The following is a 57,671-nucleotide window of genomic DNA, read 5'->3' as shown; positions in this document are numbered from 1 at the left end:
CCTCCCAGATCGGGTAGTTCCATATACTCCATGAATTTGTGGAGTCCACTGTCCCGTTAGGTATAGTCCTTGGATAGGCGTATTAGGTCCCATTTTTGCTATCCACCGTTGATCCATCGATTTACCCCAACCAAAGATGGCTCCCTGCCTGCTTAACGTAAACTTCGTAATTGTACTCGGGGTAGCAAGTTCATAGCTGATGATGTGTTCTGTCAAACCAGGAAGTTTTTTTTCTAATAATTGGATGAATTTTTGTTCTAACATTTTTTTGTCTATCCCTTGGACATGCTTGGCAGATGTAAGTGCTGTAACTGCAATAACAACGTGGTCTTTGGGAGCTAAAGAACTTTCCACCACAGAAGGACAACTTATTGAAATAAATGGATCAGAATCAAGATGCTCAGGCTGATATAAGTAGTCCTCATCCGTAAGCAATGATGCATATGCTGGAGATATAAACAACTCATGTGGTAATGTTTTGACTATCCCTTCCTTCTTTAATGCTNCATATAGAATGAGAGCAGAGTGAGACGGTTCCAATTTTGTTAATGATTCACGATATAAGGGGGGTAAATGTTTATCACCCAATAACTCCTTCATAGTCAAAGTTAAATCAGCGTTCGAAATGACAATCGGCGCAAAATACTCATTTCCTTTTTGATCTATTACTCCTTGCACTTGGGAGCCATTGTAAAGTATTTTTTCGACTTTACGGTTAACCAGCACATCTCCTTTATGAGATTGGATATAATCCCTTAATACATAGGTTAATTTTTGTGAGCCTCCTTTAGGATAAAATGCCCCATTATGATAAGACATCATGACATTCATCATAAATAAAGTAGGTAATTGTTGTAAATTTACTCCCGCATAAAAATGTAACGAACTAAGCAAAAGCGCAGTATGAGGATGTCGAAACCGATTTGCTAAATAATCCGCATAACTTATACTATTTAAAGCAATGACCTTTTGTAATAGTTTCTGATCTTTCTGAAATGATTCATCCATCAACGCTTGGCCAATCTGTTTTATCTCCGCGATTGTTTCTGTTATAGCTTTTCCATCTTCTGGGAACCACTCGACCATTTTCAGATTCAGCTCATCCAAATTGGCTGGAACCCCATATTCCGTATTTTCAAGCTTTAACCAATACATAGGATTAACTTCTGTAAACTCGATTTGATCCAATATTCCAAGTTTGTGGTATAAATTGTACAGCTCTCCTCCTCGTTCACATCCACTAATCAAGCGAATAGCTACATCATAGCGAAATTGTCTCCGTCGGAACATACTCGCGCATCCGCCAATTTCATAATGTTGTTCTAATACAAGTACTTTTTTTCCAGCCTGAGAAAGTAGCGCTCCTGTCGTTAATCCACCCATACCAGAACCGATAATAATGGCATCATATCTCAATGCTATTACCTCCGCACCTTCGACTTTTTCAAAAGAACATTCACCTTAGTAATTAAGGTGAATGTCATCATGGTTAACCAAATACTACATCTGATTTTTTAACGCATCACTGATTTTTAATGGGATGTTAGCTGGATAGAACACACCTTTGTCATCTCTGTTCATCCAAATTACATCTTGCTCTCCAAAAGATAACTTCCGTTTGGTACCATCTTCCTCTAACTTAAAGTACTCAAAAAACAATTTGACACCAAATTCATATCTTGCAGCTAGCGACATTTCCACCAAAATCGTGTCAAAAGGCATCGCTTCCCGCAAGTGCTGTACATCGTTACGAATGGGAATCCATTCACCTAGCTCCCCAATTCCGTGATAAAGCTCTGGAGCTAATTGATAAAAATACTTATCTCTTAATACACCTTGCCAGACCGTATAGTTGGCAAAATAAACATTGCCTACTAGGTTGGATTCCTCTAATGATGTTTCAAATGCTTTCTCATTTAATATAACACGGTTATTTGGACTTGATTTTACTTCATAAAGTAAGTTACCTAACATCTCTGGCAATATTTCGGTTGATTTTTTCACAGACTCTTTTAGAATCGAACCAGGCAAGCGTTCTTCAAAAAACTTTATAAAATATGGAGGATAATTACTCTTTTTCACTTCACCATGACCAGTTACCTCTATCCATGTCATCCCTTGCCTCGTCATTGCAATTCGTTCGAGTTTACCATCTTTCAACACTTTATGCCAATTACAAACATACTGAACATACGATTTATCTCGCAAAAATTCTAATTGAAGTTGTGCTTCTATAACATCATCGGACTTTGCCTCACCAAATACCTCTGTCTGATTAAAGTTGGTTGCCATACCCCAAATCCCACTGGCCATTTGAGTTTTTACTTTCTCCATTATTCTGGATACAAACATTTCACGAACTTTGCCCATCCATTTGGCATAACTCGAAAAATTAACTCTTCTACTGATGGTAGAGCTATCTTCAAAAGTCACCGGAAAACGATACACAAATCCTTTTTCTGGATCATTGTAACCATATAAATTAGCAGATGATTGTTCTGATTCCCTTACTTCTGTTTGCACGATTATGTTTTGTTCTTTATATACAAAAGCGATCATCCTTGGTTTTCCATTTGTAAACTGAACAGGAACCGTAATAACATGATAGGAACATATTTCCGTGTGAGCAATAAATTCCACTACATGTTCCTTTCGATTAAACAGCTCCATTTTTCGCACATGTTTCCCACTTGCTTTCTTTGCCGCTTCCAAACATGTCCAAATTCTACTACCTGCAATATCCAATTTATCTCCTTGATCTTGCAAATCACGCAACAGCGATACACAATCCATTGGATAAATCGCTGACCATTTTTCTTCCTCTCTAGATTCAATCGGAAGAATATCACATCCTTGAGGTCCTACATCGATCACACACATTGTAAAATCATCATCATGTGCAATCGAAACATCCATCCCATTTTGTTTTAAACCATTTGTATAAATAATGGGTTTCCCAGTCTCTGTCCATGACAATTCAACTTCTGGTTGCAAACCTTTTTTTCTTGCCACGCTTTTAAACAGAGCTTCTACTCGCTGATGCCGAACTTCCCTCGAATCTTGATGAATACCCTGCAATACATTTATCCCAATCTCAGGAATACGGCAATCCGCATCATCAGTTACATACGTTTGAAGCGCCTCTTTTATCCGATTTTCATTCGTGTAGGACAAATCTACCAGTTCATCAGCAGTAGGTAACTCTGGGAAATGTTCCAAAATATAAACTTTGTAGTCCGAAATTTGTTGCATCACACGATTGTTTTCATCTAACAGCATTATTGAAAAAATATAATGTTGATCTACTTGTTTGACAAACTTAGTAATACCACGCCAAAATCTTTGATTTTGAATAACCCCCATTTTCCGAAATGATGCTATTTCTATTGGTAAGAATAGATCTTGTGGTGCAATAATCCGACCAGATTGTAACAAAGCATCTTGCAAATAAGGATCACCTAAAAGAAAATCATCCAAATCATCACCGCGAACCTTAAAGGAAGTTCCCCCAAGTCCCTTTTCTTTATCAAAGAAAGCATCATGGATAGATTCTATATGGTGATAACGAGAACCATGAAACATAATGGGTTGATAAAAATCTTTTTCTATATCAAGATCCAATGCTTTCTTTGGAAATGCTTGCTCCTCATCTACTGTTTCAACATTCTGGAATGAAAATATCGCTGAAAAATGTATTTTTCGATAACCAGATAACTCTGATCGAATTTCAGTGCTTATTTTCCCATTTTCCAAAACCAAAGCGCGGATTTCAATTGTTGTACCTCGGTCTTTATTGACAATTACTGGAGCTTTAAATTGTACATCTTGAATTAATACATTACTAAAATCATCAATACCTGTAGCAAAGGATACAGCTTGTGCCATTGCTTCCATTCCGAATACTCCAGGTAGCAAGTATGTTCCATTAAACAAATGATCTTTAATAAAATCATCTGATGCTTTCAGATGATGTTTTACAATTACCTCAACATTTGGATGATCATAAACAACTTTGTCTATAAAACGATATTTTTGTTTACGACTTACTGGTTTAGGTAACCATGTCGGAAAATCTTTTATTTTTGATGTGAGAATGATATGTTTTGATTTTGGATTGTGATGGAACAAATGAACGAATTTTTCTACACCTTCTGCCATTGGGATCGGGTATATCCCTTTCTTCGCTAAATAATTTGTCACACCGCCTTTTATCCCCATACCTACCTCATCCCAAAGCCCAAATGAAATAACTAATGTTTGCGTATCAGGATGCATAGACTCGAAGTTTTTGATCATCATTTGCAACATTTCATTCGAATATCCATATGAAGTATTTCCAGCCATACCTGATATTCCAGCAAGGGACGAAAATCCTACAACTAACTTAAGAGAATGATTATCCAAGTTATCCAATATATTTTTTGCACCAAAAACTTTTGGAGCTATTTCATGTAGAAAGGCTTCTTTTGTAATCTGTTCTGCACGTTTTGATTTTAGATCAGCAGCACCGTGCACAAAGCCAGTAATTTCGCCCTGTTCTGCATTGACTTGATCAATTAAATCCTTTACTTGATCCTTGTTTGTTATATCACATTGATAATATTCACATTGGACGCCTAGTTCGCGAAAACGATTGACATTTTTCCATACTTCTGGCTGATGAATAGGAGATCGACCAATAAGCGCAATTTTTGCACGTATTGTCGCAGCGACTCCTAGCATACACTCTGCTGTAATTCCTTTTGCTCCACCCGTTACCAAAATAACATCTTGTTCATCCCAATGAAGTGACCTTGGCGTATACAAATCTGGATTTTGCACCGCTGAAAATGGTATATATCTTGTTTTATTTTCATCAAATCCAACTGCTAGGAAATGTGATGGATCTGCGATTTCTATAAGAATATCACTAACGATGTCGATCGCTCTTAATTTTGTATGAAGATCAATAACACGAATTTTTGCATTTGGACGTTCCTGATACAAACTAGAAGCAAATGCTTTAGCAGTACCAGATCCTAATGGAACTGGACCTATACCACTACCAAACTTCCCACCACCGTATTGAATATACGTAATCGAAGCATCCAACCCGTATCTTATACCTGGTTGGATAACACTTTGCAATCGATCGATTGTACCCACCATATCATTTCTTTTGTCTTTTTTACGTAAAATCACAACAATATGACTGAATGCTTTTTGTTTCAATAAATACGATTGTTTCAATTTAGAAAAGGTAGTAATGGTACTTTCTACCCCATGCTTGCGAAGCTGCTGTCCCAAGTTCTGGGCTAATGTATTTCTAACTTGGTCTGTTACAATTAAAAAGCAATCTTCAGTTGAAAAATGAAAAGAACGATCAATTCTTGGGAATTTTATATATTCCAGAATAAAATCACGAACCCAATTCATATCATTGTTATTCATTTCTCTTGACTGAATAGGCTTATTCTTTTCCTTCAGCTCTTGAAGATGCACTTTTCTTGATTTTTGTGCTACTGCTAATGATTCTTCTGAAAAAATCTTTTCTTCTACTACTTCTGCTTTCAAATCGGTCGGCGCTATTTGTACAACTTCTATCTCTTGGATGTTATGATACTTTCTTAATTTCTCTACCATTTCTGCTAAACTCGCATTTGCATATTCCGTTACATCTACTGTATCTGGTATCTCTAACATTTTTACGATTTGCGATAACAACTCTGCTGACTTGATCGAATCTAGGTTTAAATCATCCAACAATCGATATTCCATCTTTAAGCTTGTTTCATTGAAACCAGTAAATTTTGCTACTTCTACAATAATTAGTTCTTCTATTTTTTCCCGATTTTCTACATTTTTCTTTTCAGTGATCATTCCATTTTCTTCCACTGTTTTTCGATTAAATCGACCTAGACTTTCCAAAATTTCTGCTAAACTCGCATTTGCATATTCCGTAACATCTATTGCATCTGGTATCTCTAACAATTTCACTATTTGCGATAACAACTCTGCTGACTTGATCGAATCTAGGTTTAAATCATCCAACAATCGATATTCCATTTTTAAGCTTGTTTCATTGAATCCAGTAAATTTTGCCACTTCTGCAAAAACAAGTCCTTCTAGCCTATAATCCAAATTTCTCTCCTCTGCCGCTGGAGGAAGAAGTTTTGTAAGCGCATTCGCAATTTCTTCTAATGTTGCATTAGCATATTCCGTCGGGTCAAGTGACTGGCTTAATTCCAATTTTTGAACGATTCTCGTGACAAAATCAGCGGACTTGATGGAGTCCAGATTCAAATCATCCAATACATGATGTTTCATTGAAATAGATTCAATTGAATACCCGGTAATATTCGATGCTTCTTCACCTATTACTTGATAAACAAACTCAGGTATATAACCTATGTTTGCTTTCCTCTTTTCAAACTCAACTGAATTGTTTGGTTTGGAATAAATTTCTTTGTCTTCTTCCATTCGTTTTCGTATTTCTGTCTTTTCTGTAGACGACATTTGATACTTCATATCGGAACGAATAACGTCAAAGATGAAATCCCCTCTTCTTTTTAAATAATTTTCCAATTCAATCGAAGATATTTCATTATCATTATTATTTACTATCAAAGAAGGTATCCCATTATTTGGACTACCTTGATATATTGGTAGCTCATCTACTTGTAATGGTTGCTCTAATGGGTTCACAATGAAATCTTTATCCGTCGACGGCACAAATGGCTCAATCAATCGATTCTCATAGAGAACTTCCCAATTGATCTCTCCACCTTGAATGAAATAAAGCGCTAATAAATACTGGAGATCTTGTATATGCCCCATCTTCGATTCCACAGGAACACAGTCTACCGGATAAGAATGATCATGTTGAATCAGACCCGTTAACACTCGTCCTGGACCTACTTCCGCAAGTAGATCACATTTTTCTCGCAGGGTATCTAATACATCAGTAAATCGAACTTGACTCATAACCTGTTTTGAAAAATAATTCCTACCTTCCCTCACTTTCAGTTCATCCCGCTTTGCACCATCTATTCCAGATACAAAAGGAATATCCAATTTCACATCTTCAGTAAGATAAGACAGGCTGCTTAACTGATCTGAAGCATTCCGCACTAAATTAGAATGAAAAGCATTGGAAACAGGTAATAGATACGTTTGAATCTGTTCTGCTCTTGCAAGATCTATCACGTGTTGGATTGCTTCTCTTTCACCTGAAATAACAATCTGCTTCTCACTGTTTACATTTGCTATAACAGCATATCCATCAATTTTGGACAACAATTGTTTCACTTTTGATTGACTACACAAAAGACTTGCCATTGACCCTGCCTCTTCTGTTGGAGAAGCCATTGCCTCTCCTCTGATTTTAGCTAAATGAAAAAGCGTACTAGCATTATAAGCACCTGCTGCATAAAGCGCAGAAAGCTCACCCAGTGAATGCCCAGCTACGATACTCGGATTTATTCCTAATCTCTTCAAATACTCAAACCAAAGGACAGACACCAAACAAATCGTAATTTGGGAATATTCTGTTCTTCTCAATTGTCTTTCCCATAATCTCAGTTCTTCTTGATCTATTTTCTTGTCTAAATTTCGAAATACAATTTTCTCTGCATCTGGCATATGACTCCACGCTTGATCCGCAATTTCTTTAGCCCAATCAAATCGTTGAATCAATACACGCCCCATGTTTATAAATTGAGAACCTTGACCAGGGAATAAAAATCCTACTTTTTGCAAAGCATTATTTTGAAAACCAATCCAAGTCTGATTTTCCAAATCAAAAATTGGACGGTTACGATTTAGTCGCTCTTCTAAAAGCTTTTGTTCTAGTTTTTTTAGTCTATCTGTTAACTGTTTGGGATGATTCGCGATAATAGCAACTCGATATTTTCCTTGTCTATGTACATCACGACTTAATTGCTGAGCATAATCAGAAAGTTCTGCAATACTCATGCCAATGGATAAAACAGAGGCTTGTCTTATCTTTTTTCTTAAATCCTCTTGGGTATCACCTACAAAAATAATAAGCTCTGTTTCTTGAGCGGAGGCAAGTAATTTACTTGCACTAATCTCCGTTTTCAAATCTTCTTTTGGTAAATCACCAGATTCCAGAGTCACATGGCAATTAATCCCACCAAATCCCATTGCAGAAACTCCTGCTTTCATAACTCTTTCTGGTGAATATACTTCACCTTCCAAAATCGGATAGAGAGATTGGGCTTTCTTTTCAAAAACTGTATTGGGAACTCTGCATCCTGCCGTTGGAACCATAACCCTCTGATTGACTGAAAGAATAGCTTTAATCAGACCACCAATACCAGCAGCTGCTTTTGTATGTCCAAAAAGAGATTTAAAGGAAGTTACTCCACATGATCGTTTTTTGGGGACTCCAAACATCTCCATAACGGTCGCAATTGCCTCTAGTTCAATTCGATCCCCGACCGTCGTTCCTGTTCCATGCCCTTCAATAAAGTCTAATTCATGCGGGGAATAACCAGCCATATCATAGGCTCTTTTGAGTGCAAGTGCTTGTCCACCTACCTTTGGAGCTGTTATACCTCCTTTTCCATCAGAAGAAATCCCCCAACCTCGAAGTACGCCATATACATAATCACCATCACGGCGAGCATCTTCCATACGTTTTAAGATAATGAATCCGCTTCCTTCGCCAGGTATGAAACCACTCGAAAATTGGTCGAATATATTCATGTCTATGTCAGTAAGTGCTTTTGTTTTAGCAAACCCGACAATTTCGAGAGGATCTAAACTAATGTCTACACCACCAGCTATAGCGAGGTCTAGGTCACCATTTACTAATTTATCTGCAGCTGTTGCTACTGCTAGTAAAGAAGAGGAGCATGCGCCATCTACGACGTAGCCACCACCATGAAAGTCAAAAAAATTGCATATTCTACCTGCAATAGTATTCGATAAATTGCCAGCCAACGTATCCTCGGTTACAGGTGTAAATACCGATTTGTATATTTTCTCCATATCTTTCTCGAGTTTTGAAAGCATAGGTGTGGACAGGCCTTGTTGCTTCCCTGTAGCATGAAGTACTCTTCTCACAAATGGCCACCGTAATCTCATCGTATAAGAACGCATAAATTCACCTGTGAGTGAATTTCCAACTATTACTCCAGTTTTATCTTTTGGAATACTCTCTTTTACCAAACCAGCATCTTCCAGAGCTTGATTCGCTATTTCCAATGCCAACCAATGTACAATGTCTGTAGACTCATATGTACTTTTAGGAATACGTTTACTTGACCAATCAAACTGAAAATCATCAATCACTGCAGCATAATCTAAATAAGTCTTATCAGGTGCTGTTGGATTTTCATCGTAATATTCACTTAATGGCAATCGTTGATCAGGCATTCTACGAAATTGACGTCTTCGAGCAAGAATATTTCTCCATAATTCCTTTGGATTTTTTGCCCCAGGATAATAATTTCCTATTCCAATAACCGCAATATGATCGTGGTTCAATAAAAGTCACCCCATTGCTACAATTTAGTCTAGATAATCAATTATAGCAATTTTTAAAATAACTGTCACATTAATTTATTTAACAAATGTATAAAAATGATAAAATGAAATTGATTTGTTAGATTTGAAATTGCTAAATTATGTATATTCTGAATACTAATCATTCAAAAGCATACTTTTGAAAGTATGCCCACAAATCATATTTCGTTACATATTACTCATTCGCTGTGTTGAAATTATATGTGATTTTTTATTGCCTTTTTTAAATCTAAACCACAAAACGACAAAGAAACGAATGGCATCCCCTAAAACAAAAGAAAATTTAGCTTCAAAAGAAGTATCCAATACAGCATGTTGAAAAGATGGTGTAACACCTAACTCTGGTTTATTGTTCCATTGAATATAGTGACTAATGAATCCAAGGATATTCGCCTTTACTCCCCATACTACCCCTGTTAAAACTCCCGCTTCTGCGGCATCACCTGTACCAATTACGGTATTCCAAATCCAGTTGTCACAACGAACACGAGCCATAAACCATCTCATACTCTCTTGAAAGTGTTTTACATGGTAGAGTAACTCTTCATAATGTTCATACCAATTTTCGATCTTTTGTTTATTGATAAAAGTATCTTTTTCTTTTTCTTTTTCCGTATTCTTTTTGCTTTCCACTTTGACACCTTTATCCATATTTTCAAAATCTATGTTCGGAATCGCTAATCGATAATGTATCAAACCGCCTAGTGCACGTACCTTGACTTCCCCATAATCATTATTCGATTTTCTTCGATAACAGATGTGAACTTTAATTTTTGAGTAATATATGATACAGCCCAGTATTACGATAACAAGTGGTATTAATATTCCCATTGATATAATCATCACCATTTATAAAATAAATAACCGATCCTACATCTTTTAGGATCGGCAAAAATTGGTATGAATATTCCTATCTCATAAACTTAGTTTTAACTCATTACGTGTTACCGCAATCCAGTGGACACTTTTTGCATTTGTATTTGTTCCCTTCAGCATTTGGCAACATAAAATACAAACAACAATTCCTGCGGATCGGACTACTCGCAGTAAAAGACAGAAACGGGTTTTGGGGTAAACCAAACAAATTCCCATCTGCTTCTTGTGTGAGATAAATGAAATTTTGTTTTGCCTGTGGTGATTCGATTTGATGTAGACACATCCACGCAATATATATATATGTATTTTCCCATAGCAGTTCCATTTTGATTCCAGTTAATTTAGAAATATATAACCACAATGGTGCCAGATGTCCTGCAAAATAATGCTGAATATATTGATCTATCTGTTGTTTTGTACAGTAATTAACATCATATTCATCTGCATTTTCATGCAGACAGAGCTGGAAGGTTCCAGTCTTGTAATCTAATTCTATATAATCAAGATGCTGTTGAATGTTAGCAAAGCGGCCACTCATCAATAATTGTCTAAGACTAGGGGCCAAAAGAAAATAACTATACCGTTTAGAAAATTGAGAAGCGGATATGATTGCAGAGGGCGCTTGCAGTACTGTCGTAAACTCTTGTAGAAGTGTTTGCAGTCCATTCATTTGAAATAATTCATATAAATGAATGGACTTAGTTTGCCTTTCAGGAGCTAGTGTCACCATTTTATCGATTCCCTTATGGTTGATAATGATATTTATTATCAATTGTAGCGAGCAATATTCATTTCGTCAATATTTTCGAAAAGAAAAAAAGTTGGTACAAAAGAATTTGTTATGTTTTTAGTTTTCATTTGTTATGTGCAACGCTTGAAAACAAAAGAAAAAGACCCCTATTCAAGGTCTTATGTATCATTTAAGCTGACTTCATTTGTTTTAAATCCAGTATTTCTTTCTCCTGTTGAAGAGAACGCTTCGTCAATATCTCGATCATCTCATCTTGCTTCTTTATTTTTTCCATAATTATTTGCATATGTGCATTTAGTTCAATAGAAGATCCTTTAAGCGTTATCATTTTTTCATCGAATGAGCCAACTTTTGCATTTGTAGAACCTACAATTTGTAAAAGTTGAGTAATCATCTTCTCATTTCGTTCTTGGTTTTGTTTGAGTTGATTTACATCTTCTTTTACTCCACAAATAGCTTCTTTTACCACACTTAACTCTTTCAAAATGATATCTTTATTATTTGCCATGGGAACCTCCTCAAATTCTCACACCTGTTGTTTGATTATAGCGAATAAGCCAAACAATTTCCACTATTATTTGGCTTATTTTCCATTTTTTCGTCAGAAAATGCGTTCCCTTGACAGAAATAATATCACTCTTCTTGTACTTTTTCTTCTCCTTCCACCCCTAAGCGCTCATATAAATTTTTGCGATCCTCTTCCCATTCTTGCCAATGAAATATGGATTCAGGAGAGGGAAGCTCATCGATTTTATTCAGACCAAAATATTGGAGAAATTGGCGACTAGTGCCGAACAGGATTGGCCGACCTGGACCTTCCGCTCTACCTGCTTGTCGAATGAGCTCTTTTCTTTCTAATTGTTGCAAGATTCGATCACTTTTGACTCCACGTATTTCCTCGATTTCTACCCGAGTAACCGGCTGTTTGTAAGCAATGATTGCAAGTACCTCAATAGCTGCCCTTGATAATCCTACACGTGTTGGAGCCTGTGCCATTTTTTGAATATAAACTGTATGTTCTGGAAGTGTAGTTATCTGGTATTTTCCTGCTATTTGTACAAGTTCCGTTCCACGATGATCCAGCTTCCACTCCAATTGCATTTCATTTAACAACATTTGCACTTCTTGTTTAGGAATTTCCACTATCTCTGCTAGCTCTTTCACATTAATTCCATCTGTACCAGCAGCAAAAATAATACCTTCCAAAATACTCTTCCACGCTTTTGCTTCCATCAATTGTTCTCCCTTGTCTGCTCTAAACGAATACATATATCAGAAAATAAATCAACTTGCCTACATATAACAGGCTTCAACTTCATTAATTCCAAAATAGCAAGAAAAGTGGTAATTAATCTCTCACGAGTGATATAATCTATGTCCATTAACTTGGAGAACCACAACTCACCCTCTCGTACTAGATCTTGATAAATTTGCTCCATTCGCTCACTAACCGAAATCTCTTCTCTCGCCAATTTTGTAAGCGGTTGCTCTATTTCTTTTTGTTGTTCCAATAGTGCAAATAATGCCTTCCATAAATCTTCAGGTTCTACTCCTGTTAATGGATTTTGTGTAGGAGTAAATGGTGTTAAATCTAAAGGAAGACGAGAATAGACCCTATTTTGTTCTGCTTCGCGCTCCTCTAATTGATCCCCTAAACGCTTAAATTGTTTATAGACTAATAATCGTTCAATTAATTCTTCTCTTGGATCTAACCATTCTTCAGTCGGATCGTTTGTTTCTTCTTCTTTTATAGTTGGTGGCAATAACATTTTGCTCTTTAAAGACAATAAAGTAGCTGCCATTACCATAAACTCACTTGCTATTTCCATATTCCATGCTTTTGCTTCATTTAGAACATGAAGATATTGATCGGTAATGGTAGAAATAGACACCGTATAGATGTCTACTTCTGCCTTATCGATCAAGTGCAACAATAAATCAAAAGGGCCCTCGAAAGTATCAAGTTTTACTTGTAGCGTTGCGATTTACATCACAGCCTTTATTGATTTCTGCAAATTTGCCATCTCAATTGCATTAACAGCAGCTTCATGACCTTTGTTCCCAGCTTTTGTTCCTGCTCGTTCAATTGCTTGTTCAATGCTATTAACTGTCAAAATCCCAAATATAACAGGCAATTCATACTTGCTACTAGCATTAGCAATACCTTTCGCAACTTCTTTGCACACATAATCATAGTGGGTGGTTGCACCTCGAATAACTGTTCCTAACGTAATAATTGCATCATATCGTCCGGTAGAAGCCAATTGTTCCGAAATCAAAGGGATTTCAAATGCACCAGGGACCCAAGCGATATCGATATTGTGAGAATCTGCTCCGTGGCGATAAAGTGCATCTTGTGCTCCAGACAATAATTTTTGCGTGATAAACTCATTAAAACGACTGACAACAATTGCAAAACGCAATCCTTCTGCTACTAATTTTCCTTCTAACAAATTTGCCATGTTTTTAACCACTTTTCTTTTTTTATAAATGAAGGAGATGACCTAGTTTATCTTTTTTCGTTTCCATGTATCTTTTGTTGTGTTCTCCTGTTGGAAGTTGAATTGGTACCATTTCCACTATTTCAATACCATGTTCATTCAAACCTTTGATTTTCCTAGGATTATTGGTAATTAATTTGATCTTAGTAGCCTTCAAATCTTTTAACATCTGTGCGCACAAATCATAGGTTCTTAGATCATCAGCAAATCCTAACCGTAAATTCGCCTCTACCGTATCGTAACCTTCTTCTTGTAACTTATAGGCAAGTAGTTTATTTAGAAGTCCAATTCCTCTGCCTTCTTGTCTCATGTATAAAATAATTCCAGAACCTGCTTCTTCAAGTTGTCCAAGTGCAGCGTGTAATTGTGGGCCACAATCACATCTTCTGGAACCAAAAACATCACCAGTCAAACACTCTGAGTGAATACGAACTAAAATGGGTTCGTCCGGATTGATCTCCCCTTTGACAATTGCCAAATGTTCCTTTTCATCTACTGTATTGGAATAACCGACCATTTTAAAGTCACCAAAGTCGGTTGGCAACTGAATCGATACTACTCGCTCTACCATTGGTTCGACATTTCGACGATATTGAATCAAATCTTGAATAGAAATCATTTTTAATTGATGTTTTTGAGAAAAAGTTGCCAATTGAGGCAATCTGGCCATACTTCCATCTTCATTTAAAACTTCACATATAACCCCTGCTGGAGTTCCACCTGCTAATCTAGCTAAATCTAGTGCTGCTTCTGTATGACCAGCACGTCCAAGAACTCCCTCCGAATTTGCAATCAGTGGGAAAATATGTCCAGGACGACGAAAATGGAATGATTTTTTATCAGGATTACAAAGAGCTTGGATAGTGGTAGCTCGTTCGGCAGCAGAAATACCAGTAGTTACATCATCTGCATCTACAGAAACCGTAAAAGCTGTCCCGTGTCGTTCCGTATTGGATACTGCCATTGGCGTTAGCTCTAATTCTTCTGCACGCTCCTTGGAAATAGAAACACATACCAGACCGCGACCATGCGTGATCATAAAATTAATAATTTCAGGAGTAACTTTATCAGCTAGACAAATGATATCTCCCTCATTCTCACGATCTTGTGCATCTACTACAATAACCATACGACCTTCTTTTAAATCTGCTATTGCTTCTTCTACAGTATGAAACATCTCTCTACTCCTTCCAAATTAAAACCCGTACTTTTCTAGCTTTTCTTTATCAAGTACTTGGTTTTTTGCTTCTTCTCTTTTCCATTTTGCAAGATACTTCCCAATAATATCGCACTCTATGTTTACTAATTCACCAACTCGGAGCACTTTAAATTGAGATTGATAAAGGGTATGTGGTATAAGGGAAACTGCAAAGGTGTCCTGTACTACTTCTGTAAGAGTAAGGCTTACGCCATTAATAGCAATGGAACCTGACTCTACCAAAAGAGAAGCAATCTCAGGGGATGACTGAAATTGGAAATAGGTAGCATTGCCATTTTCTAACCGTTCTAGAACAGTCGCAACTCCATCTACGTGACCTTGCACCATATGACCACCAAATCGATCCGTGGCCTTCATTGCTCTTTCCAAATTTACCATTGTAGTTGGTCTATGGTTTGCCAATCCACTTTTTCGAACAGTTTCTGCCATCACATCTGCAACAAAGAAGTCTTTACCCAATTCTGTTACAGTTAGACAAACACCATTGACAGCAATACTATCTCCTATTTTGGTACCTTCTAGCACTTTTGTGCACGAAATGGTCAGTTCCATTCCATCTCCACTTTGAATAATTTGATCAACACGGCCAACTTCTTCAATTAATCCAGTAAAAATAAATATTCCCCCTCAAGAAGTAATATAGCCTGTTACACATAAATCATTGCCATACTGCTTCCAAGAAATCCGATGGAGAGCTAAAGCTTCTTCCATTTTTTCTGGACTTACTCCACCTACAGAACTAGGACTTTTCGTTCCTCCTAAAATTTTAGGTGCCAAGAAAGAAATAACTTTTTGCACATAATTCCCTTTCAACATGGCAGCATTTACTTGGCTTCCTCCTTCTACAAGAAGAGAAAGGATACCTTTCTTCCCAAGAACTTCTAATACTTCTCTGATGTCTACTCTAACACCATCCGTTGTGATGACTTCAACACCGGCTTCTTGAAAAGCAGCTTCTTTAAAAGCATCTTTTGCTTCTGTTGTAAAAATCCATGTAGGTGCTTCTTTTGTATTTAATAATTTTGAAGTGAGTGGTATTCGCAAATGACTATCTAAAACAATCCGAATGGGATGAATGCCAGCTCCTTCTGATAATCGAGTGGTTAATTCGGGATCATCTGCAACGACCGTATTTGCTCCTACTAAAATAGCATCATTCTCATGACGAAGTTGATGGACATAACTTCTTGATTCTACTCCGGTAATCCAGCGGCTGTCGCCACTCTCCGTAGCGATTTTCCCATCTAATGTAGTAGCCGTTTTCAACGTCACAAATGGCAATCCTGTTTTTCTATGATGGAAATAAGCCTCATTTAACTCCAAACATTCAGATGTATGTATTCCTTCTAATACTTCAATACCTGCCTCTCTTAAGCGAGCAATTCCTTTTCCTGCGACCAATTGATCTGGGTCACCTGATCCGATAACAACCCTTTTTACACCTGACTCTATAATTTTCTCTGTACAGGGAGGCGTTCTTCCAAAATGATTACAAGGCTCCAAAGTTACATAAATCGTACTACCTTCAGCTTCTTTTCCCGCCATGTTTAGAGCGTGTACTTCTGCATGAGGTGTACCTGCACGAAGATGTGCACCTGATCCAAGTAATCGATTATCTTTTACTACAACCGCACCAACCATGGGATTTGGTGAAGTTTGACCAGCAGTTGCCTTTGCCAACTGTATTGCTAAACTCATCCAGTGTTCATGATTTCCCACTCCATACCTCCTAAATTTCTGACTTCTAAAAACCCTGCAAATCTTTGTCTTTAAGAACTTTCCTATCATCCATAATGAACAGCATTCTTATTGCCAAAAAAAAACGACCAAATTTACAAATTGGTCGGGGTTTCTCTTGCATGACGAATGAACCTTTATGTTATGTTCAACAAAAAAGGTTTTCTAATCCCTCTCCCATCCAGACTATACTGTCGGCTTTGGATTCTCACCAAAATCCACCGTAAAATATAACTTGCAAATTCTACGGGTCACGGGCTTAGATCTTATAGACACATCACCGCCGGTCGGGAATTTCACCCTCCCCCGAAGGATATATTTATTTTTATTTAACTTACCATATATTCTAAATCAAATGCGAAGCGATCACAATAAACAGCTAATAATTTATTAGTGGCTAACTCCAATTTCGTGAAGTTGCCATATACAAGATGACTGTAAAGAAAAGCGATATGATCGTAGTGTGTAACAATGCCGCAAGCAATTGACCGCCTGATAGAACTACTAAAATGCCTGATACCGCTTGTAGAGACAAAAGAATAAATCCAATCCAAGCTGTTCTTTTCAATTGTTTTCTTTCTGGATATTTTACCAAAATAACGAAAAGTAATACCAGCATCAATACCCACAACGACCCTGCTGCATAGCGGTGGATCATTTGAATACCGGCAGGCGTTGCAAAGCTTGGTAGTAATTGAGGTCCACAAAACGGCAAATTATAACCACAGGCCATGGTCGCTTCTGCGTGCCGTACCAGTGCACCGGTATATACAACTACATACGTATAAATGACATACAACCACATAAATATAGAAAATTTGTTACCAATCGGAAATCGAGTCGCTGGCTGGTCTTTCATGAGGTGCCTTAGTTCAATATTAAGCAAAACAATACTAGCAAAAGATACCAAAGAAAATCCGAAATGCAGTGCTAATGCTGCGTCCCTTGCTAAATCTCCTTGAAAAACAACGGTAAATGCTCCCAATGCCCCTTGTAATACAACAAAAAACAAACTATAAAAAGCTAGCCAACGAATCTTTTTATTGCTCCAGAATGAAATCCAACACCAAACGGACAACACTAAAATAAGGAAACCAATTCCGCCTGAAACAATTCGGTGACTATATTCAATAACAGTAGCTACAGACACATCATTAGGGATTAATTGTCCATTACAAACTGGCCAACTATTCCCGCATCCTTGACCAGATTCGGTAATAGATACAATGGCACCCATAATAAGCATCAAATAAGTTCCTAGTACTGTTAACCATGTTAAAACACGTAGATATGGATACTGTTTCTTCAATCTATGATCCCCCCCTATCCAATTCAACATTGTAACATAGAAATACACCTTTCTTAGAATAGACATAAAAACGTCAGAATTGAAAAGAGGACGAATCGCTTCATCCCTAATTACCAATTTGAAAATATGGTATGAGAAGGAGATCGAAGAAAAGTACGTCTCTCAAAAAATTATCACTTTAGACTTACAGGATTGAAAACTACAAATGCAAGTAAAGGAAAAAATAACTCCTGCAACTATTAACAAAAAAGTTATCTTCTATTAAAAGAAGAATGATTGATTCTTTTTATAGAGCAGAACAGCCCATAAACTTATGTGAAATTATCTCCTCCTTCTAGATTTGTTAAGTTAACCTTCTATTGATCGGTCGTAGACGAAGATAATAAATGGATGTATTCGTATTTATCATTTGCTGTTCCCAGTCTGTGGAAAGCTGTTTATCATAAAGATTGCTGGAAGCATAATCTTGTAGCTCATTCACAATCTTCCAACCTCCTTTTTCTATTTGTTTTAAAGTGAAAGCGTATAAACCAGCATGATCTGTTTTAAAAATAAGATCTCCATCTCTAGCTAAAAGTTCTCGATAAATATCCAAAAAACGATAATAAGTCATCTGTTTATGTTTCCAGTTTGAGTCATCAATGGGTGTACAAAATTGTAAATAAAAGCGATTTACTTCACCTTCTGCAAATACCTGTTTTAATTGCTCCACTCTCATCCAAATAAATCGTATATTTTTCTGTTGTGGGAAGCTTGATGCTCTTACCATATCTTTTGCATTATTTTCAATCCCAATCCAGTTTATTTCAGGATACTTCTTTGCAGCTTTTCTAACAAACATTCCATTTCCAGTCCCCAAATCAACATATAATGGGAATTTTCGGGTTTGAAACAAATTTCGTATTGGTGAAACTATCTTTGCTTCTTTTCCGATCAAGATAGGCTTTTCGAAATTATTTTGTTTCTTTCCCATGCATACTCCTCCATAAAAAAAAGCCCCAAACAAAAGGACTTTTTCATTTAAAAAAACAAGAAACCTTGCTTGAGTTGGTTTTTGTAAGGGGGAGAGGAGCACCCTAACAAATCCAAAGGATTATGCCTGAATCAAATGCTTCACTTGCGAAGTGCCAATCTGAACAGAAACGGATTTTAGGGCCGTTGTCAGGACTGCATGGATAGTTAACAGAAAGAGAATGGGAAAATAAGTTGATGTGTGCGAGGAAAATTCACTTAATAGCATTTATAATATATCATAATTAATTTTATTTTTCGATAAATTATATAAATTTAGAAATAATTGTTTATAATGATTTTATATAGCAATATTTTCAAACATGCAAATTTAAACGACAAGGTGGTTTTCTGTGAAGGATGTAGATCAAATTATTGAAACTATTATTGGAGCAGGACTTGCCTCTGTTGTGGCAAAATGCAAACCATTTGTGGTTATAAAGGCCATCTAAAAAATCAATTTAAAAATCGAAATTATTATAAAATGAGAAGGAAAGGAAGATGAATTAGCATGAAAAACAAAAACAAATCTCCCTCCAAATGGGATATGAAATGGAAAAAACCGAGAACAGCGAAAGCAAACTGGAAAATACCAACTAGTGTGTGGGTTATTATCGGATTATTATTTTTATTTACAGGTATCACTTATGCAACAAGCCTAGCAAATAGTAACACCCCACCAAATGCTACAGAAAAGAAAACTACCCATAAAAAATTCATTACAGGAGCACAAAAACAACCAAAAAATCCCCAATCGAGAAAAACTGCAAATCGTCAAAAAAAGAAAAATCGGGATAATCCAAATCTATCAATAACTCAAAAAAAGGAAAAAACAAATTCGGAAAAAACCCCAAACATTTCCGATGATCTTGATTCAAATCCAAGCAATCCCACAAAACCTGAAATAAAAACAGTCTATATCTATAAGGACCGTCCAACTTCAAATAATAAAAAGAACACTCCTACTCCTAAAAAACCGATTCCTACCAAACCAACCACTCCTCCAACAGCAGGAACAAAGCCCAAACCATCATCCACACCAATAATAGCTGATCCCAAAAACATACTAAAAAACCCTAGTTTCGAAAACAATTCAAAATATTGGATGAATTGGTCTCCAGATGGACAAGGAAGCGCATATGATATCGCTAAAGATTACCCTTATGATGGGAAATCCGATATGGTTCACTGGTATGACCATGATTATCGACAACTTACTTTCCAGCGACCAAAGAATATTCCCGATGGAATCTATATACTCAAAGGAATGGTACGAAGTAGTGGAGGTCAAAAACAACTTCGCCTGGGAGTAAAAGAATCAGATAATACTGTAGATGATGAAAATAAATATATAGAATTAAACAATAAAGCAGATCCAAACACATGGCATGAGTTTCAAGTGAACAATATTATAGTAAAAGGAGGAACAGCAAAGGTTTATCTCTTCTCTTACTCTACAAAAGGAAAATGGGCTGATTTTGATAACATTCGTTTTTATCGTGTGAAATGAAATTCATAATAAAAAATGACCTCGGAAAGCGACCGGAATCGGTAACATTCAAGATGAAAAAAGTATATGCGGATACATCCCAATACATTAAAAACACTCGGCCGTGGCCAAGCTGTCGTAATACGAGAAATCCCTGATCTATTAATTGATTTAACACAAGTTCAACTTGCTCCCAAATAACATGCCTATCCTGATCCAGATTGATCGTGATTTTATATTTACATGAATCACACATTTATTCATCACAATCTATCTTACCGACTCGCATAGCAGGTGGTTTTATTTCACACGACATTCGTCTCATCTAGAAAAAGCCGTAATAAAAAGCACTCTAGCTAGAGTGCTTTTGTTCACAAAATGGAATTAATGTGAGCGCAACAATACGATTTTTTTCTTCTGGTTATTTCTTGCAATTTTATTTTTTAATAAGCTTTTAAGTAAATGGTTATGAATCTACAATTTGATCATAGAAAAAATGGCCAGAGATTCGGCTTTTCCCTCTCTTGCTAACATTGGTATAGATAGAAGAACAATCGTGATAAAAACGATGGAAAACCATTTTTTCAATACAAAACAAACTTCTTACTTGGATTATATTTCGAATTTTAGCAAACCTATAGATGGTTTACCGTTTGTTTTAAAAGTCTTGATGGGATTTTGTCCTTTTTTACAATATCTTCATATGTTTCTCGTTCTACTATCACTTCTGCTCTACCATTTTGAACCAATACTACTGCCGGTTTCGGTAAACGATTATAATTACTTGCCATGGAATAATTGTATGCTCCTGTACAACTTATCGCTAACAAATCACCTTTCTGCACCAAAGGAAGGGTTACATCCCAAATTAACATATCACCTGATTCACAACACTTACCTGCAACGGATACCAAATCTGTTGCTTCTTCGTTTGCACGATTAGCTAACATCGCTTCATATTTTGCGTCATAGATGGCTGGTCTTGGATTATCTGCTATTCCTCCATCTACAGCAATATATTTACGAATTCCTGGTATTTCCTTCATTGTTCCAACTGTATAGAGTGTAGTACCTGATTCTCCGACAATCCATCTACCTGGTTCTAGCCAAATCTCAGGACATCTTTGAGAAAATGCTTTTTCAATAATAGATGAAATACCCTTTATGATGATTTCAATTGGTTGAGGAGTATCCTGTTCTGTATAACGTATACCAAATCCTCCTCCTATATTGAGGACATCTGGAAAAAAACTATATTCTCTTTCACAACGATGAATAAGTTCAACTAAACGATTTATGGCAACTGCAAATGCCTCTGCATCAAAAATTTGCGAACCAATATGAGAATGAAATCCTTTAAGTATCAGAGAGGAACTTCCTAATATATATTGAACAGCTACATCTGCCTGTCCACTCGATAAATCAAAACCAAATTTAGAATCTTCTTGACCCGTTTGTACAAAATTATGAGTATGAGCTTCTACACCAGGTGTTATACGAAATAAAACTGGAACCATTTTTCCCATTTCACTGGCTACTTCTTCAAGCATTGTCAACTCTATCATGTTATCCACTACGACATAACGTACCCCATAATTGATTGCTTCTTTTAGTTCTTCTAGGGATTTATTATTGCCATGAAAATAGATGCGATCTGCTGGAAAACCTGCTTGGACTGCTGTATAGAGTTCTCCTCCAGAAACTACATCCAAAAAATAACCTTCTTCTTCTACTATTCGGCACATTGCGAGTGTATTAAACGCTTTACTAGCATAGGCAGTACGATATGGAATCGTTGTCTGATCACAAGCTTTTTTGAGTTTGCGCATTTGCTTGCGGATATTTGCTTCATCCATTATATATAATGGTGTTCCAAATTGCTTTGCAAGTTGTGTTGTGTCGCAACCACCTATCTCTAAATGACCTTGTACATTTTTTTTGGCTGTTCCGTGTAAATACATAAAACCTTCCCCTTTTTGCACCAATAATACTTTACTATACGCTAGTGAGTTAAAGGAGAAAAGCATTATTTCTACTCATTTTGATAATGAATATGTAAAATGAGTTGAATTGCTTTTGTAGTAACAGGAGAACCGACTAAGATCGCATCTCGATGATGCATTTTACCAATGTCACCAATCCCTATAATTACTGGAATAAATAATTTATTCAAGATTTCAACTGTATCTCCATATATTCTCGCAGTACGTTGACGATGATGATAACCAAATTTATTTACTCCTGTACCAATTACATTTCCATAACAGTCCAATGACATGTGTACTGGTGTTCCTCTACTCCTCATACAATTGGACGCTACTACAATCGCACCTAAAACTTCTATGTCTGGATGTGTTGCAACACAATACAAATTATTTTCGCCTGCACCTATCTTACTCGAACCGCAATCATCAAACATAACAAGAACGGGGTCAAATGCAGCTTGTTTTATCAGATCAACTAGATTATCAGCTGATAGGGCAGAAGGATTACCTGCTGATAAGGAGATGCACCGTGCCCCTATATTTCTTGCAGCACATTCTAGACTATCTTTGGCTATTTGATCACCATCTGTGACTAATATTACTTTTCTTTTCGTCATGGTCTATCCTTTTGGTTTGAAAACAAATGCAGTGATAAGCCCGAAAATAATAGCCGCAGAAATACCTGCACTTGTAATTTGGAAAATCCCTGTAAGAACCCCTATCAATCCATCATCTTGAACTGCTTGCAACGCTCCATGAACAAGTGAATTACCAAAGTTGGTAATTGGTACTGTTGCTCCTGCTCCAGCAAACTCGATCAATGGATCATACAAACCAACTCCATCTAATATAGCACCAGCAACTACCAAAATACTTAGGACATGTGCTGGAGTAAGGGAGGTCAAATCCATCAACAATTGTCCAATTACGCAAATAAGCCCACCAACAATAAAAGCAGTAATAAAAGAACCCACACCATCCACATCCTTCAATCTTCAAGTTTGTGATTAGTATGTCCCAAAGCAAAGGCAAGATACAAAGGTATCATTGCATAAATATTATTGTTATCCCCCATACTAACAGCAATTCTTATAAGACAAAACGGGGTCTTTATCCAATGGAAACTTCACAAAAAAAAGAACAACAAAATAAGGACAAGCAAAATGATTCCATTTCAAATGATATTTTGGTTAATATTGAAAAAATTCAACACACCTTTTCCTCTAGCCCAGATTTAATGGTCCGTCCGTTCCAAACAAAAGGACAAGAAGATGTTTGTCTTATTTATTACAGTANTTTGGTAGATAAAGTTTCTATAAATGATAATTTAATGCGTCCTCTTATGTTCCAGTTCGATGATACAAATGAATTTTTTGAACCTGATTTATCTATCCCTATTGGAAAAATATATAAAACGAAGTCACTATACAAAATAAAAAAAGCCATTACTCAAGGAGAGTCTGTCTTATTAATAGATAAAACTCCACATGCTCTCGTTTTTTGTACACAAGGCTGGCCCCAAAGAGCAATCACAGAACCACAAATCGAGTCATCCATAAAAGGTGGGCACCAAGGGTTTATTGAAACGATTGAACAAAACCTGGCCTTAATCAGAAGATATATTACAGACAATAATTTAATAGTAAAAGAATATATAGTGGGAACTCGATCCGAATCGAAAGTATACATACTCTATCTTGAAGATATCGTCAATCATGATTTCGTTCATGAATTTGAAAATCGACTAAAACGTATTAATAAAGACGCAGTGCTTGATATCGGGGAATTAGAGGAGATGATTGAAGATAATCCACTATCCTTATTTCCTCAGTTTTTGATTTCGGAAAGGCCAGATACTGTTGCATCCAATCTGCTTCAAGGTAGGGTGTCTTTACTTATGGATCATTCTCCAAATGCTATTGTTGCACCAATGTCACTCACGGCTTTTTTTCAAAGCCAAGATGACTATAGTTCTCGTTGGATTACAGCAACTTTTATACGTCTGCTTCGCATCGCTTCTTTTTTTATCGCAATTGGTTTACCAGCATTGTATATTGGCGTTATCTCGTTCCATTATGAATTGATTCCATTGGATCTCATGCTTTCTGTCGGAGAATCGCGATCCAAAGTTCCTTTTCCTCCCATACTCGAAGCGATTTTAATGGAAATCGCTATTGAAATGTTGAGAGAAGCCGGAATACGACTTCCAAATCCGCTGGGACAAACTGTTGGGGTAGTTGGTGGGATTATCATTGGGGAGGCAGCCGTACAAGCAGGTATCGTAAGCAACATCATGGTTATTGTAGTAGCTGTTACTGCAATTGCTGCATTTATCATACCGAATTATGACATGTCGAGTGCTGTTAGATTAGTGAGGTTTCCTTTAATGTTTCTTTCTTCCTTATTTGGAGCCGTAGGACTATCCATTGGCATTATTGTTCTTTTTGCATATTTAATTGAGTTGAAGTCACTTGGTGTACCTTTTGGGAGCAGTTTTGCCCCTATTGAATTATCCGATTGGAAAGATACCTTTATTCGAGCTCCACTAAAATGGATGAAACAAAGGCCCCTCTCTGTTAAACCAGATCAACTACGTAGACAGGGGGAAAAGGAGTAACATGGCAAAAAAATCGTTTCAACTTTCATTTAGTCAATACGTGTTTCTTATCTATAAAACACAAATAGGAGTTGGAGTCTTAACCATCCCTCATGACATATTTATAGAAGGTGGTGGGTCAGATGGTTGGATTGCTATTATATTAGGCTGGATTATTACAAATGCAGTGAGTTTTCTTATACTAAATACCATGAAAAACCATCCCAATGATACTTTATTTGATCTGATCCCGAAATATTTTGGAAGATGGTTAGGAAAAGTGATTATTTTTGGTTGGTTTCTCTATGTTTTATTTGCGGCTAGTTTTTCATTCCTTTATTCCGTCTTTCTGATCAAAGTATGGGTTTTACCCAATACTAATCCACTTCTTATTGGTTTGTTATTTATTATACCTATTTATCAAATTACGAGAAAAGGAATTCCGATGATAAGCCGTTTTGCCCAATTCACTTTTTTGATAACGCTTTGGATGATCCCTACTCTTTTCTTTTCCATTAAAAACGGAATTTGGTTAAATTTACTCCCATTAGTTCGAGATGGATGGATGCCAATCTTTAAAGTTATTCCAATGACTAGTTTATCGTTTTTAGGTTTTGAACTAGCCTTCTTTTTATATCCTTATCTTAAAAACAAAAAAGATGCCTATAAAGGCATTCTTATCTCAAATACAATGACTGCTTGTGTGCTTATTTTTGTAACCATTTTAAGCTATATTCGGTTAAGCGATTCCGAGTTAGTTTATGACCTTTGGCCTACTCTGGATTTACTTAAGTTGATACGATTTCCGTTTCTCGAGCGATTGGAAATCATCTTTATTTCAGGATATATTATCATTTTATTTATGACTGTTATTCCATATCTATTCATTGCACTGGATGGATCCCGTTATTTAACAAATCGTCGTTCTATTACCCAACCCGCATTAATCATCATTCTATTGGGATGGTTAGGGATTTTGTATTCTTCGCAGTTTGAAATTGAGAATATTGTCCATTTAAAAAAATGGTTATCCAATAGCGGCAAGTTCTTTGGTTTTATCTTTCCTATCTGTCTGTGGCTCTATGGAAAAATCTTTTTGGCGATAAAGAAAGAAAGGCTCGATATCCAATGAAAATGAAATTAGTTAGTTGTCTTATAAGCTTATGCCTCCTATTAAGCGGTTGTGGGGATCAATTATACCTTGAAAGATCAGATATCATATTAATGTTAGGAATAGATTTAGATAAGAACAATGATTTGATCTTCTTTGCAAGTACTCCTGTCTTTAATACAGAAGTTAAAAAAAATTACCATGTCATGAAGGTGAAAGCGAAAAGTTTGCGTGAAGCAAGATATCAATTTAATGCATTAAGTCAGGGCACGATTGTGAAAGGAAAAATTCAGACCATACTAGTAGGGAAAAAGTTTTTACAACAAAGGAATGTGCTTCCTTATTTAGATGTTATTATTCGTGACCCGAAAGATGATCTAAACAGCAAAATCGTCATGGTAGATGGTCCGGTTGAAGATATTTTCAATTCCAAAATGGATGACAAAGGCAGACTAGGAGTAGTAATCCGCAACATGTTGGATAACTTGTTTCTAAGTGGTGTCATCATCAGCCCGAATCTTCAACAATTCAACGCTTCACAATTAGAAAAACGATTTACTCCAATGATTCCTGAAATGAAAACGATAAATAAAAATGTAAAAATAACAGGTTCAGCATTATTATCTCATAATGGTTTATACCAAACATCATTAAACCTTATTGAAAATCCGTTGGCACTTATTTTACAAGATTTTCTTACCAATCAGATCCCAGTATCACTTCCAATATCCTCTAGTCGAATTCATGAAAAAAAAGAACTCAGCCGACTGAGCATCGCGATTAAAGGTGTTAGAAAAAAAGTAAAAACAAACGTAATAAATGGACAATTTCATTTTGATATTCACCTAACTGTGTTTGCCGATCTAGTAGAAAGAATGTTTTATTTAGATACAGCAAATCATCCCACAGAAATTAAAAAACTCATTGCAGATCAATTGAATATCGAAGTTACTAGACTCATAAAAAAAACACAAAAGCACAAAATCGATCCCATCGCACTTGGTGTATTCGCCAGAGCTCAACAATATAAAAATTGGAAGAAGGTAGAAGACAATTGGTTTGAAACGTTCTCCAAAGCCAAGGTGAATATCACAACTGATATAGTCCTAATAAATACAGGTGTTATTCATTAAAATAAGGTGGGATCAGCTCACAATTTGGAATAATGTCTGAATCCTCCGGAGTATAATAAGAAAGTTTTTTCAAAAAATAGCATGTTTCGGGAAGATGATGTTCTAAAAAGCGATATGTTAAACGGTTAAAAAGTTGATTTTCTTTGTATTCTTTTAACACCAAAATAACCAGTTGGTTAAATTGATTAACGGAAATTATTACATTTCGAACAAATTTTACTTGTTGAGGAACTTGTTCTTCTGTAAAGTTTTCCATTTGTTTTATTTTTCCATTTTCATACAGATACCATAAAAATATCTTCGCTAATTCATTTGATTTGTTAATTATTTCTGCTTCAAGAGGATCTAATCCATTTGCTAATAAGGAAGCATGACCAGCTTGATCTTCTAACCATAAATCAAGCAATTCTACAAGAGATAAAGGAGGTGCATCATTCCCGCAAGTAAGATACCCTAAAATCCGAAGATATTCTTGATTTTCTAATAGGGTACCAGCTAAAAATGTAGGTGTTAAATTTAAATTTACTTTATTCCTTAAACGTAAGTATTGTAAATTTGACTCCAATGTATAATACCCATAAGCAATCGGATGCACCTCTCTAGCAAAATCGCTCATTTCAAGAGAAGCAGCAGTTAACCGAGGACTTAGTTTTTTTAACCTTTTTCTCAAATAAGCAAATTGATCAATGTAGTCATTTGCTATTCTTACATATTCCTTTTCAGCTGGAGATAAATAATCCCGAACAAAATGAGCATGGTCATATAAAATTTTTAACCAAAAATGATGTTCTTCCCATGGCGACAAGTAAGATGATTCTTTCAATCAGGACCCTCCTTTTCTCTATTCATGCCATTCTATTTATGCAAATGCACCTATATCCCTATTTCAAAAGTTTTTCAAAAAAAAGAAGACCGAAGTCCTCTTTCCACTCTTACAATAAATGTGCTTTCATTTGAGATATAATTTTTTTCTCCAATCGTGAAACTTGCACTTGTGAAATCCCAAGCCTCTTTGCTACATCTGATTGTGTTTGATCCTTGTAATAACGTAAATAGACAATCAACTTTTCCCTCTCCGATAAATGCTCAATCGCTTCTTTTAAAGCTAATTTATCAAACCAACTTATATCCGATTCATCTGCAATTTGATCCATTAGAGTAATGGGATCTCCATCGTTTTCATAGACCGTTTCGTGGATAGATGTAGGTGCTCTATTAGCTTCTTGAGCAAATACGATTTCTTCAGGTGTCAATTCTAGCTCTTCTGCCACTTCTTTTAGAGTGGGGATACGATTCAATTTTTTACTTAGCTCATCTTTCTTTTTACGTACTTTTGTAGCGATTTCTTTTAATGACCGGCTTACTTTCACCATGCCATCATCACGTAAAAAACGTTGAATTTCTCCAATAATCATAGGTACTGCATAAGTAGAAAATTTCACATCATAAGACAAATCAAATTTATCTATTGCTTTTAATAATCCAATTGATCCAATTTGAAAAAGATCTTCAGCATCATAACCACGTCCCAAAAATCGCTGAACAACAGACCAAACCAATCGAATGTTGTGTTTAATCAAATGATCCCGAGATGCAAGATCTCCTTGCTGACTATTTTGGATGAGTTGTTTCACTTCTTGGTCTGGCAAGTAACGATGTCTTGTATTTCGTACATCAGCATCCATTTACCATCCCTCAATTCGCCATCGTTTGAGGATGGTTTTTTAACTGCTTTACAAGGAGAACCGTTGTCCCTTGACCAAGATTAGATCGAATGGTCACTTCGTCCATAAAATTTTCCATGATCGTAAAGCCCATTCCCGACCTTTCTAGTTCTGGTTTTGATGTAAACAATGGTTGTCGAGCTTTCCCAATATCATCTATTCCTATCCCTTTGTCTGTTATTTGAATGGTTATTTTCGTACCTAGAATCTCTGCTCGAATATAAACTTGTTCTTCTGGATGTTCTTCATATCCATGGATAATGGCATTGGTAACCGCTTCTGAAACCACTGTTTTAATATCGTTTAGTTCATCTAGACTTGGATCCAATTGAGAGACAAATGCAGCTACAGTAATTCGTGCAAATGCTTCATTCTCAGACAAACTAGAAAAAGTTAGTTCCATGACATTGCGATATGTATTATTCATGATGCCACCTCACAAGCTGAAATGGCACTATTTTCATCTTGGTAGGGAGGCAAAATCTGAAACAAACCTGACATTTCCATGAGTTTGAAAATAGAAGGTTGAACAGAACATAAATACATCTTGCCACCTTTACTCATCATTTGTTTGTATCTTCCAAGAATCACACCAAGTCCAGAACTATCCATAAATTGGAGATTTTCTAAATTTAAGACTAAATGAGAGTGAATATTTTTGGCTAATTCTGCTTCTATTGTTCTTCTTACATTTGAAGCTGTATGATGATCCAAATCTCCTGTTAAACGAACAATTAGTACACGCTGGGTGGAAGTTAAATGAATGGATAACGACAACCTGGGCACGCTCCTTTCAGTCTGTTAACGAATACATTCTCTCTATTACCTAATATTTCCTGCTAAGCTTTGTTACCTCTATTTTCACCTTGTCTAAAAAAACAAAAAGCTGGTCACTTCAAAGCAACCAGCTTTTCCCTAAAATAATGTATCTTCTAAAACTCGTTTAACAGAAGACCAAAATCCTGCTCTTCCAATTTCTTTTGAGCTTACCAATTCAAGAGAAGCTATCTTTCTCCCTTCTTTATGAAACTCCATTGTTCCTAAAACTTGTCCTTTCTTGATTGGAACTTCCAACGTGCGCCACTTAATGACTTTTCGAATTCCATTCGGATTTTCACCTTTTTTCATCATCATACTAATTGGATGATGAGCTCGGATCACAATATATTCAGGGTCACCTTTTTCTACTCTTAACTTAGCGATTATATCTCCTTGTTTATAGAAAACACGATTTGTAAATTGAGCAAATGCATAATCCAGCATCTGTGAAACTTCAGCATTTCGTATTTTCGTATCTGGTTCCCCCATTACAACCGCAATGACTCGAAAGTTTTCCCTTTTTGCAGTAGCAGTTAAACAGAAGCGAGCTTCATTGGTAAATCCAGTTTTCAAGCCATCCAACCCTGGATAGAAACGAACCAATTTATTTGTATTTACAAGCCAAAAAGGCTTTTTGCTTCCTTGGCGCAAATAATCTTGATAGAGCCCAGTAAATTTTGTGATTTCAGGGTGTTTGAGTAGCTCTCGTGACATCAGTGCGATGTCATGTGCAGAAGTGTAGTGGTCAGGAACAGGAAGTCCATTCGAATTTTGAAACTTGGTATCATTCATCCCTAACTCTTTCGCACGGGCATTCATCATTTGGGCAAAACGCTGCTCTGTTCCTCCTAACTTCTCTGCCATTGCAGCAGAAGCATCATTAGCAGAACCTATTGCAATTCCTTTTAGCATATCTCTAACACTCATTTGCTCTCCAGGCTCTAAAAATATTTGTGAACCACCTTTTGATGCTGCATTTTCACTCACACTGACTTGATCGCTCCATTTTAATTGTCCACTCTCAATCGCTTCCATGATTAGAAGCATCGTCATAACTTTGGTGATACTTGCTGGAGGCAATTTATCATGTCCATTTTTCTCAAAGATGACGGAGCCTGTATCTGCATCCAATAACACGGCGGAACGTGCATTGGGTGCTAGATCAGATGAATCATCTGGTCCTGCAAAAACCAATGTTGGAATACAGCTTATTGCCAAAAAAAAGACAGAAAAAAGAATGCTAAATCTTTTCCACATAATATTTTCATTCCTCCTATCGTACGTCCATAGTTTGTACCAGTGACAGGGGGAATATTCCAATTATGATAAAAGTAAGAAGGAGAATGTGATTGAACTATTTACTTGAATTATTTACACTATGTAAGAAAGATTGCCTCCTATTTGCACAAATAGAGTTAAAAATGATCATTAAACAAAACATCGGGAAGATCTTCAAGGTGATTGGTGAAGAGCATTAACAAGACACACNAATCCAAGCGTATATGACCCAAGCTTGGGTCTAGACAGCGGAGCGAGCACACCTAATTCCTACAAAAGAGGACATCCTTCAGCTCGGAAGCTGGCCAACACAGAAGTCAAAGGTTGGCGTCCAGCTCCCACAGTCTTTCTCAAAAATGCCAGAACTGCTTGCCCTCCTAGCAGAATGCTAGGAGCGGTTGAAACGCCTCAAGAAACATGAATGATTGATAAATATATAATTGTATATATTAAGGAAGTCATTAAACCGGAGGGACTACCATGTATGAAATTTTTGTACTAGGCGAGTTAATGGAAATGGATAAACACGGATATTTACTCCAAGAAAGACTAAAACGTGCAGTCGGTCCAATTCGTCAAATTAGCTCTGGAACTTTATATCCACTTATCTCGAGACTAGTAAGTCAAGAATGGATCAGTCTTATAGGAGATGACACTGCAACAGGGAAGAGACCCAAAAAAAAATATACATTGACAGTAGCAGGGAAAAGGGAATTTATGGAATTAATGAAAGAACCATTGAAATACAATACGGACATTGAAATAATTTTACATTTTAAAATGTGCTATTTTGAATATGTTTCTAAACAAGTTCAGCTTTCTTGTCTGGAACAATACTACAACTATCTAAAATACAATTTGGACTACATTCAGGATCAAATTCAGTTATTTATGGATAAAAAACACCAAATTCCGGAGCAAAAACGTATGCAAGTCATGCGAATGTTGGAACATCGAAAATTTATATGTATATCTGATGTGGAGTGGGTAACAAATGAAACAGCTAAAATTCAAACGTCACCTGACAAAGAAACAGAATAAAACACGATAATAAAAAATAATCCGCTTCTCGTACACATGAACTTAGAGAAGTCGGATTATTAGAGCATATTCTATTTATAAATGAGAACCACCAGTAACATCTATCAGTTGGGCCGTCACAAAACGACTATCTGAAGAGGAAAGAAAAGAAACCACGTCTGCAATATCAGCAGGCAATCCTAATCTTCCTAGTGCAACGATATCCGCAGATATTTTGTGTACTTCTTCTGATTCTAGAAACTCTGCATTCATGTCTGTTTTCACCATTCCAGGTAAAACGGCATTAACTGTAATGTTACGTGGTCCGAGCATTTTAGCAAGATGATGCGTAAAAGTATTTATTGCTCCTTTGGACAAGTTATAAGCCATTATGGGTGGATAAGCGACACGTGTTACTCCCGAAGATATATTAATGATACGCCCTTTTTCACGAATTCGATCGATTGTCTTCTGAACGAGAAAAAAAGGAGCTTTTACATTTACTGCAAATACTTCATCGAAAGCCTTTTCTGATATTTGTTCAAATGATTCTGAGGTACCCACACCCGCATTATTTACCAGAATATCAAATTGATTGCTATCAAAGCGCTCTATTAATTCTTGATCAAGTGATTCTACTAAATAATCTACACCTGCAACAGATCCAAGATCAGCCCCAATGGCAAAAGCTTTTCCTCCCTGTGACTGAATATAACGAACCACTTCTTCCGCTGCATCATCACGGCTGCCATAATGAACAGCAACAATTGCACCATCTTTAGCTAATCGAATCGCAATCCCTCTCCCAATACCTCTGCTAGCTCCTGTAACCAGTGCAACTTTTCCATTTAAACGATCCATTAATATCATTCTTCCTATTCGTATATTCGTTTTCGTCTTGGTGGACAGTCTAATTTCCATAAGAATAACGAAATAATTATCGATCAATCACTAAAAAACAACTTCGATGTCTCCTCTGGGCATCCTGATTTCGGTATTTTTCATGCCATGCTATTGGAATTTCACTCCAAGTAATCCCGCTATCTGTAGAACGGTACAGCCCCTGATTATTCAATGCATAAAAAGTGCCTGATGTCGTAGGATCCATAGCTAAATTAGAAATCATCATCCCTTTTGCTGGTGGCAAACCTAGATTGACAATTTCCCATGGTTCATTCCCTGTTTTTCGATAAATATAGGATTCAGCAGAAGTAAAATCATAAGCATCTCTTGCGTGTAATGATGCAGAAACGAGCAATGTATTTGGATCATTTTTGTCTGCGATCATACTAAACAAATAGGGATGATTTAAACCATCACTAAAAGTTTGCCATGATTCACCTCCATCCAAACTCATCAAGAGGCTTCGTCCAGGAAAATCTACGCCATCACTTCCTGCTGCATATACTCGGTTTTCTACTTTTGAATGAGTTAACAAAGTATGAGCATCCAAAGGATGTCCTAATTTTGTATCCATCCAATTTTCTCCATTGTTCTTGCTTCGTATGACTGCACCTGCTTCAATGGAAACATACAACTGTCCATTTTTATAATCTTCCGTAATATATCGAACATTATGAGTTGCCGGGTTGGCAGGAAAAGACCAACTTGCATAGGACGGCAAAGAATGGATTACATCAAATCGGCTCCAAGTTTGTCCTCCATCTTCCGAATAAAATATTTCACTTAATTCCGTACCAATATAGACAACTCCATATCCCCTAAATTTTTTTGTTGAGCTGACAAGTATAGAGGTAATAGCATAATCAGAAAAATCTTGATCTAATTTCCGCCAGGAATCTCCGCCATTGTCACTTACCCATAAACCTTGTTTGTTTGTTCCGCAATATATTCGATTTGGTGAGAATGGATCATAAGTAAGAAAAGTAGGCTGAATTCCTGATAGATGGTTTTGAACATCATATGATGATCCGTTTTCATCTACCACTACCAGTTCCTCGGGCATACCTAAAAAGAACCTTTTCATATTTTTTTCTCCTTTAATTGTAAATGGTTGTCCAATATATATCGATACGATATATACGAATGATATATCGTATCGATATATATTGCAATATTTTTTTATCACAGATTACTACATTTCTCTCTCGAACGTATTCATTCTAATACAACAATAATAATGTAATACAAAACAACAATTTTTTATTGTAAATCGATAAAATATAGTTTAAAGTCAAATTAACAATAAATAACTGAGGTGGCACTTATGAAACAAGGAACAACACTCTTTTTAAAAATAGCTGTTATTCTTATTGGAATCCCAGTTCCTGCTTTGTGCATATTTTTGGTACCTAAGATAGGGAATTTTGCAGCAGAATTATATCCAGATATTACTTATATGAAATATCTCGTTTCAATCGATTTATATGCAACAGCCATACCTTTTTACTTTGCTCTGTATCAAACTTTTAAACTTTTAAACTATATCGACGAGAACAAAGCTTTCTCGAATTTATCTGTAAAAGCATTAAAGACTATCAAATACTGTGCCATCCTGATCAGTATCTTGTATGCAGTAGGGACGCCACTCTTTTACCTTATGGGGGAGAAAGACGACGCTCCAGGTGTCATCGTAATCGGATTGATCTTTATTTTCGCTTCTATAGTGATTGCAGTCTTCGCTGCTGTTCTTCAAAGGCTTCTAAAAGAAGCTGTTGATATAAAATCAGAAAATGACTTTATAGTCTGAGGTGAATAACATGGCGATTATTATCAACATCGATGTGGTACTGGCTAAAAGGAAAATGAGCGTTACTGAACTTTCGGAGAGAGTTGGCATCACAATGGCTAATCTTTCTATATTGAAAAATGGAAAGGCAAAAGCGGTTCGATTGTCAACTTTAGAGGCGATTTGTAAAGCTTTAGAATGTCAACCGGGGGATATTTTGGAATATCGAAGTGATGAAGAAACGAAAAAGCCCTAAAGTAGGATATTTAACATAGAAAGGAAAAAAGACAGTTTTCCGATGGTAAACCAATATATATAATCCTAAATCTATTTCACAATTATACTAAGCAGGACCTAGATCTACACATATCCAGAAAAAACCATTGGAGGGACAAAAAATGAGAGAACTGAAACAACTCGTTTGCTTTGGTTGGGAGCAAGCTCTTTCCTGTTTGTTTCCTGTCGTTATTTTTGCATCTTTGGCTTTCACACAAATCATGCCACTTCCCTTCCTACCACGGTATGACTGGTTGCTCATCATCTGCCTTCTGATGCAGTGGTGGATGGTGCGTTCTGGGCTTGAAACACGGGATGAACTGAAGGTTATCACATTGTTCCATGTTATTGGACTTGCACTGGAACTTTTTAAGGTACATATGGGCTCTTGGTCTTATCCAGAGGCAGGATATTTTAAAATTTTCGGAGTACCTTTGTATAGTGGATTTATGTACGCAAGTGTAGCAAGTTATCTTTGCCAAGCGTGGAGAAGGTTTAAGGTTGAACTGATAAAGTGGCCACCGTTTTTAGTAGTTGTACCTCTAGCAACTGCGATATATTTAAATTTTTTCACCCATCATTATTGGATTGACATTCGTTGGTGGTTAACTGGACTAGTAATCATCGTCTTTTGGCAATCATGGGTTACATATGAGGTTGATGGAACTCGTTACCGCATGCCACTCGCACTTTCTTTTGTACTCATTGGATTTTTTATTTGGGTAGCCGAAAATATCGCAACATTCTTTGGAGCTTGGAAATATCCAAACCAAACCGATGCATGGAATGTCGTACATCTAGGCAAAGTGAGTTCATGGCTCTTATTAGTAATTGTTAGCTTTCTAATCGTAGCGACGTTAAAGCTGGTCAAAAAGTTCCACTAAGATAAATACTAGTCTTTTTTAAAACTATTAAGAATATTATTAAAAAGGTCGATTTCGTAACATAATAAGGGATTCGACCTTTTTTAATGAAGTTTTCCTAGATTGATAAATTATAGAAATCTGTATTTCCACTATGGATTACCAATCTCGCCAGCCTTCTGTGATATCTTCTTCTGTCTCCAATCCTTTCATTTCCTCTACCATCTTGACACCCCTATTAATCAAGTATAAAACGCCTACTTTTTTAGTAGACGTTTCTTGTTTATTGTATAACTTTTCACTTCTGAAGACATACCCTGAAAATAAACGGCCATTGCCCAAGCAGACATTTGATAATCTGGAATATCGCCTCTGTTATAACCATGGATCAAAAATGTTAATTCTTCTTTTGAAAAACCTTTCTCATCACGATTCTTTCGAATAATTTTCTGCAAAAGTCATCCTTTAACCTCGCTTAGTAACCCTTTTACCAATTGAATAAACTTTGGCTTTGTCCTATTTGCAGTTTCCATTACTTGTTCATGAGTCAGAGGCTCTAGTTCTTCTCCTATTGCCATATCGGTAATACACGAAATTCCCAATACTTGTAAACCTACAAAACTTGCAGCGATCACCTCTGGAACGGTTGACATTCCTACTGCATCACCACCTAAATTGCGAAGCATGATCAACTCAGCAGGGGTCATATAAGTCGGTCCACTAATTCCAGCATAAACCCCTTTCTGAATTGAAAAACCATGACTACTTGCAATTTGTTCTGCTAGTTTTATCAAATCAGGTGTATAAGCACTGCTCATATCCGGAAATCGAGGGCCAAGTTCAGCAGTATGAGGCCCAATTAATGGATTTGAACCAGTCATATTGAGGTGATCTGTAATAATCATGAGATCTCCTGCTTGGAAGTTTGCATTCATCCCACCTGCTGCATTGGTAACCAGTAACGTTTCTATTCCCAGTTGCTTCATTACATAGACAGGAAACACAACTTCTCGCTGTGTATAGCCTTCATAAAAATGAAATCTACCTTGCATAGCTACAACTGTTTTGCCTTCTAGTTCTCCTATAACTAACTGACCAGCATGTCCTTCTACCGTTGATATTGGAAAATGAGGAATTTTGTCATAAGCAATCTTCCTACTATTTTTGATTTGATCTGCTAAATCGCCTAAGCCTGATCCTAAAATAAGTCCAATGGATGGTTTTTCTGTAATTATTTTTTTTATCGCTTCGGCAGCTTCTTGTATTTGAGTATGGTTGCTCATGAACAAATCTCCTAACGTAGATCTTTTATGATACCATGCAATAACTGAATAAAATCTTCTTTCACACGTTCTGCTGTTTCCATGACTTCAGCATGGCTAAGGGGTTGTGGCAAAATACCAGCTGCCATATTGGTAATGCAAGATATTCCTAATACTCGAATTCCTGCATGGCGAGCTACGATTACCTCAGGAACCGTCGACATTCCCACAGCATCTCCACCAATGGCTCGAATCATACGAATTTCTGCTGGAGTTTCATAAGAAGGTCCTTGTACTGCTGCATAAACCCCAGATTGAAGTGATACTCCTTGTTTTTCAGCTACCATTTTTGCCAACTCACGTAACTGCCTATCATAAGCTGCTGACATGTCTGGAAAACGTTCCCCTACCGTTGAATCATTAGGTCCAATCAATGGATTTTGATACATCAGATTGATATGATCTTGAATTAACATTAAGTCTCCAGCTTGATAGGAGGTGTTGACTCCTCCTGCTGCATTGGTCACAAGGATAATTTCTACTCCGAGTTCTTTCATCACACGAATCGGAAAGGTAACCGCTTCGATTGGATGACCCTCATAAAGATGAAATCTACCTCGCATCGTAATAACATTTTGCCCCTCTAACTCTCCAATTACTAATTCTCCTGCATGTCCCTCTACAGTGGATAAAGGAAAATGTGGGATTTCTTCATAAGAAATGGTAACTGGATTTTGAATCTCATCCGCTAACATTCCTAAACCAGATCCCAAAATTAAACCGATTCTAGGTTTCTTATTTATTCGTTCTTGTATCGAACGAACCGCTTCTTTTAAAATAGTCATCTCGCTCAACCCTTTATTTTTTGATAAAAACTTTCCCCAAGTGGAGAAGCTACATCGAAAATCTCCGCAATAGTAGCTCCTACGTCAGCAAATGTATTTCGGATTCCTAAATTTTTCTCACCTGTCTTTTTTTCTTTGTTTCCAGTAGTGTACACGAGCAAAGGTGTATATTCTCTTGTATGGTCTGTACCATGAAAAGTAGGATCATTCCCATGATCTGCAGTTATGATGAGTAAATCTTTTTCCGTTAGTTTGTCGAGAATTTCCGGAACACGTGCATCGAACTCTTCCAAAGCATTGGCATAACCCACCGGATCTCGACGATGTCCAAACTTAGCATCAAAATCAACCAAATTCACAAAAATAAAGCCCTCTTGGATATCATCATAGCAAGTAAGAAGCTTATCTACTCCATCCATATTGGATTCTGTATGTATGGACTTACTGATGCCCTCTCCTGCGAATATATCAGATATCTTCCCTACTGCTACTACCTCTACCCCTGTATCATACAGATGATTGAGAATTGTTTTACCTGGTGGTTTGACACTATAGTCTTTCCGATTGGCTGTTCTAGTAAAGTTGCCTGGTTGTCCTATAAATGGTCTAGCTATCACTCTGACAACAGACCATTTATCTTGCAGTGTCAGTTCTCTGGCAATTTCGCAAATATGATATAACTCCTCCAAAGGAACTACTTCTTCATGCGCGGCAATCTGAAATACACTGTCTGCAGAAGTATAAACAATGATATTTCCGGTCTCCATATGTTCCGAACCTAGTTCTTCAATAATTTGTGTTCCAGAAGCAACGCAATTTCCAATTACTTTGCGACCTGTTTTTTCTTCTAAGGTTTGAATAAGTTCCAACGGAAATCCGTTTGGATAACTCGGAAAAGGAATATCGGTTCTCAAACCCATCATTTCCCAGTGACCTGTAGTCGTATCTTTTCCTTTTGATATCTCTACCATCTTTCCATAGAATGCTGTCGGAACGTCCGTTGGCTGTACTCCCTCTAACGTTTCGATATTCCCTAAACCTAATTTTTGCATATTGGGCATATGTAAACCATGTTGATGCTGTGAAATATGTAACAATGTATGAGAACCAACATCATTAAAATCTTTCGCATCAGGTAACTCCCCAATGCCAACACTGTCTAATACAATTACCATTACTCGAGATATAGGCAACATTTTTCACCTCTATATGAGAGTATAAATGAGTCAAGTCTAGTCGAAATATTGTAAATGCTGTTTCTTTTACACTTTCTAATCTAACAAAAAAGGGACTCGCCGCATAGCCTTAGCATGCACTTCATCCCTTACTGCCATCCTTTAAAATTGAACCTACTCGCCAATCCAATAAAAAACAAGTAACCGATCCAACCATGTCGAGTCACGTATGAAATTTTGCTGAGATTCCATAGTAGAAACTTTAACAGCATTTCCAAAAGGCTCTTGATAAGGCGAACGTATTGGAAAAAAATACGAAAACAACTGAAGCAATTGCGAGAGCATAAACACAAACAACAAAAAGAGACAGATAAAAAAACTCACTCTCTTTATTCTTTGAAAAGAAAAAATCATCCCAATCACCCTTATTTCCTTATCACTACTTCAATTTATGGAAAAGGGTAATGGTTTATGCTAAAGAATAGCTAGATTCATGACATCGTTTAATGGTGTATAGGGGAGCTGTAAACTTTCTGCAACAGCCTCATACGTAACATGTCCATTCATTACATTTACACCTTTAGCAAGCGGTTTGCTAGACTGAATCGCTTTTTCAGCACCTTTTGAAGCAAGGAGCACTGCATATGGAACAGTGACATTCGTAAGAGCAATCGTAGAAGTACGTGGAACTGCCCCTGGCATATTAGCAACAGAATAATGAACAACACCATATTTTTCATACGTCGGCTCACTATGGGTGGTAACACGATCAATCGTTTCTATGGAACCACCTTGGTCGATTGCTACATCCACAATAACAGAACCAGCTTCCATCTCTTGGACCATATCTTCTGTCACTAAGCGAGGTGCTCTTCTACCTGGAATCAAAACTGCTCCGATTAATAAATCTGTTTTTCGAACGGCTTCTCTTATATTGTAAGCATTGGAAATAACGGTGTTCAAACGTCCTCCAAATATATCATCTAATTGACGTAATCGATCTGGGTTTACATCAAGTAAAGTCACATTTGCTCCAAGGCCCAAGGCCATTTTTGCAGCATTGGTCCCAACTACTCCTCCACCAATAATCACTACATTGCCAGCAGGTACTCCAGGTACCCCACCAAGAAGTACACCTTTACCGCCATGAGGTTTTTCTAAAAACTGTGCACCAATCTGGACAGACATCCTACCTGCAACTTCACTCATCGGTGTCAATAATGGTAATGCTCCATTATCCATTTGGATTGTCTCATAGGCAATTGCAGTTACTTTTTTCTCCATCAGTGCCTTTGTTAACTCCAACTCTGGGGCTAGATGGAGATATGTAAATAAAATTAAATTTTCACGGAAATATCCATATTCAGAAGGAAGAGGCTCCTTAACTTTCATAATCATTTCAGCCTTGGACCAAACTTCTTCTGCTGTACCAATTATTTCTGCTCCATGACTCGCATATTCTTCATCTGTGAAACCGCTTCCAATCCCGGCATTTGTTTCAATGATCACTTGATGACCAGCATGCGTTAACGCATCAATACCAGCAGGTGTAATTGCTACACGATTTTCATTATTTTTTATTTCTTTTGGAACACCAACTATCATAAGTTCTTCCTCCTTTAGATGACAAGTATATCTTACCACTTTTTAAAACAATTTAGTCCACAAAAAAAGAGATCTTTATTTGATCTCTTCGAAATTACGTAACACGAGCACCAACAAGCTTTTTAGGATCTGCAACCACTTCTTTGCAACGTCTACAGACACCATGAAAAGTTAGTCGATGGTCCACAATCTGAAATTCATATTCTTCTTCTACTCTTGCTTCAATCGGCGTTAATAAATCTTCCATAATTTCGTCTACTTCTCCACAATTTAAACAAATCAAGTGATGATGATGATGTTCTGCCCCTTCAGCCCTAAATTCATAACGCGTAACACCATCACCAAAGTTCAGTTTATGAATGACAGAGAGGTCACTTAACAACTCCAGAGTACGATAAACAGTAGCTAATCCAATCTCTGGTGCCTTCTCCTTCACCAACAGGTAAACATCCTCAGCACTGAGGTGTGCTTCCTCATTCTCTATAAGAACACGGACAGTTGCTTCCCGTTGGGGGGTTAACTTGTAGTTATGGGCAGATAGTTGTTGTTTAATTTGATTCACCCGTTTTTCCACAGACACCACCCCCTATGCCATATATTCATTATAGGTGAGAAATCAGGGGGAAGTCAAACTAAATGAAAAAAACTATCAGATAAGAATTATTATAACAAACTACATCGAAAAAGGAATAACATTTTTCATCCACAAAGGAGAAATATAGGCTTCTGTTGCAGCTACAATCAACAAACAAACAGTGAGTGTTGATGCTAATATCGAATACCTAACAAATTGCGGATAAATCGGTCCCCTACTATGAATAAACCGATTACGAACCAAAGTAATGGAGAACTGAATCCCTGCTACGGATAAAACAAGTAATACTGGTATTACTACTATATTAATGGGAACCACGGCAGCAATAGCAAACCATAATCCTTTCCACGAAAGCTGATTGATCAAAAATCCAATCGTAAACCCGATGACCAAGCCCTTGAAAAATAAATAGACAAGCATAATGGGGATCCCAATCACGGATAAACCAAGTATCCACATTAATGCGAGCATTTTAAAGTAATCTCCAATAGAATGTTGAAAAGCTACGCTGGGATCTGCAATATCATCTTGGGCTAAACCTTGAAAAAAATAATGTAAGTATTGCAGTAGTTCCCCTTTTTTATTGATATCCAATGTATTAACGATAACTGCTCCAAATACGACACCTACTAAAAACAATACGCTTACAAACAAATAAATAGATTTGTGTTCTATGAGGTGCTCCATCAACATGTGTAAAAATCGATTTTTCCGTTTCATATCATCCCTGCCTTTCTCTTCTACTTAAATCTATGAAATAGAATAAACAGATATGATAGGATACTTCTTTGTTTGCTAGAAAAACAAAAAAAGATTCCTTCGTGGAATCTACTTCTGTTCAATGATTGGATAAGTAATCCATCCGATGATATCTTTTTGTCCATCATTACCGCTTACATAACACCATATTTCTGCATCTTCTTCGTCTACTTTTGTATCTCCAACATGTAGTTTTTGTTCCTTGATAACTTGCAGTAGAACACTCGATTTTTCCTCTGGCTTTTCATACACATTTCCTTGATCTGCCGTAACTTGTTGATCCGTGTTTTTCAATTCGTTTGCTTTTTTTACAGCTGCTTGATATTTTTCGTCTTCCTGATTGCTTCCCTCATCATCGTTTTTGGGTTCTTCAACAGGTGGATTTGGAGAAGGATTTGGATCTGAATCGATTGGAGGCTGTGGTTTAGGGACTACTACATCTACAGGTATGACTACTTTTGGAGGAATACTAGGAACTGGCTTATTTTCTCTTATTACAGTGATAATTTTTTCATGTACCTTCTCAAAAATCGGCTTATTCCCGACTATATCATTTATTTGATTGGAAGAAGAACTAATAGGAAGAAACATATTGGGAGTAGGAACAGGTTTTTGTTGAGTAACCTGTTGTTTATCTTTTGGTGTTTGTTCAGATGAAAACGTCACCAAACCACAGCCAGAAATAAAAAGCCAACAAATAAGCATCCATGTTAAACAAAAAATTCGTTGCATTTCAAACCTCCAAATGGATCATTTATTCCAAAAAAATACATATTGATTTGTTATGAACATTTTCTGAAAAAAACAAAAAGAAATCAATACAGATATTCTGCAAATTGTTACTTTTTTAGTAACAAAAAAACAGACAGCCGAAATTCAGCTGTCTGATAGATAAAATCATTCGAATCGATATATGCTCTCTACGATTACGCCACAGAAGTACGTAAGACCTAGACAAATGGAACTAATCATACCAGGAGCCTCTAAGAACATGGACACATCGGAGTGAAAGTACAGATAAAGCATGGCGTATGTAATGGGAAAAATCGTATTCAGTACTAAAATAATACGAGAAACCAATCCACATGCCGTTATATTCCTCCGATAGTAATAACCAAGTAGCGTGTTTACAAGAAAAACAAAGGTAAGTAGTCCATAGAGCAACATATCACCTAGTGCCTTTCCCAGTAACATAATCCCAAAAAAACAGGCTGCATATAACAGAAAGATAATAGGATAACGCGCTATTGGTTTGCGGTACCAGTCATTCAATACAATTATCAAATTGAATGCAATTACCACTAAAGTTGTTAGAAGTAACAATAATGGCCAAAAATAGGACCATTCAAAGAAATTGATAATGATTAGCCCAGATACAAACGGTAGTACATACAATACCCAAAGTCTAAGTGTATACCGTGCTGCTGTGAGGGAAATGTTTCTGTTTTGTGTTTCGTGATTCACTTCCATCACCCCGAAGTAATAAACAGAATACTTCCATTATACCATAAAAGATGTCTTTTCACAAAACTTTCAAATGTCTTACTGTTTTAATTGCCATAATGTGATAGCGTAAATTGTTTTTGCATCACATATTTCACCACTATTTATTTTATCTATACTCGCTTCTAAAGAAAGCTCCACTCTTTCAACAAATTCATCCTGATCAGGAGATGTATTTCCTAGAGTTAATTGATCCGCTACAAACAAATGGATATATTCATCAGCAAAACCTGGTGAAGTATAAAACCCTACTATTTTCTCCCAAGTTTCTGCTGTATAACCTGTCTCTTCCTGTAATTCTCTACGTGCACATGTTTCTACTTCTTCTCCTATTTCTAGTTTTCCTGCCGGAATCTCATAAATAGTCTTTTCTAATGCTTTACGAAACTGTCGAACCAATACCAATTTATTCTCTTTTGTAATTGCCATTATTGCAACTGCACCAGGATGTTTCACAATCTCTCGATAAGATGTACCTCCATCTGGTAAAGAAACATGATCCAAATGCAAATCAATTATTTTTCCTTCATATAATTTTTTCGTGGACAATGTTTTTTCTTCTAAATTTTTCATCGGGTATGTATCTCCTTAGCTAGACATATTTTTTATTATATCTTTTTTCTGGCAACACTGGACGGATAGCCATGAATGGAGGAAAATAAAAGTGAACAAAAGCATAAAACTTACTGGTAAAGCGTGGCAAATTCAAGCACAATTACGTCAATGGGCTAAATCACCTATTACTCTAGCAGAATTCATTGATCGTAATACAAGTAAAGGAAAACATTTGCGCCTTATCAAGTAAGAAAATCCATATGGGGTGAATCATTCTGAACGCATATCAACCAGATACCGTGGAATCACTACAAGAAGCATCGAAAAAAATTAAAGAATGGGAAGAAGACCAAGCAGACCTTTGGTTCTGGGAAAAGATTGGTCGTATTCCTTTTGCTATCCTAGACAAAATAACACCCAAGATCATTCAAAAATATATTGGTATAGCACTAGATGAATTGGGGAGCTATATCCAAACAGGCGGACAGTATCTAATCTCTCAAGATAAAATACTTAGACAATATGCCAATTACCTCTCTCTTCCATCTTCTGAGGTAACCATTGAGCATATTCCTCAAGTTCCCTTAGGATTAATGAACCAAATTGCAAAAGACAACAAAGACAACCATACGAATTTCGCTACAGTTCAAGGGGCTACAACTGGATTTGGCGGGATTTTCACGTTAGCCATTGATATCCCTGTTGTGCTTGGTACATCATTAAAAGTTTTACAAGAAATGGCCATTACGTATGGGTATGATCCACGAAAGAAAGAAGAACGTATCTTCATCGTGAAATGCTTGCAATTTGCTAGTTCTGATTTTGTAGGAAAAAAAGCAATATTGAAAGAACTAACCGAGGCTAGTGATGACACGGAACAAGAAGCGATCTCCAAACTCCAAGGTTGGAGAGAAGTTATCTACTCTTATCGAGATAATTATGGATGGAAAAAGTTATTTCAAATGGTTCCAATTATCGGAATGCTGTTTGGAGCGATCATCAATCGATATACTATCCAAGATGTTGCAGAAGCTGGGGAAATGTTATATCAAAAAAGACGTGTACTCTCCAAATTAAAAGATTTCGAATATAAGTGGGAAGATGATCAAACAGTAACAGAAAGAAAGGAGGATGAGAACATAGATGAAAATCTATGACATTAGTGAACCCCTTTTCAATGGAATGACTGTTTGGCCCGAAGATACGGAATATCAATACCGACTATCTTCTGTTCTCAGTTCCGATAGTATTGCCAATGTGGGAGCAGTTTCCTTTAGCATGCATACAGGAACACACATTGATGCACCTTTTCATTTTGATAAAAACGGCAAAAAAGTACATGAATTGGATTTATCTATTTATATAGGCCCCTCTAAGGTGATTCACCTATTGAAGAAACCATTCATTACAATAGAAGATTTAAAAGCTTTTCCTCTACATGATGTAAAAAGATTATTGATTCGGACAGATTCATGGACAGATAAGTCTTCCTTTCCAAATACATTTACTTATATCGAACCAAACGTAGCTAAGTTTCTCCAAGAACAAGGAATATTTTTACTTGGTTTGGATGTTCCATCTGTAGATCCAGCTGAAAGTAACACCCTAGCTGCTCATCATGCTTTGCATGAATCAGAAATCCACATTTTAGAAAGAGTCGTGCTTAGTGATATTCCAGAAGGTGATTATGAACTAACTGCCTTACCACTTCCCATAGCAAATGGTGATGGTAGTCCTGTGCGAGCTGTACTCCGATCATACTCCTAACAATCCATCCCTTATCAAATGATAAGGGATGGATTGTGTTATAACGATTCAATTACTTTTTGATATAAATTTATATTGCTTTAAAATAACAAACTATGTATTATATATATAAATTCCGATTTACTTAGTCGGACTTAACAATTGAATCATTCTTATCCAGAGAGGCGGAAGGAATTGGCCTGATGAAGCCTCGGCAACAGATTTGCAAAAACACTGTGCCAACTCCAACAAGTTCTGCTTGAAAGATAAGAAGAGGAAATGAATGTTTGCCTCTTGACTCATAAGCAGTCAAGAGGTTTCTTCATACATATGAAGCTACATTCTAAAGACCCAATCGAGCGGATCATCCAAAAGTTCGGAGTACTTATTACATTACTAGGAGGATCATTTTATGGATTTCAAAGAAACACAGAAACATTTGACACAAGTACCAAAACGTATCCGAGAGCAATATGGTTATTATCGGGCTTTTTCAGACGAGATTTTTTCCAAAGGAGTACTAACAGCTCAAGAAAAAGAAATCCTTGCAATAGCAGTTGCACATGTAACCAAGTGCATCTACTGCATTCGATTCCATACCAAAAAAGCAAAAAAACTTGGTGTATCCATCGAAGAATTATTAGAAGCTGTTACAATCACTGGTGCGATCGAAGCCGGAAATACACTTTATGCTTATCAAGAAAATAGAGAAAAAGCTGATTATTTCCCAAACCACTCTGCTGATCGTTTATCTTATATCGACCCTGCCAAAAAAGAAGGTGTACTGAGTAAAAAAATAAGATTATTAACGATTGTTGCTGTTTCGCATGCTCTTCCATCTGCCTCTCTTCAACAAAAATCACTCCAACAAGCACGAGAAAATGGTTTAAGCGATGCAGAAATCGAGGATGCCATTCTTGTAACAGCAGCTCTAAAAGCTGGTGGTGCAGTCTCTCATGCAGCAGAGCTGGTCAGTGAATACAATGATTAAAAAGCGTTTGCTCTTTTCGTTTTCCTCTTTAATTGTATGGATATTACCAATTCTATTTTTGATCGGATGGCAACTAATTGGACGAGCTGATACCCTCCCAACACCCCTACAAGTCTTAGAGGGAGCTAAACGTTTGTATCTGGATGGAACCCTGCTTGATGCAATCTGGATTAGCACCAAGCGAGCTTTTGTTGGTTTCTTTATAGGTGGCAGTATTGGATTTTTATTGGGACTACTCAATGGATTATCACCATTGAGTTCCCGTTTACTCGATACATCGATTCAAATGATCCGAACGATCCCACATCTAGCTCTTATCCCTTTGGTCATCTTGTGGTTTGGTGTAGAAGAGTCAGGAAAACTATTTTTGGTTGCTCTTGGAGTTGCTTTCCCCATTTATCTCAACACCTATCATGGGATACGAAATGTTGATCGAGGATTGATGGAGATGGGAAAAGTTTATGGATTAAAAGGTATATCTCTATTTCGACAGATCATTTTACCAGGTGCGCTACCTTCTATTTTGGTAGGCATCCGCTATGCGTTAGGCATCATGTGGATGTCACTGATTGTAGCAGAGACCATTGCCTCTGACTCTGGAATTGGCTACATGGCGACTTCAGCCCGAGAATTCATGCAAATGGATATTGTTTTATTAACCATCATTCTATATGCATTCCTTGGGAAATTTTCAGATTTTGTAGCAACCGTATTAGAACGAAAATTATTAGGTTGGCATCCAAGTTTTTCAAAACTTGAGGATTCGTAAGGAGGTACACACATGTCTGGAATTCGTATCCATGTACATCAACTGAGTAAACAATATGCCTCTCTTTCCGTTTTAAAAGAACTCGAATTACAATTGCATGAAGGAGAATTTCTTGCCATCGTTGGTCGAAGTGGTTGTGGTAAAAGTACTTTTTTACGATTACTAGCAGGCTTGGAAGAACCAACTGATGGGACGATGTTATTGGATGGTCAACAAGTTAACGGTATACATCCTCATTTGCGTATCATGTTTCAAGATGCTCGGCTATTGCCATGGAGAACCGTGCTCCAAAATATAAAAATTGGCGGAAAAGATCAGTCCGATAAACAAATTTCTGAATCACTTTCCCTTGTGGGACTTGAAGAGAAAGGAAATCAGTGGCCTAGTAAATTATCAGGTGGGCAAAAACAACGAGTTGCCCTAGCACGAGCATTAGTAGGAAATCCGAAAATCCTTCTTTTGGATGAGCCTTTGGGTGCACTCGATGCCCTCACCCGCATTGAAATGCAACAGTTGATTGAAAGATTATGGTTAAAACAAAAGTTCACTTCCATCTTAGTCACACATGATGTAAGTGAAGCTGTTACCCTCGCAGACAGAATCATTGTATTTGAAGATGGAGAGATTGCTCAAGATATCCGAGTTGATCTACCTAGACCTCGTGTGAAAAACAGTGATTTCGCCTATTATGAGCGAACCATCTTGGATCAATTAATGGGAAAAACTCTTGTCCATGTGTACAGTATGTAACATTCATTTTATTAGGAACTAAATCCGACAAAATCGATATGAATTAACAAATTAAGGAGCTAAATCCAATGAATAAACGTTTTCTCATCACAGTAGTTGCCCTACTCTCCATTTTTTCTCTCCTCTTAGCAGGATGTTCGACTGGTCAAAGTAGTAGTGATTCCAAAGAAAAAAAAATAATCAAAATCGGATACCAAAAAGGAAATACCTTAAACGTCTTAAAAGCTCGTGGAACGTTGGAAAAAACACTCACTAGCAAAGGAATAACGGTTGAATGGGTTCCTTTTACTATGGGAACGGTACTACTCGAAGCCTTGAATGCAGGCAGTATTGACTTTGGACATGCTTCTGATGGAAATAGTGTATTTGCCCAAGCCGGTGGAAAACCAATTGTCTATACAGCATCAGAATCACCTTATCCAAAAGGGGTAGCTATCATCGTAGCAAAAAATTCCCCTATTCAATCCGTAAAAGATCTCAAAGGGAAATCGGTTGGGATATCCAAAGGCGGGAATCAACAATACCTTCTAGCAAAAGCATTAGAAAAAGAAGGTTTGGCTTTCTCCGATATCAAACCAATATATTATAAAGATGCCTCTGAAGCACGAGCACTATATGATTCAAAAAGCGTGGATGCTCTTGGCTTCTGGGATCCATATCTTGCGGTATTGGAAGAAGATACAGAAATTCGAACGATTGTAAATGGAGAAAACTTGACAGAAAATCGAACCTATTACTTTGCTTCTCCTACCTTTACAAAAAACAATGCAGATCTATTGAAAATTGTGTTAGATGAACTCCAAAAATCAGACCAATGGTCCAATGACCACCCAAAAGAAGTAGCTCAGATCTTGTCCAAAGAACTGGGAATTAGCCAAAGTGCACTTGAAGTAGCAACCAAACGAAGAGAATATGGTGTATTAAAAATCGATCCGCATGCTATTGTGGTACAGCAAGATTTGGCTGATACATTTTTCAACCTAAAAGTTCTTCCCAAAAACGTAGATATTGATTCCACGATAAAGAAGAATCCAAACTGGCTACCTGAAAGTGTAAAATAACTTCATGCTTTTGATATCATTTAAAAGAGCGGAATCATCTGCTCTTTTATGTGTATCGGTTATTTAATTTAGTTTGTTGAAATTTTTTTCTTGTACTTTGTTTATTGTCTTCTCTTTTGATTACTCCAAACTAATCCGATAATGATTATCAAACAGCCAAGCAGTTCCAATCAGTAATAATTACCTGATTCCATAAATAATCGATCCCTGCGGCGAAAACTGCTTCCATGGTAAGAATAAGACTAGCTCTATTTGGATCAGTGTATCGCTGTAAATATGCTTGGGATCACATAAGCTACTACAGTGGCAAGAAAGGAGCAAACCACTATTGCACGGAACACTGACGGTTGTAAAATAACTTCAATCGAAAACACCTTTTTACATGGTTCCCAAGCAAATGCTGCAAGTCTGCAGAAGGAAGTCACGAAAATCATTTGAACAGTGACAAGAGGAAAAACCGAATGGCTGGTTCCCCATTTTTTGATACAAACAATATGCAAAGCAAATGCAAATGCACCAAATAATGCAAACAAATCTCCACGATTAATGGTAGAATATTGATATCCAGATAAAAGGGAAAGACCGAATATTACAAAAATTAAACTGACAATGGAGCGAATAGTAAGTGGTGTTGATAATAGAAAAAATGGGGACAATTACTACTACGGAACTATTGAGACTCCACACGACTAAAGTCGTGGGATTCTTAGGTAGTTAGCGCACTCACTCCATTTCTGCTTTGTGCAACTCCCAAGTTCAGGGCTGTCTCATCAGCCCGTCCCATGCAGTTAGAAGTGTACCCACATGGGCGGAACGCCTGTTACCAGCGTTCTAGTCCTCTTCCTGCCTCTAATGGTTTTACTCGGTAGGAGACCGATCCATTTGCTACCGAAACCCTATACCATTACATTTTCAAAGAACAAACCTACTAGCCGTAGGATGATCACCGATCATGTGTTCTATTTTACAAAATATTCGTTGCTCTTGCAACCCCTTTTTTTGGGGTTTGGAGCAACGCCGTCTTTCATCCCACGATTCAAACCGTGGGCTTTCAGTCGGCAAAAGTCTCTAAGCTAAGGACCTGTAGAGCAAATCCTAAAGCTAACAATCCACCTAACGCAAAGCCCAATAGCCATAAAGACTTCTGCATCAAAGACAGTCGATAAATGAAAGTAACGATGATTAGCAAACATACCGTAGCAACAAAAAGGCGGAGAGTAAGAAATGTAAGTGGAGGTAACCACTTGATCGCATCTTCCATCAAAACAAAGGTACTCCCCCAAATAAACGCCAATATGAATATGCAAAACTCTGCCCAACGCTTCGTCATTCGAATATTCCCTTTCTGACGATATCTTCCAGAGACAATTTCCCTTCTTGTTTCATATACACAACTACTAAAAAATGGATCCCAAGAAGTATATTATATCAAATAAGGCATCTTTCGAACTAATCATCCACCTTTGTCTACTAACACTCTATACTTACATTTTCTCATGCTTTTTTTATCAGACCGTGAAATATGAAAGAGTGACCAAACAAAGAAAAAAGAAAGCGCTTGCACAATTTGGTTTCTTCGATATAATACTTGTATACAAGTATACTCGGATAAGTATTAGGAGGTGGTTTTCATGATTGAATCAAGAGATTTTCTATATCCGACGAAATGGCTTGCTAAAGCTTCTGCTGGTGAACGAGTAGCTAGTGAGTTAAGAATGCGGATAATCTCTGGCACTATTAAAAGCGGTACCATTTTATCAGAAAACAAAATAGCTACAGATTTTGCTGTGAGTCGATCCCCTGTACGAGAAGCTTTAAAACTACTTGCATCCGAAAATATCATTCGATTAGAAAGAATGGGTGCAGTGGTTATTGGTTTAACCGAAAAAGAAATAGAAGAAATTTATGATGTACGTTTACTCATCGAAACGTTTGTATTTGAACGGCTTGTAAAAATGGACATAGCAGATTTAGTAAAGGAACTCAGCAAAATCCTTGAAATGATGAAAGTCGCCATCAAATATCAGGATGCAGATGAGTTTTCTTATCAAGATGTCCTATTCCATGAAACGATTATTCGCGCAATTGATCATTCCTACATGCTGATGATCTGGAATAATCTAAAGCCCGTAATGGAAAGCTTTATCCTTTTATCTATGCGTGTTCGCTTCAAAGAAAAATATGATGACTTTACACGAATCGTGGAAAATCATGAGCTGTATATTCAAGCAATAGAGACAAAAGATAGAGAAAAGATGATCCAATCTTTACACCAAAACTTTGATGATGTTCAAGGAAAAGTAGAAGATTTATGGATGTCACAGCAAATGCTAGTAAAAGGAGTAGAGCAAGAAAATGACTAGCTATATGTTAGGTGTAGACATCGGGACAACCAGCACGAAAGCTGTCTTATATACGGAAAAGGGTAAAATTATGGAGCAAGAGAATATTGGTTACCCTCTTTATACACCTGATATGTCTACAGCAGAACAAGATCCAGAAGAAATATTTCATGCAGTATTACAAGCCATTATGAATATAACAAAACAGCATACTCAAAAAAAACCATTATTTCTTTCGTTTAGTAGCGCTATGCATAGTGTCATTGCTATGGATGAAAAAAACCAGCCACTGACACCATGTATTACTTGGGCAGATAATCGCAGTGAAGCATGGGCTCATAAAATAAAGAATGAATTAAATGGACATGAAATCTATAAACGAACAGGCACACCGATTCACCCTATGTCACCTCTAACGAAAATTGCTTGGATTGAGCACGAACATCCTGAAATCGCAGTTCATGTCAAAAAATATATTGGGATAAAAGAATATATCTTTCAAAAATTATTTGGGGAATATGTCGTTGATCATTCGTTAGCTTCAGCCATGGGAATGATGAATCTCCAAACCTTAGACTGGGATAAAGAAGCATTAAAAGTAGCTGGAATAACACGTGATCAGCTATCTAAATTAGTACCAACAACCCAAATATTTCGTAACTGCCGAGCCGATCTAGCGAATCAGATAGGCATTGATCCCCAAACGCCATTCGTCATCGGGGCAAGTGATGGAGTACTTTCTAATTTAGGTGTAAATGCGATAAACAAAGGAGAAATTGCTGTCACCATCGGGACAAGCGGAGCTATTAGAACGATTATTGAACAACCACGAACAGACGAAAAGGGCAGGATTTTCTGCTATGCCCTAACAGAAAAACATTGGGTCATTGGAGGACCAGTAAACAACGGCGGAATGGTTCTACGTTGGATTCGAGATGAACTGGCTTCTTCCGAGGTAGAAACTGCAAAAAGATTAGGGATTGACCCATACGATGTACTTACCAAGATTGCAGAACGAGTAAGACCAGGCGCTGATGGTTTGTTATTCCATCCATACCTTGCTGGTGAGCGCGCACCTTTGTGGAATCCAGATGTTCGAGGTTCATTTTTCGGCTTAACCATGTCACATAAGAAAGAACATATGATTCGAGCTGCTTTAGAGGGAGTCATTTACAATCTATATACTGTATTTTTGGCACTAATGGAATGCATGGATTCACCTGTAAGCCGAATAAAAGCCACAGGAGGATTTGCAAGATCTGATATTTGGCGGCAAATGATGTCCGATATATTTGAATCGGAAGTTGTAGTACCAGAAAGCTATGAAAGTTCCTGTCTGGGTGCTTGTATTTTGGGGTTATATGCGATGGGAAAAATCAACTCTTTCGAGGTAATTTCGAACATGATTGGCAGTACCTATAAACACACACCAAAAGAAGACGCCATGAAAGAATATAGACAACTATTACCAATCTTTATTCATTTATCTAGAGTACTAGAAGAAAATTATACACAAATTGCTCATTATCAACGAACGATCATCAACCACAACTAGACTATTAGGAGGAATTAAGATGCCGTTAATCATTGTAGCAGTTGGTATTCTCGTATTACTACTACTCATTATGGGCCTAAAATTAAATACCTTTATTTCTCTCATCATTGTATCGTTTGGAGTTGCTATATCACTTGGAATTCCGCTTGGTGAAATTGTCGCATCTATCGAAAAAGGATTAGGTGGTACACTCGGTCATTTAGCTTTGATTTTTGGACTTGGAGCGATGTTAGGAAAATTAATAGCTGATTCAGGAGGTGCCCAGCGAATTGCGATGACACTCGTTAATAAATTTGGAGAAAAAAATATTCAATGGGCAGTCGTTGTTTCTTCTTTCATTATAGGTGTAGCCTTATTTTTTGAAGTAGGTTTAGTATTACTCATTCCCATCGTCTTTGCCATTTCAAAAGAATTAAAATTATCTATTCTGTATCTTGGGATTCCAATGGCAGCAGCATTATCTGTAACGCATGGTTTCTTACCTCCACATCCTGGTCCGACGGTAATCGCTGGTGAATATGGAGCAAACCTTGGCGAAGTTTTACTTTATGGTTTTATTATTGCTATTCCTACTGTTCTTTTAGCTGGACCTTTATTTACGAAACTTGCCAAAAAACTAGTACCAGAATCATTTACAAAAACAGGTAATATTGCATCTTTAGGGGAACAAAAAGTATATAAACTTGAGGATACACCTGGTTTTGGAATCAGTGTATTTACTGCCATGCTCCCTGTTATTCTCATGTCAATAGCTACTATCATTACATTGCTTCAAAAAACAATGGGTTTTGCAGATAACTCTTTTCTAGCAATTATTCGATTTATTGGTGATGCATCTATTTCTATGTTGATATCCATATTAGTTGCCATCTATACAATGGGCTTAGCGAGAAATATTCCTATAAAAACGGTTATGCAATCTTGTACAACTGCCATTACCCAAATTGGTATGATGCTCCTAATCATTGGTGGCGGAGGAGCCTTCAAACAAGTATTGATTGATGGTGGTGTAGGTGACTATGTGGCTGAACTATTTAAAGGAACGACATTGTCACCAGTCTTACTCGCTTGGATCATCGCTGCAATACTACGAATTGCTTTAGGATCTGCCACTGTTGCCGCCTTAACCACTGCTGGTTTAGTAATACCTTTGTTAGGTCAATCTGATGTAAATCTAGCTCTAGTAGTACTCGCAACCGGAGCAGGTAGTTTAATCGCCTCTCATGTGAATGACGCCGGTTTCTGGATGTTCAAAGAGTATTTTGGTTTAAGCATGAAAGAAACTTTTGCCACATGGACTTTACTTGAAACTATTATTTCGGTGTCTGGATTAGCATTTATTCTTTTACTCAGTACAGTAGTATGAAACTAAATTAAAAAACTAATAAAAACGACTTGAGATCTTCGATAAATATCCCAAGTCGTTTTTATTTACGTTCTACTTCTTCATTTGAGACAATCTCTATAAATCAATCTATAGAAAAAGGAAAAAAAGTTTCCAGTAGATAGCCCAAGGAATGAAAAGAATACCTCCAATCATAAGCAAAGTTAAGCGAATACGATGATTATTTACAACCTGTTTATTTCTCATCCAACTAATCAATAAAAAAATAGTCAGTGCTAAAACTGTGAGTGAGCTTAACTGAAGGAGAATCCATAACAAAGGTTGTCCAGCTATGACAGGGCCAACATTATCCCCTCCTTCTGTTAAAATGACAAAGGTGTAAGCCCAAAAGCCAATTACAGAAAGAATACCACTACCTGCCAATAATCTTGCTTGCCATTTGAACAGGAATGTATCTTGATCTTTTCCTTTAAATATTCGACCAAGTGCTCCAATATAATATCCTGCGAATGACAAAAGAAATACAACAATCAGTGCTAATTGGAATTTATAAGAGTCGTACCAGTGTATTTGTATCACTTCTGGTGAACTTGTACTCATTTGTATAGGTGTCTTTCCAAGTGTCTGAGCAATTGGAGCATGTCCAGTGAGTACCTTGTCAATCCAAGAAGTCATTGCTTGCGCATAACCAGGATACAGTCTAAAGACATATTCAAACCCATCATCCTTATTCATATACCCAGAATGGTTCGCTCCTTCGATAAATTGCATAGTGTATTGATGATTACCTGCTCTAGCTAAAGTTTTTTTCATAATTTCAGCACTTTCCATAGGTGGGACTTGTCGATCCTTACTCCCCCATATTGCAAGAAACGGTTGTTTTAGTTTTCGCAAAGGCGGAATGGGATCATAAAGGATAGCATCTGTTGAATTCGACATTGCTTGTATGAGGGTTACCATTAATACACGTGATCCTTTGTGAACGATAGATTCTATGATGGAGTTAGATTTAACACCTTGATGGTGAATACGATTTTCAATATTCCAAGCTTGTTGTTGCACAGGTGCCATACCTGGTGCACCAGTAACTGCTACAAATGCGATAGCATCCGATTGGGAAGCTGCTAATGGTGCTACCCATCCTCCTTCACTTACCCCCCACACTCCCACTTTTTTGGGATTTACATCTGGTCTTGATTGAACTAACTTTACTCCTGATAAAAGATCTTGTGCTAACCATTTAAAGGAACGATTTTTTTCATCATATCCTTTGGTTCGCTTATTATATATGAGGGTTACCAACCCAGCTTTTGCAAAAACTTCAGCTTCTCGTCGCCGATTCTTTTGATCTCCACCACCGTCTTTGGTAGTACCTGAACCATGAGCAAGCACAATTCCTCCTAGATGATCTCCTGGTTTATTTGGAATGAACAAAGTCCCTTTTAATTTCTCTTTATATTCCCCTGTCCCACTCTCAAACGTGACAGGTATTTCTTTAAACTCCTTTGGATTTGCAAATGCCTCTGAAGAAAAAAGGGAAAAAAGCAGCAGTCCAACTAGAGTTGTCAGAATGAAATAAGATGTGTTTCGTTTATATACATAACAGATACCTGACATGGTGTTACTTCCTTTCTAGGCTTTTCTCATGATACTTACAATCGTAGTACTCCCTTTATCGTAAATTATTTATTTTATATGTAATAAATATATTACATATGATTACTTGAGTAAACACAAAGATAAAAGATTATATATTGCGAATAATCAGATCAAAATAAGAATAAAAAAAGAATCCGTAAGGATTCCTTCCCCTGTCCACTTTTCTATTTATTCTACTTCATGAAGTATCTTCTCTATTTTTTGTGTACTCTTTTCATTTCAGCAAGTTCCAATGAAATTTGTTCTAGTTGTTTGGCTGTCGCCTCTTGTTGCTCATTTACTTGCGTGACTAATTTTTGGTACCCTGCTACTTTTGTTGCATCTGCCTTACTTTGGATGAAGGTTCTCCATGTTTTAAAACCTTGCCACAATAGAAGCATTATAATTATTGCAACGATAGGTCCAATCGCATCTTCTGGAGATAAATTTTGTATCATTCTTCTGTTTTTCTTCCTTTCTTTTTCTTGTCCATCGCTGTTAAAGATTCTATAGACATGGAGCTCACAGCTTCTGCTATTACTGCTGCATCGATGTGTAGTGAAAATGGTTTTATTTCATAATATTTCTTCGCTTTCCCATCATCAGATAGCTCTAATTTACTAGTTACCATATCTGCGTTTTCTAGACGTTGTAAATGCATATATAGCAATGGTCGACTCATATTCACTTTTCTAGCTAGTTCACTAACGTAGTTACGTTCGTTTGTTAGCATAGAAATGATCCTTAGTCGATGTGGGTTAGCTAAAGCTTCAAAAATCTTCAGCATTTTTTCACCCGTCAACTTTACAGAAGGGGTTGCATCTTGGTTTTTCATATGAAAGAAGTATATTACATACGTTTCATCCATTCAAGTAAACCGTTACACTACTTTATCTTCACAACATCAACACACATGGAAACTTCAAAATATATTGTACTATGAATAGTGTTGTTGCAATTTATGTAATATAGAAAAAAGCTGACTTATCACATTTTCTCTACTTTGATTCATATTCTCCAAAAATAAGCCATGATTTTGAAACCATATCGGTATAATTTCTGCATTTGTATCTTTTAAGCTATGTCTTAATTCTGGCAAAGTCTTGGGATATTGACTAGTTGTCAAATACCTCTCGAGTTTTAAGGCAATTACCAATAACTTCACTACTTGCATAAGACATTTGGGACTTATGTTGTTTCTTAGGAGACTATAACGAAGGTCAAGCATAGCTTCTATTAGGATTTCATTATAAAACT

Annotated in this window: 59 protein-coding genes and 2 riboswitches (2 of these 61 cut by a window edge); of the genes, 19 read left to right on the top strand and 40 right to left on the bottom strand. The window is 36.9% G+C overall.

The genetic code is table 11. The features are described 5' to 3' along the window. From A3GQ_RS0102595 to trmB, 13 genes are all read right to left on the bottom strand, one after another. Positions 1-1,416: the 5' portion of a phytoene desaturase family protein gene (locus A3GQ_RS0102595; protein ID WP_028775726.1), read on the bottom strand. 36 nt of this gene lie to the left of the window's left edge; 1,416 of the gene's 1,452 nt are visible here — the first part of the coding sequence; its start codon is at positions 1,414-1,416; its stop codon lies beyond the left edge, outside the window. A gap of 84 nt (positions 1,417-1,500) precedes the next feature. Continuing rightward, a complete protein-coding gene (locus A3GQ_RS26035; protein ID WP_083964053.1) occupies positions 1,501-9,492 on the bottom strand; it encodes a type I polyketide synthase in 7,992 nt (2,663 codons plus the stop codon). A gap of 207 nt (positions 9,493-9,699) precedes the next feature. After that, positions 9,700-10,362 carry a DUF2953 domain-containing protein gene (locus A3GQ_RS0102585; protein ID WP_028775725.1) on the bottom strand — a complete coding sequence of 221 codons (663 nt, stop codon included), beginning with the start codon at positions 10,360-10,362 and terminating at the stop codon, positions 9,700-9,702. 106 nt (positions 10,363-10,468) lie between these two features. Further along, entirely contained in the window at positions 10,469-11,137 is a 669-nt protein-coding gene (locus A3GQ_RS0102580) for a hypothetical protein (RefSeq protein ID WP_028775724.1), read from the bottom strand. A 190-nt stretch (positions 11,138-11,327) separates the two neighbouring features. After that, positions 11,328-11,666 (bottom strand): hypothetical protein, encoded by a 339-nt coding sequence (locus A3GQ_RS0102575; protein WP_028775723.1) that lies wholly within the window; start codon positions 11,664-11,666, stop codon positions 11,328-11,330. A gap of 125 nt (positions 11,667-11,791) precedes the next feature. Further along, on the bottom strand, positions 11,792-12,391 hold the full coding sequence (gene scpB / locus A3GQ_RS0102570; protein WP_028775722.1) for an SMC-Scp complex subunit ScpB: 600 nt from the start codon (positions 12,389-12,391) through the stop codon (positions 11,792-11,794). Beyond that, positions 12,391-13,092, bottom strand: coding sequence for a segregation and condensation protein A (locus A3GQ_RS0102565; RefSeq protein WP_245596717.1), 702 nt, complete (start codon positions 13,090-13,092; stop codon positions 12,391-12,393). Before A3GQ_RS0102565 ends, scpB begins: the two co-directional genes overlap by 1 nt. A gap of 51 nt (positions 13,093-13,143) precedes the next feature. Further along, on the bottom strand, positions 13,144-13,620 hold the full coding sequence (gene ribH, locus A3GQ_RS0102560) for a 6,7-dimethyl-8-ribityllumazine synthase (protein WP_028775720.1): 477 nt from the start codon (positions 13,618-13,620) through the stop codon (positions 13,144-13,146). Positions 13,621-13,642: 22 nt separating this feature from the next. Further along, a complete protein-coding gene (locus tag A3GQ_RS0102555) occupies positions 13,643-14,836 on the bottom strand; it encodes a bifunctional 3,4-dihydroxy-2-butanone-4-phosphate synthase/GTP cyclohydrolase II (RefSeq protein WP_028775719.1) in 1,194 nt (397 codons plus the stop codon). An 18-nt stretch (positions 14,837-14,854) separates the two neighbouring features. Next, entirely contained in the window at positions 14,855-15,493 is a 639-nt protein-coding gene (ribE, locus tag A3GQ_RS0102550) for a riboflavin synthase (protein ID WP_028775718.1), read from the bottom strand. A 12-nt stretch (positions 15,494-15,505) separates the two neighbouring features. Beyond that, the gene (ribD, locus tag A3GQ_RS0102545; RefSeq protein WP_028775717.1) at positions 15,506-16,597 is read right to left on the bottom strand and encodes a bifunctional diaminohydroxyphosphoribosylaminopyrimidine deaminase/5-amino-6-(5-phosphoribosylamino)uracil reductase RibD; all 1,092 of its coding nucleotides are present in this window, start codon (positions 16,595-16,597) and stop codon (positions 15,506-15,508) included. 183 nt (positions 16,598-16,780) lie between these two features. After that, positions 16,781-16,933: riboswitch (FMN riboswitch) on the bottom strand. 79 nt (positions 16,934-17,012) lie between these two features. Next, complete coding sequence (locus A3GQ_RS0102540; protein ID WP_028775716.1) at positions 17,013-17,924, bottom strand: COX15/CtaA family protein; 912 nt, start codon at positions 17,922-17,924, stop codon at positions 17,013-17,015. 343 nt (positions 17,925-18,267) lie between these two features. Next, positions 18,268-18,897, bottom strand: coding sequence for a tRNA (guanine(46)-N(7))-methyltransferase TrmB (gene trmB, locus A3GQ_RS0102535; RefSeq protein ID WP_028775715.1), 630 nt, complete (start codon positions 18,895-18,897; stop codon positions 18,268-18,270). A 549-nt stretch (positions 18,898-19,446) separates the two neighbouring features. Between trmB and A3GQ_RS0102525 the strand changes: the two genes are divergently transcribed. Then, on the top strand, positions 19,447-20,445 hold the full coding sequence (locus tag A3GQ_RS0102525) for a hypothetical protein (RefSeq protein ID WP_028775714.1): 999 nt from the start codon (positions 19,447-19,449) through the stop codon (positions 20,443-20,445). Positions 20,446-21,059: 614 nt separating this feature from the next. Here the strand turns inward: A3GQ_RS0102525 and lysA are convergent. The 3 genes from lysA to spoVAE form a co-directional block, all read right to left on the bottom strand. Then, complete coding sequence (lysA, locus tag A3GQ_RS0102520) at positions 21,060-22,385, bottom strand: diaminopimelate decarboxylase (protein WP_028775713.1); 1,326 nt, start codon at positions 22,383-22,385, stop codon at positions 21,060-21,062. A 71-nt stretch (positions 22,386-22,456) separates the two neighbouring features. Continuing rightward, a complete protein-coding gene (gene spoVAEA / locus A3GQ_RS0102515; protein ID WP_028775712.1) occupies positions 22,457-23,026 on the bottom strand; it encodes a stage V sporulation protein SpoVABEA in 570 nt (189 codons plus the stop codon). Positions 23,027-23,029: 3 nt separating this feature from the next. Further along, positions 23,030-23,383 (bottom strand): stage V sporulation protein AE, encoded by a 354-nt coding sequence (spoVAE, locus tag A3GQ_RS0102510; protein ID WP_037463616.1) that lies wholly within the window; start codon positions 23,381-23,383, stop codon positions 23,030-23,032. Positions 23,384-23,421: 38 nt separating this feature from the next. Between spoVAE and A3GQ_RS0102505 the strand changes: the two genes are divergently transcribed. Genes A3GQ_RS0102505 through A3GQ_RS0102495 form a run of 3 tightly spaced genes read left to right on the top strand, consistent with a single transcriptional unit; the run spans position 23,422 to position 27,249 of the window. Continuing rightward, entirely contained in the window at positions 23,422-25,026 is a 1,605-nt protein-coding gene (locus A3GQ_RS0102505; protein WP_425423356.1) for a spore germination protein, read from the top strand. A gap of 1 nt (position 25,027) precedes the next feature. Further along, positions 25,028-26,137 carry a GerAB/ArcD/ProY family transporter gene (locus tag A3GQ_RS0102500; RefSeq protein ID WP_028775709.1) on the top strand — a complete coding sequence of 370 codons (1,110 nt, stop codon included), beginning with the start codon at positions 25,028-25,030 and terminating at the stop codon, positions 26,135-26,137. Next, positions 26,134-27,249 (top strand): Ger(x)C family spore germination protein, encoded by a 1,116-nt coding sequence (locus A3GQ_RS0102495; protein ID WP_083964050.1) that lies wholly within the window; start codon positions 26,134-26,136, stop codon positions 27,247-27,249. Before A3GQ_RS0102500 ends, A3GQ_RS0102495 begins: the two co-directional genes overlap by 4 nt. Here the strand turns inward: A3GQ_RS0102495 and A3GQ_RS23145 are convergent. The 5 genes from A3GQ_RS23145 to A3GQ_RS0102470 all read right to left on the bottom strand — a co-directional run bounded on the left by A3GQ_RS23145 (position 27,239) and on the right by A3GQ_RS0102470 (position 31,049). Next, positions 27,239-28,072, bottom strand: a complete 834-nt coding sequence (locus tag A3GQ_RS23145) for a DUF2935 domain-containing protein (protein WP_051271118.1) — start codon at positions 28,070-28,072, stop codon at positions 27,239-27,241. The two genes, A3GQ_RS0102495 and A3GQ_RS23145, sit on opposite strands and share 11 nt — an antisense overlap. Positions 28,073-28,181: 109 nt before the next feature. Then, entirely contained in the window at positions 28,182-28,934 is a 753-nt protein-coding gene (gene sigF / locus A3GQ_RS0102485; protein WP_028775707.1) for an RNA polymerase sporulation sigma factor SigF, read from the bottom strand. A gap of 10 nt (positions 28,935-28,944) precedes the next feature. Continuing rightward, positions 28,945-29,400 (bottom strand): anti-sigma F factor, encoded by a 456-nt coding sequence (spoIIAB, locus tag A3GQ_RS0102480; RefSeq protein WP_028775706.1) that lies wholly within the window; start codon positions 29,398-29,400, stop codon positions 28,945-28,947. Then, on the bottom strand, positions 29,397-29,750 hold the full coding sequence (gene spoIIAA, locus A3GQ_RS0102475) for an anti-sigma F factor antagonist (RefSeq protein ID WP_028775705.1): 354 nt from the start codon (positions 29,748-29,750) through the stop codon (positions 29,397-29,399). Before spoIIAA ends, spoIIAB begins: the two co-directional genes overlap by 4 nt. A gap of 138 nt (positions 29,751-29,888) precedes the next feature. Next, complete coding sequence (locus A3GQ_RS0102470) at positions 29,889-31,049, bottom strand: D-alanyl-D-alanine carboxypeptidase family protein (RefSeq protein ID WP_028775704.1); 1,161 nt, start codon at positions 31,047-31,049, stop codon at positions 29,889-29,891. 92 nt (positions 31,050-31,141) lie between these two features. On the opposite strand from A3GQ_RS0102470, the gene A3GQ_RS28175 reads away from it, so the two are divergent. Continuing rightward, positions 31,142-31,270, top strand: a complete 129-nt coding sequence (locus A3GQ_RS28175; protein ID WP_281170802.1) for a hypothetical protein — start codon at positions 31,142-31,144, stop codon at positions 31,268-31,270. A gap of 280 nt (positions 31,271-31,550) precedes the next feature. Further along, positions 31,551-32,111, top strand: coding sequence for a PadR family transcriptional regulator (locus A3GQ_RS0102460; protein ID WP_028775703.1), 561 nt, complete (start codon positions 31,551-31,553; stop codon positions 32,109-32,111). 75 nt (positions 32,112-32,186) lie between these two features. Here A3GQ_RS0102460 and A3GQ_RS0102455 read toward each other — a convergent pair whose 3' ends face one another. Continuing rightward, positions 32,187-32,951, bottom strand: a complete 765-nt coding sequence (locus A3GQ_RS0102455) for an SDR family oxidoreductase (RefSeq protein WP_028775702.1) — start codon at positions 32,949-32,951, stop codon at positions 32,187-32,189. A 76-nt stretch (positions 32,952-33,027) separates the two neighbouring features. Continuing rightward, complete coding sequence (locus tag A3GQ_RS23140; RefSeq protein ID WP_051271117.1) at positions 33,028-34,077, bottom strand: WD40/YVTN/BNR-like repeat-containing protein; 1,050 nt, start codon at positions 34,075-34,077, stop codon at positions 33,028-33,030. Between the two features lie 240 nt (positions 34,078-34,317). Between A3GQ_RS23140 and A3GQ_RS0102445 the strand changes: the two genes are divergently transcribed. From A3GQ_RS0102445 to A3GQ_RS0102435, 3 genes are all read left to right on the top strand, one after another. Further along, positions 34,318-34,800 carry a DUF2975 domain-containing protein gene (locus A3GQ_RS0102445; protein WP_028775701.1) on the top strand — a complete coding sequence of 161 codons (483 nt, stop codon included), beginning with the start codon at positions 34,318-34,320 and terminating at the stop codon, positions 34,798-34,800. Positions 34,801-34,810: 10 nt separating this feature from the next. Further along, entirely contained in the window at positions 34,811-35,035 is a 225-nt protein-coding gene (locus tag A3GQ_RS0102440) for a helix-turn-helix domain-containing protein (protein WP_028775700.1), read from the top strand. A 142-nt stretch (positions 35,036-35,177) separates the two neighbouring features. Then, positions 35,178-35,939: a DUF817 domain-containing protein gene (locus A3GQ_RS0102435; protein ID WP_028775699.1), complete on the top strand. Its 762-nt coding sequence runs from the start codon at positions 35,178-35,180 to the stop codon at positions 35,937-35,939. Between the two features lie 236 nt (positions 35,940-36,175). On the opposite strand, the gene A3GQ_RS0102425 is transcribed toward A3GQ_RS0102435, so the two are convergent. The 11 genes from A3GQ_RS0102425 to A3GQ_RS0102375 all read right to left on the bottom strand — a co-directional run bounded on the left by A3GQ_RS0102425 (position 36,176) and on the right by A3GQ_RS0102375 (position 44,235). Then, positions 36,176-36,373, bottom strand: coding sequence for a hypothetical protein (locus A3GQ_RS0102425; RefSeq protein ID WP_028775698.1), 198 nt, complete (start codon positions 36,371-36,373; stop codon positions 36,176-36,178). A gap of 3 nt (positions 36,374-36,376) precedes the next feature. Beyond that, complete coding sequence (locus tag A3GQ_RS0102420; RefSeq protein WP_028775697.1) at positions 36,377-37,201, bottom strand: purine-nucleoside phosphorylase; 825 nt, start codon at positions 37,199-37,201, stop codon at positions 36,377-36,379. Between the two features lie 11 nt (positions 37,202-37,212). Next, positions 37,213-38,025 carry a purine-nucleoside phosphorylase gene (locus tag A3GQ_RS0102415; RefSeq protein WP_028775696.1) on the bottom strand — a complete coding sequence of 271 codons (813 nt, stop codon included), beginning with the start codon at positions 38,023-38,025 and terminating at the stop codon, positions 37,213-37,215. Between the two features lie 5 nt (positions 38,026-38,030). Beyond that, positions 38,031-39,221: a phosphopentomutase gene (locus tag A3GQ_RS0102410; protein WP_028775695.1), complete on the bottom strand. Its 1,191-nt coding sequence runs from the start codon at positions 39,219-39,221 to the stop codon at positions 38,031-38,033. 153 nt (positions 39,222-39,374) lie between these two features. Further along, on the bottom strand, positions 39,375-39,614 hold the full coding sequence (locus A3GQ_RS0102405; protein ID WP_156877512.1) for a DUF4227 family protein: 240 nt from the start codon (positions 39,612-39,614) through the stop codon (positions 39,375-39,377). A gap of 60 nt (positions 39,615-39,674) precedes the next feature. After that, positions 39,675-40,805 (bottom strand): alanine dehydrogenase, encoded by a 1,131-nt coding sequence (gene ald / locus A3GQ_RS0102400; protein WP_028775693.1) that lies wholly within the window; start codon positions 40,803-40,805, stop codon positions 39,675-39,677. Positions 40,806-40,899: 94 nt separating this feature from the next. After that, positions 40,900-41,379, bottom strand: coding sequence for a ferric iron uptake transcriptional regulator (gene fur / locus A3GQ_RS0102395; protein ID WP_028775692.1), 480 nt, complete (start codon positions 41,377-41,379; stop codon positions 40,900-40,902). A gap of 99 nt (positions 41,380-41,478) precedes the next feature. Next, entirely contained in the window at positions 41,479-42,120 is a 642-nt protein-coding gene (gene spoIIM, locus A3GQ_RS0102390) for a stage II sporulation protein M (protein ID WP_037463611.1), read from the bottom strand. A gap of 108 nt (positions 42,121-42,228) precedes the next feature. Beyond that, positions 42,229-42,891: a hypothetical protein gene (locus A3GQ_RS0102385; protein WP_028775690.1), complete on the bottom strand. Its 663-nt coding sequence runs from the start codon at positions 42,889-42,891 to the stop codon at positions 42,229-42,231. A gap of 165 nt (positions 42,892-43,056) precedes the next feature. After that, on the bottom strand, positions 43,057-43,623 hold the full coding sequence (locus A3GQ_RS0102380) for a hypothetical protein (RefSeq protein ID WP_156877511.1): 567 nt from the start codon (positions 43,621-43,623) through the stop codon (positions 43,057-43,059). A gap of 78 nt (positions 43,624-43,701) precedes the next feature. Continuing rightward, a complete protein-coding gene (locus A3GQ_RS0102375; protein WP_028775688.1) occupies positions 43,702-44,235 on the bottom strand; it encodes an NUDIX hydrolase in 534 nt (177 codons plus the stop codon). Positions 44,236-44,326: 91 nt separating this feature from the next. On the opposite strand from A3GQ_RS0102375, the gene mciZ reads away from it, so the two are divergent. The 7 genes from mciZ (at position 44,327) to A3GQ_RS0102340 (ending at position 49,534) form a co-directional block, all read left to right on the top strand. Then, positions 44,327-44,467, top strand: a complete 141-nt coding sequence (gene mciZ, locus A3GQ_RS26030; RefSeq protein WP_169818232.1) for a Z-ring formation inhibitor MciZ — start codon at positions 44,327-44,329, stop codon at positions 44,465-44,467. A gap of 49 nt (positions 44,468-44,516) precedes the next feature. Next, on the top strand, positions 44,517-45,374 hold the full coding sequence (locus A3GQ_RS0102365; RefSeq protein WP_245596716.1) for an EcsC family protein: 858 nt from the start codon (positions 44,517-44,519) through the stop codon (positions 45,372-45,374). Then, positions 45,361-45,984: an arylformamidase gene (kynB, locus tag A3GQ_RS0102360; protein ID WP_028775686.1), complete on the top strand. Its 624-nt coding sequence runs from the start codon at positions 45,361-45,363 to the stop codon at positions 45,982-45,984. Before A3GQ_RS0102365 ends, kynB begins: the two co-directional genes overlap by 14 nt. Positions 45,985-46,133: 149 nt before the next feature. Then, a riboswitch (SAM riboswitch) is annotated at positions 46,134-46,236 on the top strand. Between the two features lie 139 nt (positions 46,237-46,375). Then, on the top strand, positions 46,376-46,954 hold the full coding sequence (locus tag A3GQ_RS0102355) for a carboxymuconolactone decarboxylase family protein (RefSeq protein ID WP_028775685.1): 579 nt from the start codon (positions 46,376-46,378) through the stop codon (positions 46,952-46,954). Continuing rightward, the gene (locus A3GQ_RS0102350; protein WP_051271153.1) at positions 46,947-47,723 is read left to right on the top strand and encodes an ABC transporter permease subunit; all 777 of its coding nucleotides are present in this window, start codon (positions 46,947-46,949) and stop codon (positions 47,721-47,723) included. The genes A3GQ_RS0102355 and A3GQ_RS0102350 overlap by 8 nt, the downstream gene beginning before the upstream one ends. A gap of 12 nt (positions 47,724-47,735) precedes the next feature. Continuing rightward, positions 47,736-48,473, top strand: a complete 738-nt coding sequence (locus A3GQ_RS0102345) for an ABC transporter ATP-binding protein (protein ID WP_028775683.1) — start codon at positions 47,736-47,738, stop codon at positions 48,471-48,473. Between the two features lie 68 nt (positions 48,474-48,541). After that, positions 48,542-49,534: an aliphatic sulfonate ABC transporter substrate-binding protein gene (locus A3GQ_RS0102340; RefSeq protein ID WP_028775682.1), complete on the top strand. Its 993-nt coding sequence runs from the start codon at positions 48,542-48,544 to the stop codon at positions 49,532-49,534. Between the two features lie 257 nt (positions 49,535-49,791). Here the strand turns inward: A3GQ_RS0102340 and A3GQ_RS0102335 are convergent, their stop codons facing one another. Together A3GQ_RS0102335 and A3GQ_RS0102330 are read right to left on the bottom strand one after the other, a co-directional pair. Continuing rightward, complete coding sequence (locus A3GQ_RS0102335; RefSeq protein ID WP_028775681.1) at positions 49,792-50,190, bottom strand: hypothetical protein; 399 nt, start codon at positions 50,188-50,190, stop codon at positions 49,792-49,794. A 395-nt stretch (positions 50,191-50,585) separates the two neighbouring features. Beyond that, entirely contained in the window at positions 50,586-50,864 is a 279-nt protein-coding gene (locus A3GQ_RS0102330; protein ID WP_028775680.1) for an EamA family transporter, read from the bottom strand. 301 nt (positions 50,865-51,165) lie between these two features. On the opposite strand from A3GQ_RS0102330, the gene A3GQ_RS0102325 reads away from it, so the two are divergent. The 3 genes from A3GQ_RS0102325 to A3GQ_RS0102315 are packed head-to-tail and all read left to right on the top strand — an operon-like array spanning position 51,166 to position 54,797. Then, positions 51,166-51,897 (top strand): GntR family transcriptional regulator, encoded by a 732-nt coding sequence (locus A3GQ_RS0102325; protein WP_028775679.1) that lies wholly within the window; start codon positions 51,166-51,168, stop codon positions 51,895-51,897. Continuing rightward, positions 51,890-53,431, top strand: coding sequence for a gluconokinase (gene gntK, locus A3GQ_RS0102320; RefSeq protein WP_028775678.1), 1,542 nt, complete (start codon positions 51,890-51,892; stop codon positions 53,429-53,431). Before A3GQ_RS0102325 ends, gntK begins: the two co-directional genes overlap by 8 nt. Before the next feature lie 19 nt (positions 53,432-53,450). Further along, the gene (locus A3GQ_RS0102315; RefSeq protein ID WP_028775677.1) at positions 53,451-54,797 is read left to right on the top strand and encodes a GntP family permease; all 1,347 of its coding nucleotides are present in this window, start codon (positions 53,451-53,453) and stop codon (positions 54,795-54,797) included. Positions 54,798-54,905: 108 nt separating this feature from the next. Here A3GQ_RS0102315 and A3GQ_RS25485 read toward each other — a convergent pair whose 3' ends face one another. The 4 genes from A3GQ_RS25485 to A3GQ_RS23130 all read right to left on the bottom strand — a co-directional run. Continuing rightward, positions 54,906-56,393: an alpha/beta hydrolase family protein gene (locus tag A3GQ_RS25485; RefSeq protein WP_051271116.1), complete on the bottom strand. Its 1,488-nt coding sequence runs from the start codon at positions 56,391-56,393 to the stop codon at positions 54,906-54,908. A gap of 236 nt (positions 56,394-56,629) precedes the next feature. After that, the gene (locus tag A3GQ_RS0102305) at positions 56,630-56,872 is read right to left on the bottom strand and encodes a hypothetical protein (RefSeq protein WP_028775676.1); all 243 of its coding nucleotides are present in this window, start codon (positions 56,870-56,872) and stop codon (positions 56,630-56,632) included. Next, positions 56,869-57,282, bottom strand: coding sequence for an ArsR/SmtB family transcription factor (locus A3GQ_RS0102300; RefSeq protein ID WP_245596715.1), 414 nt, complete (start codon positions 57,280-57,282; stop codon positions 56,869-56,871). The genes A3GQ_RS0102305 and A3GQ_RS0102300 overlap by 4 nt, the downstream gene beginning before the upstream one ends. Positions 57,283-57,351: 69 nt before the next feature. Continuing rightward, positions 57,352-57,671 carry the 3' portion of a nucleotidyltransferase domain-containing protein gene (locus A3GQ_RS23130; RefSeq protein WP_037463606.1) on the bottom strand. 352 nt of this gene lie beyond the right edge of the window, so only the last 320 of its 672 coding nucleotides appear in the window; its start codon lies beyond the right edge, outside the window; it ends in the stop codon at positions 57,352-57,354.

The organism is Shimazuella kribbensis DSM 45090 (assembly GCF_000428065.1).
Lineage (GTDB): Bacteria > Bacillota > Bacilli > Thermoactinomycetales > Thermoactinomycetaceae > Shimazuella > Shimazuella kribbensis.
This window is presented reverse-complemented; position numbering and strand designations above follow the sequence as displayed.

Bases quoted from the DNA above. Each gene is read 5' to 3' on its own strand.
- A3GQ_RS0102440 (WP_028775700.1), top strand. From the start codon at position 34,811: ATGGCGATTATTATCAACATCGATGTGGTACTGGCTAAAAGGAAAATG.
- A3GQ_RS0102585 (WP_028775725.1), bottom strand. From the start codon at position 10,362: ATGGGAATATTAATACCACTTGTTATCGTAATACTGGGCTGTATCATA.
- spoIIM (WP_037463611.1), bottom strand. From the start codon at position 42,120: ATGAAACGGAAAAATCGATTTTTACACATGTTGATGGAGCACCTCATA.
- kynB (WP_028775686.1), top strand. From the start codon at position 45,361: ATGAAAATCTATGACATTAGTGAACCCCTTTTCAATGGAATGACTGTT.
- A3GQ_RS0102355 (WP_028775685.1), top strand. From the start codon at position 46,376: ATGGATTTCAAAGAAACACAGAAACATTTGACACAAGTACCAAAACGT.
- A3GQ_RS0102460 (WP_028775703.1), top strand. From the start codon at position 31,551: ATGTATGAAATTTTTGTACTAGGCGAGTTAATGGAAATGGATAAACAC.
- sigF (WP_028775707.1), bottom strand. From the start codon at position 28,934: ATGGATGCTGATGTACGAAATACAAGACATCGTTACTTGCCAGACCAA.
- A3GQ_RS0102350 (WP_051271153.1), top strand. From the start codon at position 46,947: ATGATTAAAAAGCGTTTGCTCTTTTCGTTTTCCTCTTTAATTGTATGG.
- A3GQ_RS0102455 (WP_028775702.1), bottom strand. From the start codon at position 32,951: ATGGATCGTTTAAATGGAAAAGTTGCACTGGTTACAGGAGCTAGCAGA.
- A3GQ_RS0102385 (WP_028775690.1), bottom strand. From the start codon at position 42,891: ATGCAACGAATTTTTTGTTTAACATGGATGCTTATTTGTTGGCTTTTT.
- A3GQ_RS0102445 (WP_028775701.1), top strand. From the start codon at position 34,318: ATGAAACAAGGAACAACACTCTTTTTAAAAATAGCTGTTATTCTTATT.
- spoVAEA (WP_028775712.1), bottom strand. From the start codon at position 23,026: ATGACGAAAAGAAAAGTAATATTAGTCACAGATGGTGATCAAATAGCC.
- gntK (WP_028775678.1), top strand. From the start codon at position 51,890: ATGACTAGCTATATGTTAGGTGTAGACATCGGGACAACCAGCACGAAA.
- A3GQ_RS0102300 (WP_245596715.1), bottom strand. From the start codon at position 57,282: ATGGATGAAACGTATGTAATATACTTCTTTCATATGAAAAACCAAGAT.
- A3GQ_RS23140 (WP_051271117.1), bottom strand. From the start codon at position 34,077: ATGAAAAGGTTCTTTTTAGGTATGCCCGAGGAACTGGTAGTGGTAGAT.
- scpB (WP_028775722.1), bottom strand. From the start codon at position 12,391: ATGGAAGCAAAAGCGTGGAAGAGTATTTTGGAAGGTATTATTTTTGCT.
- A3GQ_RS0102420 (WP_028775697.1), bottom strand. From the start codon at position 37,201: ATGAGCAACCATACTCAAATACAAGAAGCTGCCGAAGCGATAAAAAAA.
- ribH (WP_028775720.1), bottom strand. From the start codon at position 13,620: ATGGCAAATTTGTTAGAAGGAAAATTAGTAGCAGAAGGATTGCGTTTT.
- A3GQ_RS25485 (WP_051271116.1), bottom strand. From the start codon at position 56,393: ATGTCAGGTATCTGTTATGTATATAAACGAAACACATCTTATTTCATT.
- A3GQ_RS0102325 (WP_028775679.1), top strand. From the start codon at position 51,166: ATGATTGAATCAAGAGATTTTCTATATCCGACGAAATGGCTTGCTAAA.
- A3GQ_RS0102575 (WP_028775723.1), bottom strand. From the start codon at position 11,666: ATGGCAAATAATAAAGATATCATTTTGAAAGAGTTAAGTGTGGTAAAA.
- A3GQ_RS0102330 (WP_028775680.1), bottom strand. From the start codon at position 50,864: ATGACGAAGCGTTGGGCAGAGTTTTGCATATTCATATTGGCGTTTATT.
- trmB (WP_028775715.1), bottom strand. From the start codon at position 18,897: ATGGGAAAGAAACAAAATAATTTCGAAAAGCCTATCTTGATCGGAAAA.
- A3GQ_RS0102345 (WP_028775683.1), top strand. From the start codon at position 47,736: ATGTCTGGAATTCGTATCCATGTACATCAACTGAGTAAACAATATGCC.
- A3GQ_RS0102415 (WP_028775696.1), bottom strand. From the start codon at position 38,025: ATGACTATTTTAAAAGAAGCGGTTCGTTCGATACAAGAACGAATAAAT.
- A3GQ_RS0102555 (WP_028775719.1), bottom strand. From the start codon at position 14,836: ATGTTTCATACTGTAGAAGAAGCAATAGCAGATTTAAAAGAAGGTCGT.
- spoIIAB (WP_028775706.1), bottom strand. From the start codon at position 29,400: ATGAATAATACATATCGCAATGTCATGGAACTAACTTTTTCTAGTTTG.
- lysA (WP_028775713.1), bottom strand. From the start codon at position 22,385: ATGTATTTACACGGAACAGCCAAAAAAAATGTACAAGGTCATTTAGAG.
- A3GQ_RS0102315 (WP_028775677.1), top strand. From the start codon at position 53,451: ATGCCGTTAATCATTGTAGCAGTTGGTATTCTCGTATTACTACTACTC.
- A3GQ_RS0102435 (WP_028775699.1), top strand. From the start codon at position 35,178: ATGAGAGAACTGAAACAACTCGTTTGCTTTGGTTGGGAGCAAGCTCTT.
- A3GQ_RS0102580 (WP_028775724.1), bottom strand. From the start codon at position 11,137: ATGGTGACACTAGCTCCTGAAAGGCAAACTAAGTCCATTCATTTATAT.
- A3GQ_RS0102500 (WP_028775709.1), top strand. From the start codon at position 25,028: ATGGCAAAAAAATCGTTTCAACTTTCATTTAGTCAATACGTGTTTCTT.
- A3GQ_RS0102410 (WP_028775695.1), bottom strand. From the start codon at position 39,221: ATGTTGCCTATATCTCGAGTAATGGTAATTGTATTAGACAGTGTTGGC.
- ald (WP_028775693.1), bottom strand. From the start codon at position 40,805: ATGATAGTTGGTGTTCCAAAAGAAATAAAAAATAATGAAAATCGTGTA.
- A3GQ_RS0102375 (WP_028775688.1), bottom strand. From the start codon at position 44,235: ATGAAAAATTTAGAAGAAAAAACATTGTCCACGAAAAAATTATATGAA.
- A3GQ_RS0102470 (WP_028775704.1), bottom strand. From the start codon at position 31,049: ATGTGGAAAAGATTTAGCATTCTTTTTTCTGTCTTTTTTTTGGCAATA.
- A3GQ_RS0102525 (WP_028775714.1), top strand. From the start codon at position 19,447: ATGAAAAACAAAAACAAATCTCCCTCCAAATGGGATATGAAATGGAAA.
- A3GQ_RS0102405 (WP_156877512.1), bottom strand. From the start codon at position 39,614: ATGATTTTTTCTTTTCAAAGAATAAAGAGAGTGAGTTTTTTTATCTGT.
- A3GQ_RS0102305 (WP_028775676.1), bottom strand. From the start codon at position 56,872: ATGATACAAAATTTATCTCCAGAAGATGCGATTGGACCTATCGTTGCA.
- A3GQ_RS0102495 (WP_083964050.1), top strand. From the start codon at position 26,134: ATGAAAATGAAATTAGTTAGTTGTCTTATAAGCTTATGCCTCCTATTA.
- A3GQ_RS0102340 (WP_028775682.1), top strand. From the start codon at position 48,542: ATGAATAAACGTTTTCTCATCACAGTAGTTGCCCTACTCTCCATTTTT.